57 protein-coding genes, 1 pseudogene, 2 riboswitches and 1 other annotated feature (1 of these 61 running past the window's edge) are annotated in these 57,671 nt (G+C 37.6%); of the genes and pseudogenes, 5 read left to right on the plus strand and 53 right to left on the minus strand.

The features are described from left to right. From IWB18_RS06730 to IWB18_RS06750, 5 genes and pseudogenes are all read right to left on the minus strand, one after another. A pseudogene (locus tag IWB18_RS06730) lies at positions 1-316 on the minus strand (methyltetrahydrofolate cobalamin methyltransferase); the annotation flags it as partial. Between the two features lie 37 nt (positions 317-353). Further along, a complete protein-coding gene (locus IWB18_RS06735; protein WP_332310673.1) occupies positions 354-641 on the minus strand; it encodes a B12-binding domain-containing protein in 288 nt (95 codons plus the stop codon). 96 nt (positions 642-737) lie between these two features. Continuing rightward, a complete protein-coding gene (locus IWB18_RS06740; protein WP_195682857.1) occupies positions 738-2,228 on the minus strand; it encodes a sodium:solute symporter family protein in 1,491 nt (496 codons plus the stop codon). A gap of 78 nt (positions 2,229-2,306) precedes the next feature. Continuing rightward, positions 2,307-3,317 carry a uroporphyrinogen decarboxylase family protein gene (locus IWB18_RS06745; protein ID WP_195682858.1) on the minus strand — a complete coding sequence of 337 codons (1,011 nt, stop codon included), beginning with the start codon at positions 3,315-3,317 and terminating at the stop codon, positions 2,307-2,309. Between the two features lie 420 nt (positions 3,318-3,737). Beyond that, positions 3,738-5,090 carry an MFS transporter gene (locus IWB18_RS06750; RefSeq protein ID WP_195682859.1) on the minus strand — a complete coding sequence of 451 codons (1,353 nt, stop codon included), beginning with the start codon at positions 5,088-5,090 and terminating at the stop codon, positions 3,738-3,740. Positions 5,091-5,398: 308 nt separating this feature from the next. Between IWB18_RS06750 and IWB18_RS06755 the strand changes: the two genes are divergently transcribed. After that, positions 5,399-6,046: a TetR/AcrR family transcriptional regulator gene (locus tag IWB18_RS06755; protein ID WP_195682860.1), complete on the plus strand. Its 648-nt coding sequence runs from the start codon at positions 5,399-5,401 to the stop codon at positions 6,044-6,046. Between the two features lie 101 nt (positions 6,047-6,147). Here the strand turns inward: IWB18_RS06755 and IWB18_RS06760 are convergent, their stop codons facing one another. The 26 genes from IWB18_RS06760 to IWB18_RS06885 all read right to left on the minus strand — a co-directional run bounded on the left by IWB18_RS06760 (position 6,148) and on the right by IWB18_RS06885 (position 32,552). Continuing rightward, positions 6,148-6,501 (minus strand): DUF2200 domain-containing protein, encoded by a 354-nt coding sequence (locus IWB18_RS06760; protein WP_195682861.1) that lies wholly within the window; start codon positions 6,499-6,501, stop codon positions 6,148-6,150. A 42-nt stretch (positions 6,502-6,543) separates the two neighbouring features. Continuing rightward, a complete protein-coding gene (locus tag IWB18_RS06765) occupies positions 6,544-8,325 on the minus strand; it encodes an ABC transporter ATP-binding protein (protein WP_195682862.1) in 1,782 nt (593 codons plus the stop codon). Further along, positions 8,315-10,096: an ABC transporter ATP-binding protein gene (locus IWB18_RS12705; protein WP_195682863.1), complete on the minus strand. Its 1,782-nt coding sequence runs from the start codon at positions 10,094-10,096 to the stop codon at positions 8,315-8,317. The genes IWB18_RS06765 and IWB18_RS12705 overlap by 11 nt, the downstream gene beginning before the upstream one ends. A gap of 124 nt (positions 10,097-10,220) precedes the next feature. Then, positions 10,221-10,883, minus strand: coding sequence for a hypothetical protein (locus tag IWB18_RS06775; RefSeq protein ID WP_195682864.1), 663 nt, complete (start codon positions 10,881-10,883; stop codon positions 10,221-10,223). A gap of 100 nt (positions 10,884-10,983) precedes the next feature. Beyond that, positions 10,984-12,315: an APC family permease gene (locus IWB18_RS06780; RefSeq protein ID WP_225877792.1), complete on the minus strand. Its 1,332-nt coding sequence runs from the start codon at positions 12,313-12,315 to the stop codon at positions 10,984-10,986. A gap of 157 nt (positions 12,316-12,472) precedes the next feature. Further along, positions 12,473-13,570 carry an NAD(P)-dependent alcohol dehydrogenase gene (locus tag IWB18_RS06785; protein ID WP_195682865.1) on the minus strand — a complete coding sequence of 366 codons (1,098 nt, stop codon included), beginning with the start codon at positions 13,568-13,570 and terminating at the stop codon, positions 12,473-12,475. Positions 13,571-13,693: 123 nt separating this feature from the next. After that, positions 13,694-14,917, minus strand: a complete 1,224-nt coding sequence (locus IWB18_RS06790; RefSeq protein WP_195682866.1) for an FprA family A-type flavoprotein — start codon at positions 14,915-14,917, stop codon at positions 13,694-13,696. A 226-nt stretch (positions 14,918-15,143) separates the two neighbouring features. Further along, complete coding sequence (locus IWB18_RS06795; RefSeq protein ID WP_195682867.1) at positions 15,144-15,548, minus strand: DUF4332 domain-containing protein; 405 nt, start codon at positions 15,546-15,548, stop codon at positions 15,144-15,146. A 188-nt stretch (positions 15,549-15,736) separates the two neighbouring features. Continuing rightward, positions 15,737-18,385 (minus strand): pyruvate, phosphate dikinase, encoded by a 2,649-nt coding sequence (ppdK, locus tag IWB18_RS06800; RefSeq protein ID WP_195682868.1) that lies wholly within the window; start codon positions 18,383-18,385, stop codon positions 15,737-15,739. Continuing rightward, positions 18,382-19,203, minus strand: coding sequence for a pyruvate, water dikinase regulatory protein (locus tag IWB18_RS06805; protein WP_195682869.1), 822 nt, complete (start codon positions 19,201-19,203; stop codon positions 18,382-18,384). Before IWB18_RS06805 ends, ppdK begins: the two co-directional genes overlap by 4 nt. Positions 19,204-19,216: 13 nt before the next feature. Then, positions 19,217-19,828 carry a helix-turn-helix transcriptional regulator gene (locus tag IWB18_RS06810; RefSeq protein WP_207740769.1) on the minus strand — a complete coding sequence of 204 codons (612 nt, stop codon included), beginning with the start codon at positions 19,826-19,828 and terminating at the stop codon, positions 19,217-19,219. Between the two features lie 130 nt (positions 19,829-19,958). Continuing rightward, positions 19,959-21,347 carry a glycine--tRNA ligase gene (locus IWB18_RS06815; RefSeq protein ID WP_195682871.1) on the minus strand — a complete coding sequence of 463 codons (1,389 nt, stop codon included), beginning with the start codon at positions 21,345-21,347 and terminating at the stop codon, positions 19,959-19,961. A 47-nt stretch (positions 21,348-21,394) separates the two neighbouring features. Next, positions 21,395-21,557: a binding site (T-box leader), on the minus strand. Between the two features lie 44 nt (positions 21,558-21,601). Continuing rightward, on the minus strand, positions 21,602-22,345 hold the full coding sequence (gene recO, locus IWB18_RS06820; protein ID WP_195682872.1) for a DNA repair protein RecO: 744 nt from the start codon (positions 22,343-22,345) through the stop codon (positions 21,602-21,604). A gap of 4 nt (positions 22,346-22,349) precedes the next feature. Beyond that, positions 22,350-23,252, minus strand: coding sequence for a GTPase Era (era, locus tag IWB18_RS06825; protein WP_195682873.1), 903 nt, complete (start codon positions 23,250-23,252; stop codon positions 22,350-22,352). Then, positions 23,242-23,667: a cytidine deaminase gene (locus tag IWB18_RS06830; RefSeq protein ID WP_207740770.1), complete on the minus strand. Its 426-nt coding sequence runs from the start codon at positions 23,665-23,667 to the stop codon at positions 23,242-23,244. The genes era and IWB18_RS06830 overlap by 11 nt, the downstream gene beginning before the upstream one ends. Then, positions 23,655-24,035 carry a diacylglycerol kinase family protein gene (locus tag IWB18_RS06835; RefSeq protein WP_195682874.1) on the minus strand — a complete coding sequence of 127 codons (381 nt, stop codon included), beginning with the start codon at positions 24,033-24,035 and terminating at the stop codon, positions 23,655-23,657. The genes IWB18_RS06830 and IWB18_RS06835 overlap by 13 nt, the downstream gene beginning before the upstream one ends. A gap of 4 nt (positions 24,036-24,039) precedes the next feature. Further along, entirely contained in the window at positions 24,040-24,483 is a 444-nt protein-coding gene (ybeY, locus tag IWB18_RS06840; RefSeq protein ID WP_195682875.1) for an rRNA maturation RNase YbeY, read from the minus strand. Between the two features lie 3 nt (positions 24,484-24,486). Further along, on the minus strand, positions 24,487-26,550 hold the full coding sequence (locus IWB18_RS06845; protein WP_195682876.1) for an HD family phosphohydrolase: 2,064 nt from the start codon (positions 26,548-26,550) through the stop codon (positions 24,487-24,489). Beyond that, entirely contained in the window at positions 26,486-27,523 is a 1,038-nt protein-coding gene (locus IWB18_RS06850; protein WP_408626608.1) for a PhoH family protein, read from the minus strand. The genes IWB18_RS06845 and IWB18_RS06850 overlap by 65 nt, the downstream gene beginning before the upstream one ends. A 105-nt stretch (positions 27,524-27,628) precedes the next feature. After that, positions 27,629-28,075, minus strand: a complete 447-nt coding sequence (locus tag IWB18_RS06855) for a GatB/YqeY domain-containing protein (RefSeq protein ID WP_195682877.1) — start codon at positions 28,073-28,075, stop codon at positions 27,629-27,631. 11 nt (positions 28,076-28,086) lie between these two features. After that, on the minus strand, positions 28,087-28,269 hold the full coding sequence (gene rpsU, locus IWB18_RS06860; RefSeq protein ID WP_195682878.1) for a 30S ribosomal protein S21: 183 nt from the start codon (positions 28,267-28,269) through the stop codon (positions 28,087-28,089). A 130-nt stretch (positions 28,270-28,399) separates the two neighbouring features. Next, complete coding sequence (locus IWB18_RS06865; protein ID WP_195682879.1) at positions 28,400-28,741, minus strand: histidine triad nucleotide-binding protein; 342 nt, start codon at positions 28,739-28,741, stop codon at positions 28,400-28,402. Positions 28,742-28,752: 11 nt separating this feature from the next. Beyond that, positions 28,753-30,057, minus strand: a complete 1,305-nt coding sequence (mtaB, locus tag IWB18_RS06870) for a tRNA (N(6)-L-threonylcarbamoyladenosine(37)-C(2))-methylthiotransferase MtaB (RefSeq protein ID WP_195682880.1) — start codon at positions 30,055-30,057, stop codon at positions 28,753-28,755. Between the two features lie 13 nt (positions 30,058-30,070). After that, positions 30,071-30,805 (minus strand): 16S rRNA (uracil(1498)-N(3))-methyltransferase, encoded by a 735-nt coding sequence (locus IWB18_RS06875; protein ID WP_195682881.1) that lies wholly within the window; start codon positions 30,803-30,805, stop codon positions 30,071-30,073. Positions 30,806-30,812: 7 nt separating this feature from the next. Then, positions 30,813-31,754 (minus strand): 50S ribosomal protein L11 methyltransferase, encoded by a 942-nt coding sequence (prmA, locus tag IWB18_RS06880; RefSeq protein ID WP_195682882.1) that lies wholly within the window; start codon positions 31,752-31,754, stop codon positions 30,813-30,815. A gap of 105 nt (positions 31,755-31,859) precedes the next feature. Further along, positions 31,860-32,552, minus strand: a complete 693-nt coding sequence (locus IWB18_RS06885; RefSeq protein ID WP_195682883.1) for a TraX family protein — start codon at positions 32,550-32,552, stop codon at positions 31,860-31,862. A 155-nt stretch (positions 32,553-32,707) separates the two neighbouring features. Between IWB18_RS06885 and IWB18_RS06890 the strand changes: the two genes are divergently transcribed. Together IWB18_RS06890 and IWB18_RS06895 are read left to right on the plus strand one after the other, a co-directional pair. Continuing rightward, complete coding sequence (locus tag IWB18_RS06890) at positions 32,708-32,977, plus strand: ACT domain-containing protein (protein ID WP_195682884.1); 270 nt, start codon at positions 32,708-32,710, stop codon at positions 32,975-32,977. 11 nt (positions 32,978-32,988) lie between these two features. Beyond that, a complete protein-coding gene (locus IWB18_RS06895) occupies positions 32,989-34,350 on the plus strand; it encodes a PFL family protein (RefSeq protein ID WP_195682885.1) in 1,362 nt (453 codons plus the stop codon). Here IWB18_RS06895 and IWB18_RS06900 read toward each other — a convergent pair. The 12 genes from IWB18_RS06900 to nth form a co-directional block, all read right to left on the minus strand. Beyond that, positions 34,347-35,153: a regulatory protein RecX gene (locus IWB18_RS06900; RefSeq protein ID WP_195682886.1), complete on the minus strand. Its 807-nt coding sequence runs from the start codon at positions 35,151-35,153 to the stop codon at positions 34,347-34,349. The two genes, IWB18_RS06895 and IWB18_RS06900, sit on opposite strands and share 4 nt — an antisense overlap. Before the next feature lie 2 nt (positions 35,154-35,155). Continuing rightward, entirely contained in the window at positions 35,156-36,481 is a 1,326-nt protein-coding gene (locus IWB18_RS06905) for a thymidine phosphorylase (protein ID WP_195682887.1), read from the minus strand. Between the two features lie 2 nt (positions 36,482-36,483). Then, entirely contained in the window at positions 36,484-37,113 is a 630-nt protein-coding gene (locus IWB18_RS06910) for a hypothetical protein (protein WP_195682888.1), read from the minus strand. Between the two features lie 107 nt (positions 37,114-37,220). Further along, complete coding sequence (locus IWB18_RS06915; protein WP_195682889.1) at positions 37,221-37,961, minus strand: selenophosphate synthase; 741 nt, start codon at positions 37,959-37,961, stop codon at positions 37,221-37,223. Continuing rightward, positions 37,958-38,557, minus strand: coding sequence for a histidine phosphatase family protein (locus IWB18_RS06920; protein ID WP_195682890.1), 600 nt, complete (start codon positions 38,555-38,557; stop codon positions 37,958-37,960). Before IWB18_RS06920 ends, IWB18_RS06915 begins: the two co-directional genes overlap by 4 nt. A 25-nt stretch (positions 38,558-38,582) precedes the next feature. Next, positions 38,583-39,302: an adenosylcobinamide-GDP ribazoletransferase gene (cobS, locus tag IWB18_RS06925; RefSeq protein WP_195682891.1), complete on the minus strand. Its 720-nt coding sequence runs from the start codon at positions 39,300-39,302 to the stop codon at positions 38,583-38,585. A gap of 8 nt (positions 39,303-39,310) precedes the next feature. Continuing rightward, positions 39,311-39,862 carry a bifunctional adenosylcobinamide kinase/adenosylcobinamide-phosphate guanylyltransferase gene (gene cobU, locus IWB18_RS06930; RefSeq protein WP_195682892.1) on the minus strand — a complete coding sequence of 184 codons (552 nt, stop codon included), beginning with the start codon at positions 39,860-39,862 and terminating at the stop codon, positions 39,311-39,313. Position 39,863: 1 nt separating this feature from the next. Then, positions 39,864-41,360 carry a cobyric acid synthase gene (locus IWB18_RS06935; RefSeq protein WP_195682893.1) on the minus strand — a complete coding sequence of 499 codons (1,497 nt, stop codon included), beginning with the start codon at positions 41,358-41,360 and terminating at the stop codon, positions 39,864-39,866. Beyond that, positions 41,357-42,610, minus strand: coding sequence for an ABC transporter ATP-binding protein (locus IWB18_RS06940; RefSeq protein ID WP_195682894.1), 1,254 nt, complete (start codon positions 42,608-42,610; stop codon positions 41,357-41,359). Before IWB18_RS06940 ends, IWB18_RS06935 begins: the two co-directional genes overlap by 4 nt. Continuing rightward, a complete protein-coding gene (locus tag IWB18_RS06945; protein ID WP_195682895.1) occupies positions 42,611-43,639 on the minus strand; it encodes a FecCD family ABC transporter permease in 1,029 nt (342 codons plus the stop codon). Between the two features lie 28 nt (positions 43,640-43,667). Next, positions 43,668-44,624, minus strand: a complete 957-nt coding sequence (locus IWB18_RS06950) for an ABC transporter substrate-binding protein (RefSeq protein ID WP_195682896.1) — start codon at positions 44,622-44,624, stop codon at positions 43,668-43,670. 133 nt (positions 44,625-44,757) lie between these two features. After that, positions 44,758-44,929: riboswitch (cobalamin riboswitch) on the minus strand. Between the two features lie 256 nt (positions 44,930-45,185). Then, positions 45,186-45,839, minus strand: a complete 654-nt coding sequence (gene nth, locus IWB18_RS06955) for an endonuclease III (protein ID WP_195682897.1) — start codon at positions 45,837-45,839, stop codon at positions 45,186-45,188. Positions 45,840-45,987: 148 nt separating this feature from the next. On the opposite strand from nth, the gene IWB18_RS06960 reads away from it, so the two are divergent. Together IWB18_RS06960 and IWB18_RS06965 are read left to right on the plus strand one after the other, a co-directional pair. Next, positions 45,988-46,887: a DMT family transporter gene (locus tag IWB18_RS06960; protein ID WP_195682898.1), complete on the plus strand. Its 900-nt coding sequence runs from the start codon at positions 45,988-45,990 to the stop codon at positions 46,885-46,887. 24 nt (positions 46,888-46,911) lie between these two features. Then, on the plus strand, positions 46,912-48,231 hold the full coding sequence (locus IWB18_RS06965; RefSeq protein WP_195682899.1) for a bifunctional folylpolyglutamate synthase/dihydrofolate synthase: 1,320 nt from the start codon (positions 46,912-46,914) through the stop codon (positions 48,229-48,231). 21 nt (positions 48,232-48,252) lie between these two features. Here IWB18_RS06965 and IWB18_RS06970 read toward each other — a convergent pair whose 3' ends face one another. The 10 genes from IWB18_RS06970 to IWB18_RS07015 all read right to left on the minus strand — a co-directional run. Further along, the gene (locus tag IWB18_RS06970) at positions 48,253-48,900 is read right to left on the minus strand and encodes a TetR/AcrR family transcriptional regulator (protein WP_195682900.1); all 648 of its coding nucleotides are present in this window, start codon (positions 48,898-48,900) and stop codon (positions 48,253-48,255) included. Positions 48,901-49,025: 125 nt separating this feature from the next. Beyond that, positions 49,026-49,523, minus strand: coding sequence for an ECF transporter S component (locus IWB18_RS06975; protein ID WP_195682901.1), 498 nt, complete (start codon positions 49,521-49,523; stop codon positions 49,026-49,028). 8 nt (positions 49,524-49,531) lie between these two features. Beyond that, positions 49,532-50,581 (minus strand): nicotinate-nucleotide--dimethylbenzimidazole phosphoribosyltransferase, encoded by a 1,050-nt coding sequence (gene cobT / locus IWB18_RS06980; RefSeq protein WP_195682902.1) that lies wholly within the window; start codon positions 50,579-50,581, stop codon positions 49,532-49,534. 115 nt (positions 50,582-50,696) lie between these two features. After that, positions 50,697-50,863, minus strand: a riboswitch (cobalamin riboswitch). A gap of 25 nt (positions 50,864-50,888) precedes the next feature. After that, the gene (locus IWB18_RS06985) at positions 50,889-51,866 is read right to left on the minus strand and encodes a TIM barrel protein (protein WP_195682903.1); all 978 of its coding nucleotides are present in this window, start codon (positions 51,864-51,866) and stop codon (positions 50,889-50,891) included. Continuing rightward, positions 51,863-52,642, minus strand: a complete 780-nt coding sequence (locus IWB18_RS06990) for a sugar phosphate isomerase/epimerase family protein (protein ID WP_195682904.1) — start codon at positions 52,640-52,642, stop codon at positions 51,863-51,865. Before IWB18_RS06990 ends, IWB18_RS06985 begins: the two co-directional genes overlap by 4 nt. Next, complete coding sequence (locus IWB18_RS06995; RefSeq protein WP_195682905.1) at positions 52,639-53,574, minus strand: amidohydrolase family protein; 936 nt, start codon at positions 53,572-53,574, stop codon at positions 52,639-52,641. Before IWB18_RS06995 ends, IWB18_RS06990 begins: the two co-directional genes overlap by 4 nt. A gap of 146 nt (positions 53,575-53,720) precedes the next feature. Then, a complete protein-coding gene (locus tag IWB18_RS07000; RefSeq protein ID WP_195682906.1) occupies positions 53,721-54,578 on the minus strand; it encodes a bifunctional 5,10-methylenetetrahydrofolate dehydrogenase/5,10-methenyltetrahydrofolate cyclohydrolase in 858 nt (285 codons plus the stop codon). Between the two features lie 40 nt (positions 54,579-54,618). Further along, positions 54,619-55,251, minus strand: coding sequence for a cyclodeaminase/cyclohydrolase family protein (locus IWB18_RS07005; protein WP_195682907.1), 633 nt, complete (start codon positions 55,249-55,251; stop codon positions 54,619-54,621). A gap of 106 nt (positions 55,252-55,357) precedes the next feature. Further along, the gene (locus IWB18_RS07010; protein WP_195682908.1) at positions 55,358-57,031 is read right to left on the minus strand and encodes a formate--tetrahydrofolate ligase; all 1,674 of its coding nucleotides are present in this window, start codon (positions 57,029-57,031) and stop codon (positions 55,358-55,360) included. Positions 57,032-57,045: 14 nt separating this feature from the next. Continuing rightward, positions 57,046-57,671, minus strand: partial view of a folate family ECF transporter S component gene (locus IWB18_RS07015; RefSeq protein WP_195682909.1) — the 3' portion only. It continues 145 nt past the right edge of the window; only the last 626 of its 771 coding nucleotides appear in the window; its start codon lies off the right edge, out of view; it ends in the stop codon at positions 57,046-57,048.

Here is a 57,671-nt window from a genome sequence, read left to right on the forward strand (position 1 = left end):
CTATTTTCTTGCCTTCCAAAGATACTGAGTTGAATAGACCTGGCTTGTTGCAAAACTTCATTGATTCCAGACAAGTCATTTCGTTGGGGCTGTCTACTGCGATAGGTGTGTCTGTAACTTCCTGTACCAGGTCGATCAACCACTTCATTGTTTCAAGTTCGATGTCGTCGTCTACTGATGCACATACGTCAATAAAAGTTGCTCCCGCTTCTGTTTGGATCTTTGCAAGATTTCTGATGAAATCAGCATCCTTCGCTGCAATGGCCTTCGCTACTGAAGGTATGGATCCGTTGATTTTTTCTCCGATAATGATCATTATCTTACCTCCTGAAAATTATTTAAAATCTACATTCTTATATTGATATATTAAAACCTCTTGAATTAATCATCTCGATGCATTCTGACAAAATTAAGTTCGCAAAAACTAAATCATTTGCAGAATACTCACCTCTTTCAAAGCGTTCACCAATCATGCCGATGCCGTCTTGACAGGCAGCTATTATGATCTCGATCTCTTTTACAGTAGGATCTTTTTCAGTAAAATTTCCAACTAGCTCTAATACTCGTTCTTTTTCTAATCCACCCACTGCCTGCGATAAAGTTTTCGTATCTATATGAAGTCCTTCCTTCTTTAACAGCAATCTTGAATAAGGCTACATCTTCGATTTAAATTTGTGTACTATTAAAGAAATCAAAATTTTCTTTCACTTAAATCTCTAACTGAACGTTTGCTTCCGTTAAGAAGCTTGATTGCGTATTCTTTCCTCTATCATCGGATTCTCTTGATTTTCACCAAAAATATAACATGATAAGAACGTTATAATACATAATGGCCACTCAACATAAATAGGATTTGGAATAAGGGTTTTGACATCAGGTGAAATTAACCATAAAAAGAAAAAGGCGTAGGCTACCAATTGTGTAATAGTGGCGCTGTGTTTTTTTAATAAATCTGGTTTGTATAATATGCTGAGCATTATACAAAAATATGCAGGAGTAATAGCCAAAATTTTTATTGCCACTGATACCATTTCAGTCATATAGTACGCAGCAAAAAGGGTAAGCACTAGCAAAACAAATAAAATCAAACGAGATTGTGACTTGTCGCCTTTTATATGAACTTGTTCACCTAAAGTTTCCTTGGAAGTACTTTGTTTATTCAGTAATGGATTTAACACATCATAGTAAACTAGCTGAACACTTGACATTAATAGAGCTACACCAGTTGAGATATTAACTGCCCATAAACCAGCCATACCAAACCCCGCCAATATTGGGTGTAACGACATAATTACTGTTGGCATAGCCTGAGCCGAAATAATATCAGGAAACTGAATTTTGGCTATCAACCCAAAACTCGCACTGATAAGACTTATTGGTACAATTAAAACTGCTGCAGTGATTATTCCTCTCTTTGCAGTACTTGGATCCTTCGCCGCAAAAGCACATTGTGTGTTCGCTTGTGTCGTTATTCGATTTCCTGGTTCTGAAATTACAAAACTCAAAGCAGTTGCCAAACCAAGTCCATCTGTTAAAGAAAACCAAGATCCACCATTTACGGTGCTTTGAGGCAGATTATTCACTTGTGTTACTAACTCATTCCACCCACCTATACTGATTAATGCGGCAATAAAACATGCAATGAGCGCTATATATATAACTATTACATTAATAAAATTAGCCAAGCTTGTTCCATAAAGACCACCTACAAGACAGATTGTGAAGAAAGCAACCGCAGTAATTGCAATTCCTACTTCATTAGAAATGACTCCTGGAAACATGGATGACAGCATGGCACCACCTGCAACATATTGCAGACAGGCTATTCCTAAAATAATCACCAATTGACCTACTACCATCAAATATCTGCTAGTACTCCCACAATAGTCATGAACCATTTCTGCAGTTGTCGAATAATCCATCGCTCTCATCTTTTTGGCTCCGACTAATCCCAAAGTCAAAACCCCTACTGCTCCCGAGATACCGAACATTGATGCTGATAATCCTACTGATGTGGCTAGTTGAGCTACTCCTGTAGTATTTGTCCCACCAATACACATGCCAGTCATCATCATTACAACCAGAATGTATGGCAAATTTTTCCCTGCCATTAGAAAACTGACTTTTGATCCTTTTAACTCATCTCTTTTTTGTTTGTTTTGTGCCCACGCACTTACACTGAATAAAATTATTATATATAAGATAATAATTATAGAAGCTATTCCCACAAAAATTTCTCCTCTCTAAAATCTGTTCACAATAATGAATGCTTCACCTGTTTTTTTAACAATTACGTCTCATTTACGTTAAAACATTTCTTTATTCAGTTTATCAATAACTTTGTTAATCTCATCATATACCCCAGGATAAACCGCACCTGGTATTCCTTGTGTGATACAAGGAATAAAGTAATGTTTACCGTTAGTTTCGCATGCTCTACGAACTTCCCTTTCCACCAATTCCGGAGTCCAGTTGACAATATCTACAACACCATTATCAATATCTCCCATAAAAGAGATTTTTCCACCGTATTCTTTAATCAGCTCTGAAACCTTGTTTGTTGAGGAACATCCCTGAAAAACATCAATGCCCATTTCAATCATATATGGAACCAACGTTGCAGCATATGAGTCACTATGATGAACAATCAATTCCACTCCATGCTCTTTGTAATATCCGTAGACTTCTTTGTAAGGTTCCAAGAAGAATTCTTCAAACATATCCGGTGACATGAAAGTTGAAGTCATACTGCCCCAATCATCATGGTGAAACAGGCAATCCGGTTTTAAATACTCGCATACTCCTTTTGCATATCTCAATTCATAATCTTTGATGACTTTGATCAAAGCATGCATCTCTTCCGGCTCTTCATAAAAGTTAATCAAACAGTCGTCCACCCCCATTAAGTAATGAAGCTGTTCAAAAATGCCTGGTGCAAAGAAGAACGTGGCAAAAACTTCATTTCGATCAATTTCATTAACGATCTCTGCATATTTTTCCCATTCCTCTGAAGTATATTCAGTCTCTGGAACTTTGACAACGTCTCTCCACTTAGTAATGTCTGTAATTACTTTATGTGCTTCATCATGTACTGGGAAAGCACCTGGTGCCCCCTCAGGCCAGCTGACAGTAACTCCCCAAGAATTAACGACATCCGGTTTTCCCTCTTCTGCACGTGCAGATCTGGCAGAGATTGGATCCGGGCTGATCATTCCATGCCGGGTATTCACACACATGAAAGCTTCAAATTGCTTTACAAAACGGTCAGGATTCCCTCCACGAATCGTTTCAAGAAAATTTTGTCTTTTTGTTAACATGCCAATTCTCCTTTATCATTTATATTTTCACTATGTTTGACTATTTTTCGCATTAAAACTACAGCCTCGTTTTTGTTGGATAGACGAGGCTGTTATTACTTTGATTTAGACAATCTGTAAATTAAATTCGTCACAAACTACTATATGGTGTCCTTAATTAGACTGAATTCATCTAATCATTCAAAACATTGCAAGAGATTTTGATTTTTCTAAAATGGTCGATCATCCTTTCTGATGCCGTAAAAACTTCTAAGCTGGTTAGACAAGTAGCAATTGGCACTTAAATATCAAACTCATGTCGACAGGTATATGTTCTGGAATGATTCCATTTTATACATCTTCAAAAACCAGTATTCTACCATATGTTTTGTTGTCACCTTTCACAAATCAAAATATGACAACTTCATTTTGAATAACTACTTACTTATGTCCCAATTCTTCATGAATTTCTTGCAGTTTTTTTGGTGTGAGAGAATACATTGCAAACATCAATACCAATCCTATAATGATGATGATCGCCGGATACAATGCAAATCCGTTCTTGATGCCATTAACTAATTCCGCAGTCGGTTCCATGTCTGCTATATATCCTGCTGCAGTCAAAACAGCTGCGATGATAATACTACGAACAAATATGGCCGCTTTAATCGGAAAACTGATCAATGACATTATAAATCCACGAACATTTCTTCCCGTTTTCCACTCGCCATAGTCAACAGTTGCAGAATACATGGCAACATTCAAGCTATCCGGCAAGCCATATCCAAGATATGCTACAAACATAATCATTTTAAATGCTGTAGGAGTTACAGGCACTGCCCAGACTATAAGTAGTCCGGCTACAAGAAGAAGCATGCTTACGAAATATGTATACTTTTCTCCAAACTTATTGGCAATTGGTGCTGCAATTGCGGCTGCTACGATCTGCGCTACAGTCAAACCCGTCATGAACAAGGCCAACCCCCCAAGATCGTTGAGCACATATTTGAAATAATAGAATGCCATTCCAAAGATTATGAATCTACCAAGGTATCGTCCTAATTCTACCAACATCAGCCCAATCAACGGCGGATTTACAATAATCTGTTTAAGCATTTCACCGATGGGTGGTTTTACTGTTGCTCCATCTTTTTTCTCTACACCCGTTTGGGCATATGGTTTCGTAATAATAAAGTAAACCCAAAAACACACTGTCATGATGATTCCTAGGACGCTAACCACCAAAGTTGCACCCATGGTAGGATTGCCAATGGCTTCCCCTACAGACAAAATGGAAGAAACACCAAAGTAAGAGAATACCAACGCTCCTGCTGAGTTAAAAATCCCCCGATTAGCGGACATAACAACACGTTCTTCTCGAATTGTTGTCATGGAATTGTTCATGGCAATGTGGGCGGCATAATATGTGTTCCATACCAAGTGGCTAACCACAAACCCAATAAATATGATGATTGCATTGATTGTGTTGTTGTCACTAACCTTGCTAAACTCCATCACATATAGAATTGCTGCAATTGGAGGGCCGACTAAAAGCCATGAACGGTATTTTCCCCATTTCATATCGCTCTTTTCCAGAATTACACCTGCCGTTGGTACCCAGATAATATCAAAGATATTTGTGATCAACAGCAAGCTGGAAGCCAATGCTATAGGCAATTTAACATAGTCTGTTAAAAAAGCTGCCAGAAAAAATACTTCTGCATTGACAAAAATTTGAAAACCAAAGGCTGGCAAACCATATAGATACTTGACTGATTTCTTTAAACTTTCCATTTCTATTCCTCCTCGTATTACATATATCTTTTAATTCCTATACTGCAATATTCACTCCTTCCGTTAAGCTCATTTAAGCTCATAATCAAGTTTTGCTACTAGTACAAAACTTTATGAATCTTGAAACCATATATGATTTTATAATTGCATTGTATATGCAAACGATCTCAATGTCAACAAATATATGTTTTTTATTTGTTTACCTTATTTTATAATTAATATTTTTATTACAATAGGTTATTGCAAGGTCTGAAATTTCGTATAGGAAATGGATCTTTTCTATGTTAAAATTGACATGAGGTGACAATATGACAAGATATAAAAAAGGACTTGAAACAAAACTAAATTTGGTTGCTGCTTCGAAAAAACTTTTTTATGAAAAAGGGATTAATCAGACCAAAATTGTTGAAATATGCCGTATGGCACAGACCAGCCCCAAGAATTTTCATTACTACTTCGATTCAAAACTTGATGTAGCCGGCATAATTCAAGGAGATTTTTTAGTAGCCACATATGTTTATATTGATAACAATGAAAAAAACTTAAATTGTGTTCAACGAAACATCCGATCTGCAATGATGCATTACAGCATTATTTTTAATGATGAAAATAATACAAAATATTTTCATGAAGTTCTTAAAAACAGAACTATTTCCGATTATATGGGAAATAATGTCAGACGCATTTATTCCCAAATAAACAAAGAATTTAAACTAGGTTTTAGTGATAAAGATCTTCAATTTATCAGTAGTGCTGACATGGGAGTGCGACGGGAACTGGCATTGAAGTATATTGAAGGGGGCTTCCCTACAAATATTATCGAATTTGTCTCCTATCTCTATTCATTTACAGGCAAACTTTTTGAATTGGACAAATCATTGATACAAAATTATACTGATGAAGCAATTCAATTTATTGAAAATAATAATTTTAAACATGTCAAACTACTCGTATAATCGTATTCATCTACGAGTAAGAAACTTATGCTTGATTTATATCGATTTTATACAAAAAACAACCCCTTGAACAGAAATCTATCTGTACAAAGGGTTGTTTTTTATTTACTTCGCAATATCTTCTCCATTGATTTTCCTTTTGCCAACTCGTCGATCAACTTATCCAAGTATCTAATTTCTCTCATCAACGGTTCTTCAATGTTTTCCACTCTCACACCGCAAACTACTCCTTTTATCAATGTTCTCAAAGGATTTAGTCCTGCAGCTTCCTCAAAAAATGTCTCAAACGTGGTCTGCCTCTTAATTTGTGATTCCAACTCATCTTGACTATATCCTGTCAACCATCGGATAATTTCATCAACTTCTGACTTAGTACGTCCTTTTCTTTCCGCTTTTGTAACATAATGGGGATAGACGCTTGCAAAACTCATTGTGTAAATTTTAGGTTTATTCATTAGAAAACCTCCTAGAATAACATTTTCAGGCAGCTATCCTGGCTATTGCTTGTATTGAAGTTCATAGAGAACTCTAAATATTCCATCTCTGCCAAGCAGTTCATCCTTTGTTCCCTGCTCTGCAATCTTACCATGACTCATTACGATTATATTGTCTGCATCCGCTATAGTTGAAATCCGATGTGCGACTGCAATCATGGTTCGATTTTTACTCATCTTGGATATAGCATCCTGGATAAGAAGTTCCGTTTCAGTATCTATGTTAGCTGTAGCTTCATCGAGTATCAGCATTGAGGGATCAGTAGAAATGGTCCGTGCATAACTCAATAGTTGCCTTTGACCGGCAGATAATGTGGCGCCTCTTTCCATTACTGGTTCATCATAGCCTTTTGGTAATCTGATTATGAAGTTATCAGCGTTGACCAGTTTGGCCGCCTTGATGGCGTCATCACGCTTGACTTCGTCTCTGCCTAGAGTAATATTTCTCTCGATGGATCCGCTGAACAGAAATACGTCCTGCTGGACCAAACCTATGGCACGACGCAGGGATTGAATATCATATTTTCGAACATCAACTCCGTCTATCAATATTTTCCCTTTCTGTATATCGTAAAACCTGACAATCAAATTCATGATTGATGATTTTCCGGCTCCGGTTGCTCCAACAAATGCAACGAATTCTCCAGGTTTTATTCTGAATGAGACGTCTTTAAGAACCCAATCATCTCCCTTGTATGCGAACCAAACATTTTCAAACTCTACTTTCCCTTTAAAACGATCGATAAATATGGGGTCCTCTGCATTTTCTATAGAACTTTTTTCATCCATCAATGAAAAAATCCTTTTAGAGCTGGTCAAAGCAGATTGTATTATATTATATGTCTCAGCCAAACCTAAAATTGGATAAAAAAAACGTTGAATATACTCTATGAATGCATACAGAACGCCAAAGGTTATTACTTCGGTCAAATACCCTTTACCTCCGTACCATATGAGCAAAGCTATTCCTATCGACCTAATCATTTCCACTGCCGGTCTGTACGTTGCAAAGTATTTGACTTCTCTCCTGGATTCCTTCAGATATTCTCTGTCAGCTCTATCAAATTCATCATAAACTTTCTGCTCCTGATGAAACATTTGAATGATACCCATTCCTGAAATATTTTCCGACAGATGATTATTTATCCTTGAAAGAACTTTTCGCTGGCTGTCGTATACCTTACCAATGGCATTTCTAAAAATTACGCTTATTGCTACTATGACCGGAGATAATGAAAGAACCATCAAACCCAATTTTACATTCATAATCAACATTATTATTATTATTCCGAGTATGGAAACCAAATTCTGAAAGAGACTGGTTAAAACAGATGTAAACATCTCATTTAAGTTCTCTGTATCATTGGTAACTCTAGTTACAAGGTTACCCAAAGGATTTGTGTCAAAAAATGACATGGGCAAATCCAATATATGGTCATAAAGTTCCTGTCTGATGGAAAGCAATATTGACTGGCCTGCCTTGTTTAAAACCCAGAATTGACTGTACGTTGCCACAAAATTTATTAATACAGTACCAATATACAGCATGGAAATTTTAAATACACCCGATAATTCTTCATTGAGAAGGTCTTCAGTCATGCCACCAGAAAAATCCATCAAATGGTTGTCGATCATTATCTGCACAAGTTTGGGCTGTAATAGGGATGTTCCTGTTATAATCAATATAAGGAACAAAACAAGAGCAAATTGTTTCCAATAAGGCAGAGCATATTTAAACAGTCTTTTTATAATCTTGTTCTCTTTAAGTATACCATTATTCTTCATCTACTACAGCCTCCTCTCTTCTGAGTTTTTGATCCAGTTGAGTTTCCAGCCGTTGGTGGTCATAAAGAGTTCTATAAAATCCACTCTTATGACTCATTAAATGTTCATGCGTACCTTCTTGTATTATCTTGCCTTCGTCCATGACTATTATATGATCGGCATTCTTAACTGCAGATATCCTTTGCGAAATTAGAATAAGACTTTGTCCCAATTCTCTCAAATGTTGCAGTATCTCATCTTCGGTTTCAGTATCAACGGCGGACAAAGAATCGTCTAATATCAGAAGGGGGGCATGTCTCAGATAGGCTCTGGCTATGCAAAGACGTTGTTTTTGCCCGCCCGAAAGAGTAACTCCCCTTTCCCCTATTATCGTATCGTATCCATCAGGCATCGATGTGATGTCATCGTGCACTTTGGCAAATTTTGCAGCTTCCTGAATAAAATCGATTTCTATCGGTTCTTTCAATGAAAATGCAATATTATCCGCAACAGACCTTGAAAACAAAAAACTGTCTTGTGGCACAGCTGCTATGGAGCTCCTAAGTTGTTCCAATTTTAATTCTCTTATATCTACACCAGAAAACAATATTTTCCCGTTTGAAACGTCGTAAAGACGAAGCAACAGGTCTATTATTGTTGACTTTCCGCTACCTGTTCTTCCTAAAATAGCTAAGCTCTTGCCAGGTTTGAGTTCAAAACTTATATTTTCCAATACCCTGGGTAAACCATCTTCATATCTAAAACTTACGTTTTCAAATTTAATGCTTCCGTCAGGACTTTCTATCTCTACAGGATTTTCTTTTTCGACGATTTCATATTTTTCTGCAAAGATTATATTCAATCTCTCCATGGAGGCAATTCCCCTCTGAAACATGTTTGCTATCATTCCCAGCGCTACCATCGGCCATATGATCATGTGAAGATAATTGATTACAGCTACAAAAGCACCTAATGTGATTACTCCTGTGAGTATCTGATGGGATCCAAAGACGAGAAATACCACAAAACTTATTCCTGAAAACAAGTCAATAATTGGATGAAACAATCCGTTCATGCGCACCAAATCCATATTCCTTTGTCGATACTTTTTGTTTACGGAAGAAAAACCTTTTGAACGAATATTTTCCACTCCCGTGGCTTTTATCACTCGAATTCCTGATAAATTTTCCTGAACTTCTGTTGTTAGTTCAGAAAAAGTATTTTGCACATCTTTAGAACGTTTTTGAACAGGTTTTGATACGATGCCTATAGCCAGCGATATAAAAGGCAAGGCTAAAAGTGCCACCAATGTTATCTTGAATCCTACTGTCACAATCATCATGAAAACAGTCAACAAAGTCATGAAAACGGAGTCTATTATCATCATGATCCCTCCGCCCATGGAATTGGATACGGCCTTGACATCGTTTGTTGCATGAGCCATAAGATCCCCTATTTTATTGTGTTTATAATAATTTGCATCAAGGATCAAATAATGCTTAAAAAGTTTATCTCTTAGCCAATATTCAAGTTCCTTGGCTGTGCCATAAAGTTGAGTTCGCCATATATATCTGCCGATTGAAATAAAGATACCCAGTCCCAATATGCCCATAACACAGATCCAGACCTTTTCAACATTCAACTGACCTTTCTGTGCCCAGTCGGTGAACATTCTAAGTACCTGCGGTACCATCAAATTAGCAACATCAACCAACATTAAAAGGACTATTCCCACGATGTAATGATGCCATGTCTTTTTTATAAAAGGTAATATGGTTTTGTATGCTCTCACTTATCCACCCCGCAAAAAAACTGTGGAGCTGTTAAACTCCACTTTTTATAGTAATCGTATATTCTTTTAGCTAAAACCCATCCAATTTTCTTTTGTGTCATTTTATTAGCTCTGCATTAATGTTTTATGCAAAAATTCTTTCATATTCTTGTTGATCAAAAGGAGCCCGTCTTTTTATACATTTATTTTTGCATAAAGTACAATTTAGATATCCCTCACCATTTTCAAATATTATCCCCGAGCTGGCGTTCCAGGGGATTATATAATGGTGCTCATTCAATCTTGCTCCTGCTTCTTCAACGTTTCCAATAAGTTTAAATAAATCGACATTGTTTTTGATTGGCCAATCGGGCAATGATCCGGGATTCATATATGCAAAGCTTTCAAAACCGAATTTTTCCTTTAGGTAGTCTTCCATATATCTCATACCCTGATACAAAGCAGTTCCTTTGACCATGTCTTTTATAACAGCTTCTTCAATTCTGTCTTCATTATCAAGTTCATCACCAATTGTCAATACATACAAAAAAACCTTGTCGATGTTCTTTAAATTGTCGGCCATTACCTTACTATTGAAAACTACGTCATTTATCTGAACCGTACCGTTTTTTATCTCACCAACATCAGCCCATCTAAGTACCGCCTTGCAGCTAAGTTTTTCTTCAGCTATTTTCAGTACTTTAACAAATTCTTTTTCAAATCCAGAATTTTTTCTGATCCTGTTGATTTCCAAAGCTTTATCCAAGTCAAACTTTAAAGGTATCCTGTCCAGTAATATTCTATCCATATTTTAACCCCCCATGGATAAATTGTCTCACTATATACTAAAATTTTCAATAGAATTATAATTTAAACTTTTCAAATGTATTTCCATTATCAATTTTCAACTATTTTCTATAAAATATCAGTCCCATTAACAAGATTCCAACGGAAATCAAAAGATATAGCCCTATACTCGGATTGGTTATCCCTCCGTATAATATAACCAATGAACCAGCCAAAGCACAAATTGGGATCACAAATCTCTTCAACATATTCAAATCTCTAAATTCTCTCATATACCAAATATACAAAAATACATATAAACCGTAAACCATAACTATAGGAATCTCATCAAGTCCTATATAGCGCCCCCAAATCTCGTTGATACTTGTATACCACAAAAGTAGATAAGCCATGGAAACAGCTCCAGAAAACACCGCTGCCTTCAACGGCATTTTTGTTTTGAAATTTATCTCTTTCAACACATTCGGCATTGGCCCCTGGTTCCTGACAGCCAAAGAATAGGGCAATCTAATAGTCGATAGTACCAACCCATTTAAAGTTCCAAGGCACGAGATTACTACAAACCCAGTCAATACGCTTGCTGCTATCGAACCAAACATGCTGCTAGCCGCAATCGATACTGCGTTGTCGGCTTCAATAACGATCCTATCTGTACTGAGAACGCCCGATATACCAAGAAAATATGCGATATAAGTTAAGAATACTATGAACGCCCCAATTGTCAGAGCTTTAGGTAAATTTTTCTTTGAATCCTTGATTTCAGAATTTATTGTTATAGCTATTATCCATCCTTCATATGCAAAAGCAGTCGCAACTACAGCAGACGCAATTGTCCCACTTTTACTTCCGATGTCGCTGGCTGCAGCAGAAAAATTCGACATTGTGACACCATTTATCAATCCAGAAAAAATTCCTACCACACCGATCAATACCAGCGGAATCAATTTTATCAACGTTGTTCCTACTTGTAGTCTTCCAGCTAGTTTGGGGCTAAATGCATTGATCAAATACATTCCAATCATATAAACAGCAGCAATTATCCAAGTTTCAACAGAATTGGCTGGATCATCGCTTCCCATCAAAATCATTGTGTACATAGAGGAAACCCAGGCCAGAATTGCAGTAAGCGGCGAAAAGTATAATATCCAATTAAACCACCCCACAAGGTAACCCGCCTTGTTTCCATATGCCTCTTCAGTATAATCTACTATACCGTTCGATTTTTCGATTCGATGGGCAAATTCTGCAAACACCAGGGAACCAAAAATCATTGAAAAGGCACCCAATCCCCAAGCCACCAATGCCAATATAAGATTACCATTAGTAAGAGTCAACACATCATCAGCCTTAAAGAAAACACCCGAACCTATAACCACTCCAACTACCATGGCTATTGCCGTATAAAGCCCATATTTTTTTTCCAAAGTATTCAATAGCTTTCCTCCAATCAGTAACGCCTAAAATATTATACTACAAATCTCCAGAAAAATAACGAAAACTGTCATTAATACGGCAGTTTTCGCTAAAATTAACAATTTGGTGTTTTCAATATTCTTTCAGATCTATTCGATTAATTCTATCTTGTAAGTATCATAACCGAATAATAGGTTTAACAGTCTTCCCATTTTTTGAATCATCAAAAGCTTGATTCAGTTCTTTGAATTCATAGAATTTAACCATTTTATCAAATGGAAATTTCTTTTCCTTATATAGTTGAACCAATTTGGGAATAAACAGTTTTGGGATGGCATCCCCTTCAACGACACCAACCAGATTTTTTCCCACTCCCATAAGTGCCGATTGCAATTTGATCCTGAATTCTTTTTCACCGCTTGAAGCTACGACAGCACAAGTTCCCAGGGGCTTCAAACAGTATAACGCTTCATTCACCAATTTCTCAACACCTGTGGTGTCCAAACTGTAATCCGCCCCGTTTAATGTGATCTTCTTGATTTCAGCGGTGATATCTTTGACTTTATTTCCGTTTATAACATGTGTGGCTCCAAGTTCTTTGGCCAAGTCCAATCGCTCATCAACCGCGTCCACTCCTATTATATTTGAGCATCCCATAATTTTAGCAGCCATCACTCCACTTAACCCAACAGCACCACATCCGAATATCACAATGGAAGTTCCCGGCCCCGGCTTGAGTTTGTTCATTACTGTCCCTGCTCCAGTCTGTATACCGCATCCTAATGGTCCCATTAGTTCTAAATCAACTTCATCATCTATTTTTATTGCATTCCTCTCATCAGCAATTGCATAGGTGGCAAAACTTGACTGAGCAAAGAAAGTGGATATTTCTTCCCCATCTTTTTTCAGTCTTTTAGTATTATCCTCATAAACTCCTAAAAAACTGGTTTTAAATGCCTCCACACATTGACTTGGGTGCCCCGTCATACAAGCTTCACACCTGCCGCATGAGTAGACGGTAAGCACAACGTGATCGCCAGGTTTGAGGTCTCTTACATTATCTCCAATTTTTTCTACTATGCCAGCTCCCTCATGTCCGAGAACTGCCGGCAATGGGACAGGCATTTCTTGATCTCTTGCTACTGCATCCGTATGGCAAACACCACAAGCTACTACTTTAACTAAAACTTCCGTACTTTTAGGTTCAGCTATTTCAATCTCTTCAAATTCAAATTGTTTTCCCGCACGCCTGACTACTGCTGCATTTATTTTCACTAAAAACACCTCCTGAATACTAAATACACTAAAATTTCATTGACTAATCATTTAAAATAAAAAATTCAGGAAGTATTTCAAGGTTTATTAAAAAACAAGGCTGCCTTACGGCAGCCCTGCATTTTACTCTACAACAATTTTCATTTTTTTTATCAATTCCATGACACCATGTTCTACTTTTGCCAAATCTTCCTCGCCCGGTTTACCTCTGAATTCAACGGCAGGTACAAAGTCCCAGCTCATCTTATGCTTTTCAATTATTTCATTCAATTCCTTTTGAGCTCCTCCTGACCATCCGAATGATCCAAAGCTAAATGCTGCCTTGCCCGTTATTTTTTTTCGGCCTACTTCATCTAAAGCTGCTGCTACAGGCGGAAACATTTTGTATTCGTATGTAGGGGCGGCTATAATTATACCGGCAGATTTATATACAGCTGCCACCATGTCACTTTCCGTGCATCTTGGCATCTCCATGAGATTGACGGATATATTTTCTTTTTCAAGAACTTCCAGCGCACGATCCAAGGCTTTCTTTGTCATTCCATACATCGAACCCCACAAAATTGCAACTTCTTTCTTCCCTTTTCCTGAACCATATCCCACATATCTTTCGTAGTCATCTATAATTTTATTTGGATTTGTCCTATATACCGGTCCATGTCCGGGTGCTATAATTTTGACATCCAATTCTCGCGTTTTATTAATTGCCTTTTGAACAAAAGATGAAAATGTGGCCATTACATTTGAAAAATATCTAATTCCTTCTTCTTCAAAAAACTCGATTTCTTCATCTGTCATTTCATCATCGAAGTAGTGATCTTTGATCCGTCCAAATGACCCGAACATGTCACAACCTAAAAGTGTTCCTGTTTGAGTATCCAATGAAATCATTGTATCCGGCCAATGAACGTTGGGCACTGGGTGAAAACTGATGATTTTTCCTTTTCCAAGATCCAGGGTTTCGCCTTCTTTTACGGCTACAACATTTATTGTCTTGTCAAAAAATGCGTTCAACAGATCCGCTGATTTTTGTGTGCAATAGATCGTAATGTCATTTTTTATCTTAAGAAGACTTTCCAGCCATCCAGAGTGGTCAGGCTCCATGTGATTAACAATAACACAATCCACATCTTCTATTTTTACACCTAAATCTCCTAAGGATTCGTATAGATTCTCGGGCACTCCGTCCCATCCTATGACACCATCCACCAAAGCTGTTTTTTCACCTTGTATTATGTATGAGTTCAAGGTAACCCCATTTGCAAGATCCCACATGCCTTCAAAAAGTATATCTTCTACATTCAGTGACAACATGTGAATTCCATCTGAAATTTTTATAGCATTCATATAAATTTTCACCATCCCTTTTTATTTGCATAGTTTTATAATATCAACTAAACAGATTTAATTCAATGAATTGTTAATTGTTTCTCAATTGTATTTCTTGCGGCAATTGGCAAAACTTGATTCCATTTATAAAATCATGCCATGTAAATTATTTGAACATACATGGCATGATTTTAAATTTATCTTTATCTCAAGATACACTTGTTGTAAAAATTACCATTTCACATCAATACTCCAATATTCTGTCAAGTGTTTTCGCCACTTCAACCCAATCGCTTACCTGTTTTTCGGTAGGAAGTCTTCTTACGAGTTTTTTAGTTTCATTTACTTCAATCATCTTTTGACATAGATTTTCAGGTTTTCTTTTGGATAATTCGGGGACTGTATCCACACCCGAAGCCTCCAGTAATTCAGCATATTCGCCACCTATTCCTTTTATCCTGCACAAATCTGCATGATTGGCAAATTTCAGTATCAATTTTTCTGATATTTGAGATTCTTCCGCTAATTTCAACCTGCCTTTTTTAGTTTTTGCTGCTTCAAGAAGTTTTTCTACAGAAGTTATACCTATTTCCTTCAACTTCAGTTCGTAACTCTCACCAATTCCTTCAATCAAAGTTAATTTTGACACATCTATTCCCCCTTGAATTTGTTTAAACGCCTACACTAGGTTCTAATGTCATGGACAAAATACCACCGCCCCAAATCACAATGCCTTATACCTATTTCTATCCAATATTTTGAAAATTAAACGTGAGCATTTTTTAGAATCCAAATACAAAACCCACCGCCGGTATTTAGCAGTGGGTTAAGTGCATTTTATCTTTGATCGCTACCTGGTGTTCCATTATTTTTCAATACAGCTTGTGCTGCCGAAAGCCTTGCAATCGGGACTCTGTATGGTGAGCAGGAAACGTACTGCAAACCTACCTTGTTGAAGAATTCAACAGATTTAGGATCTCCTCCATGTTCTCCACATACTCCCATTTTCATGTTTGGTTTAACTGATTTGCCCAGTTTGACAGCCATTTCCACAAGTTTTCCTACGCCGTCTACATCTATACTTTGGAAAGGGTCATCTGTAAGTACTTCTTTTTCCCTATACTCCGAAATAAACTTACCTGCATCATCTCTTGAAAAGCCAAAGGTCATCTGGGTTAAATCATTTGTACCAAACGAGAAGAAATCTGCATTCGATGCTATTTCATCTGCTGTCAAAGCCGCCCTGGGAACTTCTATCATAGTTCCTACCAGATAATCAGTTCTTTTACCCTTTTCTTCCATTATCTTTTCAGCTGTTTGGACTACGATCTCTTTCACATAATCCAGTTCTGATTTTATGCCGACCAGCGGTATCATTATTTCGGGTATGATAGTAGTTTTTTCTTCATCTTCAACTTCCAATGCAGCTTCAATGATCGCCCTCGTCTGCATCTGAGCAATCTCCGGGTAGGTGACTGCCAAACGGCACCCTCTATGCCCCAACATTGGATTGAACTCATGAAGACTGTTTATGACTTCTTTCAGTTCACTAACATTCATTTCCATTTCTTCGGCTAATGCAATTATATCTTTTTCATCCGTAGGAAGAAATTCATGAAGTGGCGGGTCAAGCAGCCTTATAGTAACAGGGAATCCTTTCATTACCTTGAATAAACCTTTAAAGTCTTTCTTCTGCATTGGCAGAAGTTTGTTTAAGGCCTTGTTTCTTTTTGTCAAAGTCTCGGACAAGATCATCTCCCTTACAACAGGTATTCTTTCTTCATCAAAGAACATGTGCTCTGTACGGCAAAGTCCAATCCCTTCAGCTCCAAATGACAGAGAAGTTTCCGCATCTCTAGGTGTATCTGCATTTGTTCTGACTCCCAGTATTCTCCTATCGTCAGCCCAGCTCATCAGTTTGGCAAAGTCACCTGACAATGTTGGTTCTACTGTCTTTATGCTGCCTGGATAAACTTTGCCTGTGCTGCCATCCAAGGATATAAAATCCCCTTCGTTGATTTTAATATCACCGACTGCAAATATTTTTGAATCTTCATCGACTTTGACCATTTCACAACCGGCTACGCAACACTTGCCCATTCCTCTTGCCACTACGGCTGCATGTGATGTCATTCCACCCCTGGAAGTAAGAATGCCTTGCGCAACGTTCATACCTTCTATGTCTTCGGGAGAAGTCTCTTTTCTTACCAAAACCACCTTTTCACCTGTTGAAGCAGCCTTGACTGCATCTTCAGCCGTGAAATAAACTTTGCCTGTAGCCGCTCCAGGTGAAGCCGGTAAACCTGTCGCAATGGGAACTGCCATTTTCATGGTTTCTCCGTCAAATGTAGGATGCAACAACTGATCCAGCTGCTTTGGATCGATTCTCAAAATAGCTTCATCCTGGGTCAAAAGTCCCTCTTCAACCATTTCAACTGCTACTCTCAATGACGCATTTATAGTTCTCTTTCCGTTTCTTGTTTGTAATATGTATAATTTACCTTGTTCGATGGTAAATTCAATATCCTGCATGTCTTTGTAATGGTTTTCTAAATTATTTGTGATCACTGAAAATTGCTCGAAAACTTCAGGCATGATATCCTGGAGTTCCTCTATCGACTTTGGAGTCCTGATACCGGCTACAACGTCTTCGCCTTGTGCATTCATCAAAAATTCACCGTAAAGCTTTTTCTCGCCGGTTGCGGGATTACGAGTGAATGCAACACCGGTTCCCGAATCGTCCCCCATATTTCCAAAGACCATGGATTGAACGTTGACAGCCGTTCCAAGATTGTGCGGAATATCATACAAATTTCTGTAAGCGATTGCTCTGGCATTGTTCCAAGATCGGAATACAGCATTTACCGCTTCCATCAACTGCTCGTTTGGTACTTGTGGAAAATCTCTTCCAGACTCCTTTTTTACAATAGCTTTAAAATCCTTTACTATGTCCTTCAAATCATCCACTGTCAATTGTGTGTCGTTTTCGTAACCGAATTTTTCCTTATATTTGTCCAAAACATTCTCGAACCTGAACTTTGGTATCTCCAAAACAACATCTGAGAACATTTGAATGAACCTTCTGTAGCTGTCATACGCAAATCTCATATTGTCTGTTTTTTCTCCTATCGCTATAACGGTTTCGTCATTAAGACCAAGGTTCAATATGGTGTCCATCATACCCGGCATTGAAAACATGGCGCCCGATCTTACTGAAACCAGAAGCGGATTCACTTTGTCACCGAATTTTTTATTAGTTTTTTCTTCGATGGATTTGAAATCTTTGGTTATCTGATCGATAATTTCAGGTGTAATACTTTTGTTGTTTTCGTAATATGCCCTGCATGCATCAGTAGAGATAGTAAAACCTGGAGGTACTGGCAGCCCTATATTGGTCATTTCAGCCAAATTTGCACCTTTCCCCCCCAGTAGAGCTTTCATTGATGCATTTCCTTCTTCAAACAGATAGACGAACTTATTACTCATATTGATTCCCCCTCGCGTATAATTGATAGTATTATGCTTGCAGTTTCCTCTATTGCTTTTGTGGAAACATTTATAACAGGACAACGCAGTTTATGAAATAATTTTTCAGCGAAATCCAGTTCTTCGAGTATTCTTCCCATATTTGCATAAGTAGCCGTATAGTCCAGGCCAAGTGCCTTTAATCTTTCCTGTCGTATATTGTTCAATTTGTCGGGATCATTGGTCAATCCTATTATCTTGCCTTTGATGGGTTCAAAAAGCTCCTTGGGTGGATCGACTTCGGGAACCAACGGTATGTTAGCCACCTTTATGTTTTTGTGAGCAAGGTACATGCTGAGCGGTGTCTTCGACGTCCTGGAAATCCCAAGCAATACTACATCCGCTTTTTTGATTCCTCTTGAATCCTTTCCGTCATCATACTTCACTGCAAACTCAATAGCTTCTACTTTTTTGAAATAATCAGCATCCAATCTTCTGTTTAATCCTGCTTCAAACAAAGGTTCTCTGCTTGTTATATTTTTCAGAGCGTCTATTACAGGTCCCAAAACATCTACTGCAGGTATGTTGTACTGCCTGCACTTTTCATTCATGTATTCTTTCATCTCCGGTACTACCAGAGTAAATACAACAACTGATTTTTGATCTTTAGCTTCATAAAGTATTTCATCGATTTGGTCTTTTTCCAAAACGAAAGGATATCTTTTAATCTCACTTATACTGCTGTTAAACTGAATTTTGCCTGCTTTTGCCACCAATTCCCCGGTTTCGCCCAAGGAGTCGGATATAACGTATATTATTCCTCTTTTTTTAGGTTCCATTGTTGTTTCCTCCTCAATCGTTGCCGATGTTTACCATAGCGTTGGTAATGGTGGTCTTGGAAATTTTACCGATAATTTTCAATCTTTCAATGCCCTTCTCATCTCGAACTCTTTCAACGATTGGCAATGAATCCACCTGGTGATCTATTATCTTGACCGCTGCATCAAAAATCGACTCGTCCTGTTCACAATATACTATATTCGGCATTCTCGTCATGATCATCGCTACTGGCATAGACTTGATGTCCTGGTTTCCCAGAGTAGCCTTTATAAAGTCTTTTCGTGATACTATCCCTGACAAGAATCCCTTGTTTTGAACATAGATGTTACCCGTGTCTTCCAAAAACATCGTAACAATAGCGTCGTATATTGTAGTATCTTCGCTTACGACTACGGGTACGGACTTTACATCCATTACATGAATATTTTTTATAAAACTGCCCATCACACTTATCAAGGATTTCCCTGAGTAATAATAACCAACCTTGGGCCGAGCTTCCAATATCCCTATCATTGTAAGTATTGTAAGATCCGGTCTTAGAGTCGCTCTTGTCAAATTTATTTTCTCAGCTATCTGCTCGCTTGTGATAGGCTGATGCGCTTTGACAATATCCAGAATTTCCATTTGTCTCTTCGATAGTTGTATTTTAGACACCTCCCAAGGTTAAGTATGTTCTATTATTAAGTTTTAACACGTATAAAGTATAACATATTTCTCAAATTATTCTACTACATTTTAAAGTTTTTTTGTGTTTTTAGTATGCAATTTTCTCAGCTATGTAATTTTTCAATTCATTTATGTTCACCCTGATCTGATCCATTGAATCTCTATCCCTGACAGTAACTGTACCGTCTTCCAATGTATCAAAATCTATTGTAATACAATATGGCGTTCCGATTTCATCTTGTCTTCTGTATCTTTTTCCTATACTACCGGCCTCATCGTAATCTATCATAAAATCTTTTGACAATTCTTGAAATACTTCCAAGGCTTTATCTTTTAATTTTTTGGTAAGTGGTAACACTGCGCATTTAAATGCCGCCAGTGCCGGGTGGATCCTCAATACTGTTCTGGAGTCATTTTCATCGATTTGTTCATTTTCAAAACCGTTGCACAAAAATGCCAAAAGTACTCTGTCAACGCCCAATGACGGTTCAATACAGTAAGGAATGTATTTTTCATTTGTAGTGGGATCAGTATATTTTAGATCTTTGCCGGAATGCTCCATATGCTGTTTCAAATCGTAATCTGTCCTGTCGGCTATACCCCACAGCTCTCCCCAACCAAAAGGAAATTTGAATTCAAAATCTGTTGTTGCATTGCTGTAATGTGACAATTCATCATCAGAGTGGTCTCTTAATCTTAAATTTTCTTCTTTAATTCCCAATCCCAATATCCAATTCTTACAATAATTTTTCCAGTAATCAAACCACTCCAGGTCTTCTCCCGGTTTACAGAAAAACTCTAGTTCCATCTGCTCAAATTCTCTTGTCCTAAAAATAAAGTTTCCAGGTGTTATCTCATTTCTAAATGATTTTCCAATTTGAGCTATTCCAAAAGGTATTTTTTTTCGGGATGATCTTTGTATGTTAGCAAAATTGACGAAAATCCCCTGAGCAGTTTCCGGTCTCAAAAATATTTCATTTGCAGTGTCTTCCGTGACTCCTTGAAAAGTCTTGAACATTAAATTGAATTGCCTTATTTCCGTATAGTTTAAAGCTCCACAATTTGGACATTTAATGTTGTAATCCACGATAAAATCGTACATCTTGGAGTTTTCCCATCCGTCTACAATGATTTCCTTTTGATTTGCAATACCAAAATCTTCTATTAGCTTATCAGCCCTATACCTGGATTTGCACTCTTTGCAATCCATAAGCGGGTCATTGAATCCGCCAATGTGACCAGAAGCTTCCCATGTTTTTGGATTCATAAGAATTGCAGAATCTATTCCGACATTGAATGGAGATTCCTGAACAAATTTTTTCCACCACATTTTTTTGACATTGTTCTTTATTTCAACACCTATGGGACCGTAATCCCAACTATTTGCCAAGCCTCCGTAAATTTCAGAGCCGGGATAAATAATTCCTCTCATTTTGCATATGCTTACAATTTCATTCATACTTAGTTCTGCACTCATTTCAAACCTCCATTATATTTTTTAAAATAAAAAATCCCCTGCTCCTGGCAAGGGACGGTATGACCGCGGTTCCACCCTAGTTGACCATTTGGTCCACTTTTAATGAAGATGCTCAAAAGCTCCCTTCAAAAGATTAAGCTGAAAAGCTCCCACCGTCCTTTTCTCTCTAAAAACCAATCTCTTTCTACTCTTCTTTTTCATAGCATCGTATTAAATTTTCGTTATTATAAGTTAACAAAATTTTTGCTGCTTTGTCAAATGTTATTTGCAATAAATTCAAATGATTTGATTCTTCTTCCTACATGACTTTCCAGTATCTTATTTAATATATCCGAAATGTACAACCACCTTTGGGGGATTTTATCCATACATATCAATGCTTTCAATGATGATCTATGAATATTTTCCAGATATGATATCTCTTCTCGATTTAAAATATAAGAAGCACCATTTGTCTTGAGGCAATCTTTACATAGAAACACGCCTTCTGAAGGCATCAAACCTGATAAATCGGAAGGTTTCCCGCAAATGCCGCACTCTGAGAAGTTAAGTCCAAATCCCAATGCTGACAAAAATTTTAATTGAAAGGCGAGCAGCACAATATTATCGTCTTTCAGCGAATTGCTATTCAAAAAGTACAACAGATTCAATGCCATTCGCAAAACCTGATAATCGGATTCGTAATTCTCAAATGAAAGATCAATTGCTTCGACAAAATATGCCGCCTTGGATAATTTACCCAAATCATTTCTTAATTTGTGAAAAGACTCTACTATCTCAGCTTGATTGAGATAAGCAAAGCTCCTTCCTGTGTAGTATACGAAGTTACTGTAACAAAAAAGCTGGGTGGCCCCCATAAATGCGCTTTTGGGATTTCGTGCTCCTTTGACCATGGCAGTTATCTTACCGTGTTCTTTAGTAAATAATGTTATGATTTTATCGTTTTCACCGTAATTCATGGATTTGATAACCAACCCTGCCGCCTTGTCCATAGCCATGTTTTTACCTGTTTTTGTCCTGGTTATAACCAAAGCTTCTTAAGTCAAAGTCTTTGTCGCGCCAGTCTTCCTTGATTTTTACCCATAGCTGAAGATTGACCTGCGTTCCCAACAGATTCTCTATGTCTCTTCTGGCTTTTGTGCCAATTTTTTTGAGCATGGAACCGCCTTTTCCTATAATTATACCCTTGTGAGATTTTTTTTCCGTGTAGATAGTTGCCTCTATATCGATCAGCGAACCTTTTTTTCTTTCTTTCATGGACATTATTTCCACAGCTATTCCATGGGGTATCTCTTCATCCAAGCTTTGCAGGGCCTTTTCCCTAATCAGTTCTGCAACTATTACCTTTTCCGGTTGTTCCGTGATCATGTCCTCGGGGAAATACATAGGCCCCTCCGGAAGATACTTTTTCATTATCTCCAATAGTCTGTCAACATTTTCTCCTCTATCAGCACTGATCGGAACTATCTCATCAAAATAATCATATTCCTTCATTATGTCTATTTTCGCTAATATTTCTTCTTTTTTTACCAGATCTATTTTATTCAATACAAGTATTTTAGGAATATTAATATCTTTCAATGCTTCAAGTATGAACTTATCTCCCGGCCCCGGCGCTTTCATATCGTCGGTTAGAAACAATATCAAATCCACTTCTCGCATAGCCGACGTCGCTCCGTCTACCATGATGTTTCCCAGTTTATTTTTGGGTTTGTGTATCCCGGGTGTATCTAAAAATACCATCTGATAATCATCAGTCGTATGTACACACCTGATCACATTACGGGTCGTCTGGGGTTTGGAGGATATAATTACCATTTTTTCCCCCAATATATTGTTCAATAGCGTAGATTTTCCTACATTAGGCCTACCTATTATGCTTATAAATCCTGATTTAAATCCCATCTTGAACCTCTTCCATATCTTTATTTGTAAAACTGTTGGGTAAAAGCTTTCCTATTGTGGTAAGCTTCGCTTCTCCATTTTTATTCATCAAAACAATTATTATATCATCACCAAACTCTATTAAAACCTGGCGACAAATGCCACAGGGATACAGGTGCTCTTTAGTGTCGCCTGAAATGGCTATCGCCTTGATATCAGTATGCCCCTCTGAAACCGCCTTGAAAACAGCGGTTCTTTCAGCGCAGTTTGTCGCTCCATAAGATGCGTTTTCCACATTGCAACCGCCGTAAATTTTCCCATCCCCGGTCATGACAGCAGCTCCTACCTTGAATCCGGAATAAGGTACATACGCATTTTTCTTGCTCTCTTGTGCGACCTCGATCAACTCTTTAAAATCCTGATTTATCTTATCCAATTATACAACACCTCTACGATTCTGTGAAAAAATACCAAGTACCCTACAAAAACAGCTACAATGGCATTTATCAGAACTGCGCCTGCAGCAACATCTTTTGCAATTTTTGCCTTTTCGTGATAGTCTTCCGTAATCATGTCCACAACCTTTTCGATGGCGGTATTAAACATCTCGCTTGTAATAACGAGACTGAACGTTATAAATAGCCCCGTCCATTCCACCATGTGTATATCAAAATACATTCCCGCAGCAATAACCAACGCTACAAAAGTAAAATGAATGCGCATATTCCTTTGGGTTTTCAGACAATAAGATATACCTTCGTATGCATATTCAAAACTCTTTATTATTGATCTAACAGGCTTCATCCAATCACCTTTTCAATTCAAGAATATCCATTATCTCTTTTTCTTTGGATCTCATGACTCTTTTGTCATCTTCCTGCATATGGTCGTACCCCAAAAGATGCAACATGCCATGGGCTGTCAAGTAACTGATTTCTCTCCGAAAATCATGCCCGTACTCTTCAGACTGCTCAACTGCCCTCTTAAAACAAATAATGATATCTCCCAACTGAACCGGTTCAATATCTCCTTCTTCATACATGGGAAAAGACAAGACATCGGTCACAGAGTCCTTGGAACGATAGTCCCTGTTCAACTTTTTGATTTCCTCTTCTGCAACGATGGAAATTGCCACTTCGTAGTCAAACGTAAATTTTTCGATTTTAATTGCAGCTTCGACCGTTTTATTGATAAGGTCAACAAGTTCATCGTCGATTGTTTCGTCGGTTCTATTATCGATGAAAATTTCCATATCTCAACTCTCCTTCTTTTCTTCCATTTCCGGATATTCGATTCGTTGGTGATAAACGCTGTTCAGCACTTTTATGAACACTTCTTTGATCGTCTTTATTTCCTTCAAACTAAGATTACAATCATCGAGCATGCCGTCATTTAATTTTTTCTGAAAAATCTTCTCAACCCTATCGATTATCTTTTCTTCATTTATACCTTGAATACTCCTCACAGCAGCTTCAACAGAATCAGCTAGTGCCAAGATCCCCTCCTCTTTTGAAATGGGTCTGTGCGCTTCATATTTAAATTTATCGATTTCCGGATTTTCTTTGTTTTCAACGGCTTTATGATAAAAGAATTCGATCGCACCATCGCCATGATGTGTAAGAATAAAATTTCTGATCTCGTATGGTATCTTAAATTCTTTTGCCATTTCATAGCCTTTGGTTACGTGATTTTTTATGATTTGGACACTCTTCTCAGGTGATATATAGTCATGGGGATTAATGTCACCCATTTGATTTTCGGTAAAATAAACCGGCGACAGACTTTTACCTATATCATGATAGTAAGCGCCAACTCTGACAAGCAAAGAATTAGCGCCAATTTTTTCAGCTGCATTCTCTGCAAGATTTCCTACGATTATACTGTGGTGATACGTTCCCGGTGCGTTGTTCATCAGTTTCTTCAATAAAGGGTGGTTTGGATTTGCAAGCTCCATCAACATTATAGGTGTTGTAATGTCAAATGCATATTCCCATATGACCAGGGTTCCTAATGTAAGAATTGCAGAAATAACGCCGTTTACCGTCCCATAGGCCATATCTATAATTCCGTTTAGACCAAAGTTGTGATTTATCAGATTATACGACCCTATCAATACAAGATTTGTAATTGAAACCAGCGACCCTGTTCTTAAGACATCTGCTCTTTTGGTGATTTTTATCATCCCAATAGCACCTATATATCCATTTAAAAGATATAGAATTATTTGGATAATATTCAAATTTGATCCAAATGCAGAAATTATCACAAAAAATACTGTTGTCGTAATAGCCAGTCTCTTGTCAGTGAGTAAAGCTATAGTCATGGCCATCATGCTGACAGGAACCAGATACGGAGAAAATGCACTTATGGGAATAGTCATCATCACCATGAAAGAAAACATGATCACCACTATGGCAAATCTGCTTTTATCATTCAATATGAGAACTTTATAAAATTTTTTGAGATAGATATAGTATATCCCGAATATCGTCACCAGCAGAGTGAACACTCCGATTATCAAATACGGGTCATCCAGATAACTGTTTCTCATCATATTATTGGAAACCAACAAATCGATTTTTTCTGAAGAAAGTATCTCCCCCTCCTCAACAAGAAGTTCTCCCTCTTCATATGTGACTGTTTGCACCTTGCTTCTAGCATCTTCTACTGCTTGCTGAGTCTTCTCAACATCCAATATCATGTTTGGTTGTATAACTTTGTTTATGATTTCCATACCCAGAGATTCATTATACAAGTCCCTTTCAGCTATTAAATTTCTAGCTTCTTCTTTTTTTGTCTCCACATCTTGTATATTGATCTCATCAGCATAAAGTCTGTCCAATGTCTCAAGTACCGCATTTTCGACTTTGTTGATTTCTTCGGAACTCAAACTGTTTAAAGACTCGAAAGCCACATCGGACAAATCCATATATCTTGTTCTTAATTGCGTGATTACGTCTTCTGTTAATTCCTGAGATGAGACCACACTAAAAAAACCTTCGATCGTTTCTTTTATATTGGTATTGACATCATCTATTTTTGTATATATCTGTTCAACAGATGCCGCTGCTTGAGATTTCAGCTTTTCCGTAGTTTTTTCGTCCACGATCGTTGTAGGTGCAAATATATTTTCGGTCGCTACATCCCCTTGATCGTAATTATAGTTGGGTGGTAAAGCTAAAAACACCATTATAGCGTAAATCAACAAAAATCCGACCAATGCCGTAAAAATCTGAATATTAAATTTTTTAGAATTATTTGTCTTTTTTGTTGAATCCACGATGCTGCTTTTCTTCTCTTTGATTTTTATTGTTATCACCACTCGTATTCTTTTTAATGTTTTCGTATGCTTCGTAGGCATTAATAATCTTTTGTACCAATTTATGTCGTACAACGTCTCTTTGAGTTAAAAACACAAAAGATATCCCTTCTATGTCTTTCAAAATTTTCGTTACTTTGACCAAGCCCGAAATCTTTCCTCCCGGTAAATCTATCTGTGTTATATCTCCGGTCACGATAGCTTTTGAGCCAAACCCCAATCTCGTCAGAAACATTTTCATTTGTTCGGGTGTGGTGTTTTGAGCTTCATCCAAAATTATAAAGGAATCATCCAGGGTCCTTCCCCGCATATATGCCAAAGGTGCAACCTCTATCAAACCTTTTTCCTTCAATTTTGCAAAGGTCTCAGCACCTAGAATATCATAAAGTGCATCGTATAGAGGCCTGAGATATGGATCTACTTTGTCCTGAAGATCCCCCGGTAAAAATCCCAGGCTCTCACCAGCTTCCACAGCAGGTCTCGTTAAAATGATCCTGCTTACTTCCTCTCTCTTGAATGCTTTTACCGCCATTGCCATTGCCAAATATGTTTTTCCGGTTCCTGCCGGTCCAATTCCAAATATGACTTGATTTTTTTCAATGGCTTTTATATATGACTTTTGTCCCAAGGTCTTGGGCATGATTTTCTTGCCTCTGGCCGTGTAGCATACGATCTCGTTTAAACTCTCAAGATCTACTACTTCCCCTTTTTCCGCCAAATCTATTATATATCTTAAACTTTGTTCATCAACCGGTCTTTTCGCTTCGATCATTTCTATCAAAGCTTTAATTACACTTTCAGCTTTAGCCAAATCAACTTCATCGCCCGTAAGTTTAATGTTGTTGTCTCTTGTATTCATTGTTATGTTCAGTCTTTTCTCTATTTCCTTTGCATGTTCATCAAATTTCCCATACAATTTCATAACGGTCTCAGCATCATTGACAATTATGTTCTTTTCCGCAGCTATTTCCAAACAACGTCCTCCTAAAATAGAATTTCAATAAGATTATATTAACACATGAAGGAGATTTATTCCAATATAAACAAAAGCTACCGAATTAACGGTAGCTTTCAATGCTTACGCATTTAGAATTTCTTTGACGCATTTGTTGATAAGGGCACCATCGGCTTTACCTTTAACTTTCGGCATTACCGCTGACATGACCTTACCCATGTCTTTAACTGATGTAGCACCCACTTCATCGATGGTATCTGACACGATCTTTCTAACTTCTTCTTCTGTCAATTGCTTTGGGAGGTAATCCATCAAAATTTCCAATTCCTTCCGGGCCTGATCCACAAGATCGTCCCTTTGAGCCTTTTCGAACTCTGACAAAGAATCTTTTCTTTGTTTGACCTGTTTGGATATTACCCCCAACACGTCTTCATCAGAAAGTTCTGTCTTGTTGTCCTTTTCATTTTGAAGTATCGCAGCCCTGACCATGGTTATGGTCGCTTTTCTAATACTGTCTTTCTCTTTCATTGCTGTCTTCAAATCTGACATCAATTGATCTTTGAGTGACATTTTATCACCCCTTATCTTACTTTCTTATTTCTCTTTCTGGCCGCCTCGGATTTCTTTTTCCTTTTAACACTTGGCTTTTCGTAATGCTCTCTCTTTCTAATTTCAGACATTACCCCAGCCCTGGCAGTTTTCTTTTTAAATCTGCGAAGTGCATTTTCCAATGACTCGCCATCTTTTATTTTAACTTCAGACATTTTCCACCCTCCCCTCTACTACAATAATGCAACAGAAATAGTAATAGTTTTGTAGCGGGTATTTACAACAACTAGTATTATATATCAGCATCATGACTTCTGTCAATATAACTGTTCAACTTTGAACCTATTAACCTGGAGGCCATGAGAGACTTCTTCCACCGAGCAAATGATAATGCAAATGGTCCACTGTCTGACCACCGTTTTCTCCACAATTGTTGACCAATCTAAATCCAGAATCTACTATGCCAAATTTAACAGCAAGCCTGTTTGCTATGATGTGGATTTCGGATATTATGTTGTTCCCTGCGGATACCGTCAATATTGATTCATAATGTTCCTTGGGTATGATCAAGACATGGATCGGCGCTTGAGGATCTATATCCTTGATAGCTATTATGTTGTCATCCTCATAAACAATTTCCGCAGGTATTTCTTTTCTAGCTATTTTACAAAACAAACAATCTTCCATAAAAATCCTCCTTAGTTCACTATTTTTCCAAATAGGACCCCATTATTGATCCTGCATAATTCAACTTTTAAGATGCGAGACTCGATATTTGCATCCGAACATGCCTGAACTGTCAAATAATTCTTTGTGTGACCTTGAAATGTATTAGTTGCATCAGACACTTCATGTTCAAATAGAACTTCTACCACATTGCCCAGATATTGTTTTTCATAATCAGCTTTCATCTGTTTTGCCAATTCCATCAAAGTTGCACTTCTTTGATCTTTAACTGTTTCATCGACCTGATTTTCATATTCAGCCGCTGGAGTGCCTTCCCGTCTAGAATATTTAAAAACATGCATGTCAGAGAATCCTATCTTTTTAACAAACTGAAGAGTTTCTTCAAAATCTTCCTGGGTTTCTCCCGGGAATCCTACCATTATATCTGTAGTAATAGAAGCGTCCGGATAAAACTTCCTTATGTTCTCTATGACTTTCATGTATTCGTCTTTATCATATTTTCTTTTCATGTCTTTCAAAGTTTTTTGTGATCCGCTTTGGAGCGAAATGTGAAAATGATCACACAACTTGCCTATAGATGTTAATTGCTCAACAAATTCTTCAGTCAATACAGTCGGTTCCAATGAACTGATCCTGATTCGATGGAGATCTTCCAATGTATCCAGCTTTTCAAGCAACCCCATCAAATTTATATTGCCAAGATCTTTTCCATATTTGGAGATGTTTATTCCTGTAAGCACCAACTCAGTATTGCCGTTTGCTATCATTCTTTTAGCTTCTGAAATAATATTTTCAGGCCTTCTACTTCTCACGGGACCCCTTGCATAAGGTATAATGCAATAAGTACAAAATTGATCGCAGCCTTCCTGGATTTTTATAAATCCTCTCTCACGACCATGGATATGATTGATTTCCAGTTCCTCGTATTCCCTAATCTTCATAATATCCTTTACTGCATTGATCCTCAAGCCTTTTGATACGGCTTCTTCAATATACGAGATTATTTTATGCCTATCGTTGTTACCGATGATCAAATCTATCTCCGGCATTTCCTCCAATTTTTCACTTGCAGTCTGAGCGTAGCATCCGCAAACTATGATAAAAGCCTCCGGATTATTTTTTTTTGCACGTCTTATCATTTGCCTGGATTTTTTATCACCCAGATTCGTCACCGTACAAGTATTTATTATATATACGTCAGCCTTGTCATGAAAATCTATGATTTGATAGCCTTCACTTTCAAGCAACTCCATTATTGCTTCACTGTCATATGTGTTTACTTTGCACCCCAAAGTATGTATGGCGGCTTTTTTCATTTAATTCCTCCCATTACAGTTCGTATCTATACACCAACATCGCCATCAGCGCCATGGCTGCGGTTTCCGTTCTTAATATTCGTTTTCCCAAGCTAATGGGTTTTCCCTCACATTGCTGCAGCTTTGCTATTTCTTCCGAAGTAAATCCACCTTCTGGTCCTATAATTATACCTATTGAGCCAGGTCTTTTGTTTTCTTCCATTAAATCCTTCAATGTCACGGATCTTTCATTTTCGTATGCCACAAGCTTTAGATCATCATTCTTTATTTTTTCAATCATTTTCTGAAAACTCAATATCTCGGTCACTTCAGGAATCATTCCTCTGCCGGATTGTTTTGCAGCCTCCATTGAGATTTTATTCCATCGTTGAATCTTTTTATCTTTATCAGAAGGCAATGATACCGTTCTTTCAGTGATTACTGGAGTGATTTTGTCTACCCCCAGTTCCACGCATTTTTGTATCGTCGTATCCATCTTATGACCTTTTGACAAACCCTGATACAAAGTTACACGAACATCCATTTCTGCATCATTACGTATTGAATCAACAATAGACAGCAATGTTTCCTTTTTATTGATTTCATCAATTTCACAAATATAATCGTTGGATTTCCCATCACAGATCACAACCTTTTCCCCGACTCTCATTCGCAAAGATTTGGAAATGTGCATGTGATCTTCGCCCGTGATGGTTATTCGACCGGATTCCAAATCGATAAAGCTTTCATCTATAAAAAATCTGTGCATATCACACCTATTTCTTTCTGGCCACTACTGAGGCCCAGTCATTCAGCTTTTCAATTTCAACGATTTCGAATCCCTCTGCGGTAACCTTGTCGACGACATCATCGAGTTTATCGATTATGATTCCAGAAGAAACAAAAAGTCCGCCCTTTTTGAGAAATGGTTTTATTTGATCAGTCAGGTTTATTATCACTTCTGCCAAAATGTTTGCAACTATCACATCAGCCTGCTCATCTATTACATCCATCAAGTCACCTTCCCTGACTTCGATCAGATTTTCAAGGTTGTTCTTTTCTACGTTTTCGCGGGCTACCTTGACTGCCATTGAATCCAAATCGACAGCTATGACTTTTTCACACTTTAACTTTCCTGCAGCCAACGCAAGGATTCCGGATCCACACCCAATGTCTATAACGACATCTCCAGCTTTAACGTATTGCTCAAGATTTCCGATGCATAGCTGAGTCGTTTCATGAAGTCCTGAACCGAACGCCATACCAGGGTCGATTTCGATTACCAGATCTCCTTCTTCCTTATAATAATTCTCCCAAGTGGGCTTGATAATAAAATTATTTCCTACTTTAACCGGCTTATAATATTTTTTCCATGAATTAGACCAGTCTTCCTGATTTACTTCAGTTATCGTAAGCTCACAACTTCCCGGGTTCAAACCACACGAAGGCAAAGTCTTCAGTCTGTCTAATATGGAATTGATTTGTTCAAAATAATCAGTGGTCTCGTTCAAATAGCCCTTTATTATCGTAGTTTCAGGATCCATTTCCAACAATGATTCGTCATAATAATCCCAATTTAAAGGATTGTTTTTTTTCATGATAAACAAGTCGTTCGGCGATTCTATAACAACTCCCTCCGCACCTTCTTCATAAAAAATATTTGATACAGCTTCTTCGGCTTCAGGTGTTGTCTTGATTTGAACTTCGATCCACTTCATTTTAGCGCCTCCATTTGATTTCCATAAGTAATATCTACGGTAATTATATTAAATAAACTCTCCAAAATCAACAAATGCAATTTTGGCATAACTAACATTATAATATTAAAACATCATATTGTAAATTAAAATCAACAACATCATATGAACAGGATAATAAACATAGAAAAATCCCTTGGGCAATTTTATACTTATTTTAATCTTTGAATGTATTAGAAAGACCGCCAGAACAGAAAAAATTTGAATGCTCGTAAAAGCATATAATACATTGTATCCGTTGATATGCAACCTTATCATCTGATAAGCCAAAGTTAAAATCAAGATTAAAGTCGACTGGCATACTGGACTTGAAAAAAGATAAAATACCAAAACCATTCCAATTCCGTATAAACCGTAATCAAATGTGAAACCAAGATATTCAAGTACTATTAAAGGAATAACCACTGATGTCAAACTTATCAAATATTTTTTATTATCGATCAAATACAAAAAAAACAGTGAAAAGAAAAAAGTAAAAATAACATTTTGGTAACGCGGGTTGCCATAGATGGCCATTGAAAACAAATAAAATGGCACGATGGATAAAACCGCAAAGCCTCCTAATCGGACAAGGTATCTTTTTATATTGCTTGTATGTTTAAATCCCAAGGCTATATGATAAGCAAATATCGGAAATGCAATCCTTCCGATTATTCTAAAAAGTACTTGATTGGGAAAAAATAATGCGCCTGTATGATCTATGGTCATTGCCGCCACGGCAATTAGTTTTAAAATATCATTTCGTTTGTTTTCGTTCAAACAAAACCCTCCTAAATAAGCATGCAATAGATTTTCTTTTGATTTTTACAGTTCAGTGGTATAATGTTATAAATTTATTATACTTAATTTAGAGCTCAAATGATATAAGCAGCTCTTTTTTAAAATACACTAGCAAAATCAATCGGAGGTAAAAAATGAAAGTAATAATAACAGTAATAGGAAAAGACAAACCAGGGATCATTTTCAACGTATCAAAAATCTTGTTTGAAAATTCTGTAAACATCGAAGATATCAGCCAAACAATCATGCAGGACTATTTTACGATGATGATGTTGGCAGACATGTCCAATGCCAGTTCAGATTTTAATTCAGTTAAGTCTTTGCTCGAAAAAGCCGGAGAAGATATCGGCGTTTCCATTAAGATTCAGAGACAAGAATTTTTTGAAAGCATGCACAATATTTAGGAGGAAGTTCAATGACACTATACAATAGTAATATTTTCGAAACCGTAAGAATGACCGAAAAGGAAAACCTTGATATTCGAACTATCACAATGGGCATTTCGCTTCTCGATACGATTGATTCTTCCGGTGAAAGATCAAGACGCAAAATCTACGACAAGATCACCACGCTTGCTGAAAATCTTGTAAAGACCGGTAATCAGATAGAAGAAGAATTTGGGATCCCAATTATTAACAAAAGAATTTCAATCACTCCAATATCCATCATTGCAGCAGCAAGTGATGATAAGAACTATATTAAATTTGCACAAATTTTAGACGATGCTGCAAAAGAAGTCGGTGTGAACTTCATAGGCGGATACTCTGCACTTGTTCAAAAAGATTTCACCAACAGCGACAGAGATTTCATCAATTCCATTGCTGAAGCCCTGAGTGTCACTGAAAGGGTCTGCTCGTCAGTAAACGTAGGCAGCACCAAAACCGGAATAAACATGGAAGCAGTAAAAATTATGGGAAAAGTGATAAAAGACGCTGCTTATCTGACCCGGGACAATGACTCCATAGGATGTGCCAAACTTGTAGTCTTTGCTAATGCGGTCGATGATAATCCTTTCATGGCAGGCGCTTTTCACGGAATTGGACAAGGTGAAGCTGTACTTCATGTAGGCGTCAGCGGTCCTGGTGTTGTAAAAAGTGCTTTAGAAAAAGTCAAAGGGGAGCCGTTGGACATAGTTGCTGAAAACATCAAGAAAACCGCTTTCAAAATTACACGCGCCGGCGAACTTGTGGGTAAAGAGGCTGCAAAGCGACTTAATGTTCCATTTGGGATCCTGGATCTGTCATTGGCACCCACTCCTGAAATCGGGGATAGCGTTGCGAGGATCCTTGAAGAGATCGGATTGGAAAGTTGCGGTACTCATGGTACCACTGCAGCATTAGCCATGTTGAACGATGCAGTTAAAAAAGGCGGAATTATGGCTTCATCTTCAGTAGGAGGATTAAGCGGTGCTTTTATCCCCGTTAGTGAAGACGAAGGCATGATCAATGCAGTTAAAAATGGCTCTATAACATTTGACAAACTTGAAGCTATGACCAGTGTGTGTTCCGTAGGTTTGGACATGATTGCAGTTCCTGGCGATACATCTGAAACCACTATCTCTGCAATTATTGCAGATGAAGCGGCAATAGGCGTTATAAACAACAAAACCACTGCTGTAAGAATCATTCCCGTACACGGTAAAACAGTAGGCGATATGGCTCACTTTGGTGGTCTGTTGGGCTATGCGCCCATTATGAAGTTGAATGATTTTTCTTCTGAAGCATTCATAAACCGCGGAGGTAAAATTCCTGCTCCGGTCCACAGCTTCAAAAACTAGATTTGATCATCCAGTTCATCAATATGCTTTTTTATATTATCGAAATCGTAACCTTTTCCAAGAAGTGCCTGGATCAATCTTGCTCTCAGAGCATAGCCTTCCAGGCCTTTTTTTTGATACTTTGAAAGCAATTGCAGTATCGTCTTATTCAATCTGTTTTCAAATTCTGTTGAATTTTCGTCTGATTTTTCAACCGCTGAAAATACACTTTTGAGAATGTCATATCTAAAGCCCTTTTCTATTAATCGTTTGGATATTTTGTCCAATTTAAGCTTATAGGGATCTTTTGAATATTTCTTGTTCAGTTTCAAGGTGATTTTTAATGCTTTCTCTATTTCTCTATCTTCCGAACAAATTTTTTCAATGTGCTTTTTACAAACTTCTTCGTCGATTCCTCTTTTAATAAGATCCGCAGCGATTTTTTTTATCGGATTTTCTGTAAATTCATTCTTATCCAGAATATATTGTCTTGCGTATTCGTCGTCATTTACAAGCTTGTATTCTTTCAACTTGGAAATGGCGTTTTCTATTGCAAATCCAGGGAACTCTTTTTTCTCAAGATATGTTTCTATTTCCTTTTGTGTTCTATTTTTATATGATAAATAATTTAGAGCCTGAATATAGGCTTTTTTGTTACTGCTGGATACGAGAATCTTTTCTAAAAGCGTTTTTTCAATGTCTTGTCCTTTTTTTAATCCACTTGAAACTAGGGTTTCATAGTCGATTTCAAACTCGCCATAATCATCTATCACCAAGATAAATGTTTTTCCGTTTTTTAAAGGTTTGATATCTGCTATTTTCATGATCAAAACCTTTCGATCCCATCTTTTGATACTTGTCCCAAAATCAATTTTCCTGCAGAGATTTTAGCATTTGATATTTTAATGGCATCGAATACTTTCTTAACAGCATCGTCCAGTCTTGATTTATCATTAAAGTATATTTCTGCCAATATTTCATCCTTGTCAACATGATCCCCTACTCTTTTGTGTAATATAAGACCAACTCCCGGATCGATCTTACTTTCTTTATTTTCTCTTCCTGCACCTACAATCAAAGCAGCCTGCCCAATCATTGAGGCATCGATTTTATTTACATGACCTTCAATAGAACTTCGTACTTCATATTTATATTTGCCAACAGGCAATAATTCGGGGTTTTTTATCATGTCTGTGTTCCCACCTTGAGCAAAAACAAATTCAACAAACTTGTCATAAGCCTTTCTGGTATCAATACTTTCCGTTAAACGCTTCATTGCACTCTTAGTATCTTCAGCTTCTTTTGCCATAATCATCATTTCGGCCGCCAAATGAATCGACAAGCTTAACAACGCTCCTCCACTTTCGCCTCTTAGCACTCTTATAGCCTCTCTTACTTCCAAAGCATTACCTACTGAGCTTCCCAACGGCTCATCCATATTGGTAATTAGTGCCTTTGTATGTCGACCCATGTCATTGCCGATATCCACCATGATCTTTGCCAATTCGAAGGCCTCTTCCTGAGTTTTCATAAAGGCTCCAGATCCAAATTTTACATCAAGTAAAATTGCATCAGACCCTGCAGCCAATTTTTTACTCATTATACTGGATGCAATCAATGAAACCTGATCAACAGTAGCCGTGACATCCCTAAGTGCATATATTTTCTTATCTGCGGGAGCAATCTTTCCAGTTTGTCCTGCTAAGGCGATCTTGTATTTGTTAACGTTTTCGACAAATTCGTCTTTAGAAAGATTGGTTTTAAATCCTTCAATAGATTCCATCTTGTCTATAGTTCCACCTGTATGTCCCAACCCTCTTCCTGACATTTTAGCCACAGGTACACCGCAAGATGCCAGGAGAGGGGCTAATATTATTGTTGTGGTATCCCCAACACCACCTGTAGAGTGTTTATCTGTAATAATTCCTTTAATAGCTGACAAATCCATAATTTCTCCAGAGTTCATCATTGCCTTGGTCAAACTTACAGTTTCTCGCATGTTGAGACCGTTGAAGTATATACACATCAACAAAGCTGAGATCTGATAATCCGGGATTTGATCATTGGTAAATCCATTAACGAAATATTCGATTTCCGAATCTGTCAGTTCATCGCCCTCTCTTTTTTTGATTATTATATCGTAAATCCTCATATCTAGACCCCCTTGGTCAAATATTCAAATCTATTTGTTGCCTCCCTGTCAGACCATTTTGTTATTACTTTATCATCGTAACTTGTAACCAGAGTATTTGTTTCCATGTCGTAGTTCCAAATCAAAGATCCTTCTTTGTATTGCCCTGAAATTGCCATCTCTTCTATGACCCTCGGATTATCCTCGAAAAATTCTTTGTACAACTCTTTCAAAGTCCTGTCGTGGTATCCCTTTAAATCTAAGGCCATTGCCTTTAACATCCATTCGTGACTGTCATAAAAACCTATCAACAACTTAACCAAGTACTTGCGATTTATGAATATCGTCGTGTCTTTACCCAGTTCCTTATTTTGAGGATCCAACTTATAGAATCTGTCAGCATCTATGCCTACGAAGCCCTTTTCGTCAAATCGTTCTCTTAGTATATCTACAAAATCCGCATCACTGATCATTCTTAAAAAATTGTCACAATCCTCATCATCCAATTCATCATCTTCATCTGCTGCAAGAATAATGTCGTTAAAAACGTCTCGATTGATCCACACCCAGTCTATTTTTTTTATGTCATCGAATCCAAATACTTTTTCCACTGGTGACCTTTTGATCATGTTAGTTATTCTTAAAGAATCCATATACATCTCCTTTTTTACTTCCTTTGTTACATATTATCATTTGAGAGAATATTTTTCATTAGTGTTCCATAAAAAAACAAACCCCCTAAGGGATTTGTCCGACAATTCTACTCAAAAACGCCAATCAATTCATTTTGAATTTGATTTTTTGACAGTAGCTCTCCAAGGTATTGTAAATTTCCAGTAATGAGAAAACATGTTGCGGGGCCCGCAGAAATTTGTAGATTGGCCACGATATTTTTAGATAAAATCAAATTTAGACCATTTGTTTTTTGAATCTCACGCAATTCATGAACAATACCTTTAGATCCAACCGGCAATATGTCCTTCACCTTGGTATCTTTGGTCAGAATCTTCAAATACTCCAGAGTTTTTATGTTATCAAGATTATTCAAAACTTCTTCTCCCATGTATGGAGTTCCGATCAAAAAACAAGCATCACCGGAATTTAGGATCATGATCTCCCTGATTTTCTTTTTTGCCTTTCCTATAACGGTTATACCTATGCCCGTTTGACAAACCGGAATATTTTCTTCAGTACTGCCAGTTATATGACATTTTTCAAAACCAGATTCTTTCAGAGCTCTTTCTATTCCCGCCAACGTTTCTTCGCCATAATTTTCCATTTCGTAGCACAGATTATTTACCAAAATAATTGGTTCGGCACGATATGCCATGATTTCGGCTAAAACAACTACTGCTGTAAAATACCCTGATACCTCAGCAGAACATTTTACAATGTCCATTTCTCTCGGACCAATGCCTCCCAATGAATCGCATGCTAAAATCAGCTCTAATTCTTCTGAAATCTCCATTCTAGTCAAATCCCTGAACTTTTTTACGTTCATTCTATTTCGGCCATCCTTGTCAAACGATTGATGATGCCAAATCCATTTTCATAGTTTATTTCCACCAAACCTGCCAGTGGGATAAAAAAGTGCCATCTGTGAGTGATATCCAAATCCAACAAATGAGTCAATATGCTTTGTATTGTTCCCCCGTGACACACTACAAGCGAAGAGCCTGGTTGATTTTTAATAGAATCAGTGAACGATGCAATTCTGCCGTGAAATTCAGTGAGACTATCTCCGTTTGGAATTTTATAATTTATATAATCTTCATTCCATTTTTCCCAATATTCCTTTTTGTCAGTGGAGATCGTTTCAAATGTAAGGTTTTCAAAAATACCAAAATTCATTTCAGATAATTCATTTCTAAAATCAACTTTCATGTTTTTTCTTTCTCCAACTGTGCATGCAATCTTCTTTGCCCTTGATATAGGGCTGGAGTAAATTTTATCGAATTCAATTTCTTCCGAGAGTTTTTTTGTAATTATTTCAAATTGTTTTTTTCCTTTTTCAGTATAAGAAGTTTCAGTGACTCCAGCGAATCTGTTTTCGATATTCCCGGTTGTCTCCACGTGCCTGACCAAATAAAATTTCATATAATACCTCCTCGCTAAATTTGCATCACATAAGAAAATAAGCACTGATTATAAAAGCTGCTTGGGTTGTTTCGATTATCATTCCAATAGTATCACCGGTAGTACCACCTATTTTCCGTTCGATCCATTTTGTCGAAATGAAAGCAAAAACTATTGAAAAACCAACTGGAATCAAGTACTTTATTCCAAAAACAAGAGCTAATGCTACTGTAAATAAAATTGAAATAAAAGCGTGTTTCAGCTTGGTTTCCTGCACAAAACGGCCACCCAGATCCAGTCTTTCCTTGGCATAGGAAGTCAAGGAAGCAGAAATTATTGCACCGCTTCTGCCGGCAACCGGCATGATCAGTATTATGAAAGGGTCTGCATATTTTAAGAATGTAGTGAGCAGGGCAAATAATACAATTATGCCAAGTACTCCAAAAGCACCTACTCTGCTGTCTTTCATGATTTCAAAAACCTTTTCCCTGTCCCTATTGCTTAAGAGTCCATCCATGCTGTCCATAAATCCATCAATATGCAAACCCCCGGAAATCAGTATGTATGCAAATGTCAATGTCAAACCCCTTATGTCTCCATCTACATTTTTAAGCAATAGATTCAAAAGATACAAAGCAGCTCCTATCAACAAACCCACAATAGGAATCAATCTCATGGAATCATAAAATTCATCCTCAGACACTTCACTTTTAATATTTATTGGAATTCTGGTATAAAAACTTACTGCTACCAACAATTTTTTCATAACGGCTCCTATTTGAGTTTCATCTCGATACCGCTGACAACTAAATAAACTTCGTCAGCCATCGAAGCAACATATTGATTCATTCTTCCTGCTATATCCCTGAAATAATTGCCCATTTTGTAAGCAGGTACCAGCCCCATGCCCAATTCATTAGTTACAATGATCATCTGTTTATTATCTGAAAGTCGAAGAAGATCCTCCACCTCTTTTTTTATATCTTTTTCAAGTTTATCAACATCCTCGGGAGTACACTCGTCAAAATCCATTTCGCTATAAAACATAAGATTTGTGATCATCACAGTTAAACAGTCGACTAAAAGCAATTCGCTTTTTTTATAAGAATCCATATTGAATACATTCTCGAAATCTTTATATTGTTCGATCGTCTCCCATGAACTCGGGCGTTGTTCCCTGTGTTTTTTAATTCTATGTTCCATTCCGTCATCAAAAGGTATGGAGGTGGCCACATATGCCACATTTTCAAATTGTCGCGCGATTTTTTCCGCAAAGGTGCTTTTTCCGCTTCTTGCCCCTCCGGTCACCATAATGATTTTTCCCATATTAAGCTTCTCCTATTCCCATAATGCTCATGATTTTATTAACATTCAGATTATCCTCAAGCAATTTTGCCAATTCATCGTATTGGCGATCCTTGAATTCATTGAATGATTCAGCTTTTTTACTGCCTGCAATTCCTTTGCTTTTTCTTATGAAATTTAAAATAGTGTCTCGTAGATTGTCATTGTCAAATATACCATGAAGATAGGTTCCGATCACCATCCCGTCATCTTTCACTATGCCATCTATTTCACCGGTTTCCAAGTGTACAAAGTGTTCTCTTTTTTCTTTATAATCAGTGACACCCATGTGAATCTCATATCCTGTAACGGATCCCTCAAGCTTTTCACCCATAAATGTACCGTTGAGCTCACCGGTTACCTGCACGGTCCTCTTCTTGTGCGATATATGGGTGACTGCCTCTATCAGACCCAATCCTTCAATTTTATCAATTGAAGACTCGTGGGATTCATCATCAGTTATAAGGCTGCCAAGTATCTGATATCCCCCGCATATTCCAAATATGGGAACTTTTTCTTCATGCAAACGCAAAATCTTTTCCTGCATTCCGGATTCTTTTAAAAATACCATGTCTTCTATAGTATTCTTGCTTCCTGGTACAATCAAAAGATCAATGTCTTCGAAATCGTAGATCGATTTCAAGTACTTGATCTTAACATCTTCTTCCATTTCAAAAGGGGTGAAATCCGTAAAATTTGAAATGTGCGGAAGTCTGACGACGCCTATGGTAATTGCCTTCGTATCTTGATGTGCAAAACGCAGAGAAACGCTGTCTTCATCATCGATATGCAACCTGAAATAAGGGATCACTCCAAGGCAAGGAATATTGATTTTATTCTCAAGCATGTCTATTCCCGACTGCAACAGACTTACGTCCCCTCTGAATTTGTTTATAATAAAACCTTTGACTCTAGCTTTTTCATCATCCTCGAGCAACATGTAAGTCCCATAAATGGATGCAAAGACTCCACCTCTGTCTATGTCTCCGATTATTATAACGGGACTGTCACACAATTCCGCCATCCCCATATTAACTATGTCATTTTCTCTAAGATTTATTTCTGCTGGACTTCCAGCGCCTTCCAAAACAATACAGTCAAAATCTTTTTCAAGTGTTCTGTACGTTTTTAATACTTTGTCGGCCAGTTCAGGTTTGAATTCATGATATTCTCTAGCATCCATGTTTTTGTGAACCTCTCCCAAAAGAATCACCTGGGAGCCAACATCTGAAGAAGGTTTAAGCAAAATTGGATTCATTTCAACTCGTGGTTCAGTTCTAGCAGCCTCAGATTGAACTACCTGCGCTCTTCCCATTTCTTTGCCGTCTTTGGTTATAAAAGAATTTAAAGCCATATTTTGAGACTTGAACGGTGCCACGTTTAATCCTCTGTTATTTAATATCCTGCATATTCCTGCAGTTAGAATGCTCTTACCTACTGATGATCCAGTTCCTTGCAGCATGACGTTGGGTTTCTTCATTTCCGCTCTCCTTTACATATTAATTCAACAAATTCATCGTAACTTTCCAAATATTCAAATTGCTTTGTGTTTTTCAAACTTTCAAGGATTTTCTCAGCCTTTCCCTCTGTATAATCAAAAGGTCCATCCCTTTTTATCATAAATATCGGGCAATCAGCGTGAGTCAATGCTTGTAGATTTTTTAAATTTCCACTGCCAAAAGGCACATCGGTGACAAGAATAAAGTCGGCCTCTTTAATCAGCTCAATATTTTCTTTGTGAGTCTTATCATCGATTTCAGAAAAGGGTTTTCCTTCTACCGTTGTAATTTTAAGCATCTTGCAAATCTCCCAATCGCTATCACCCTGATTTACAACACCCGAGCTTAAATCGACCCCAAGCGAATTGAGTCTCTCAAGGATCTGTTCTCCACTTCCACCGCCCCCTATTACGTGGACCTTGACTCCTTCCATGGATTTCTTTTCTTTTATTACTCTTATGGGTATCACTTCTTTTGAAGATAAGAGATTGTTATTTCTTACAAGCATTTCCATGGCGTAAACCTTGCCCAAAATTTTTTCATCCACTACGTAATCAGGTGGTCCATCCGCCAATACCTTTTTTTCATTGAGCAGAATGAGTCGATCGCTAAAACGTGCGGCCATATTTATATCATGTAGAACCGCCAGAACAGTTATTTTTTTGTTTTTGTTCAACATTCTTACCAGTTCAAGTACTTCCAACTGATGATGAACATCCAAATGAGATGTGGGCTCATCAAGGAGAATTATGTCAGACTGCTGCGCTATAGCCCTGGCTATTATTATCCTTTGCCTCTCACCTCCGCTTAATTCATTGAAGTATCGATCTTTAAGTTGCCACGTGTTAGTCATCAGCATCGCTTCATTTACAACTTCATAATCCTTGACAGGATCCTTGTCTTTACCGTATTGATGAGGATTTCTGCCCATCATCACTATATCAAATGCATTAAAATCAAAGTCAATGTTGAATTCCTGAGGTACCACGGCAATCAGTTTTGCCCGTTCTTTCCTGCTTATATTGCTGTTTTTCCTACCATCGATACAAATAACTCCGTTTTTGACATCGATCAAATCCGTTATGGCTTTGATCAGAGTAGATTTTCCTGTTCCATTAGGTCCAATAATGGATACGAACTCACCTTTGTTGATTTCAACATTCAAATTTTCAAGTATTATTTTATCTCCGTAAGCAACAGTAATATTTTTTAAACTTAATTGAGACAGCACTTATATCGCCCTCCCCTTCTTTTGTTTGAGCAGGTAGATAAAAAACGGTCCTCCAAAGAGGGAGGTGATTATTCCCACCGGGATCTCCTGACTTGCAAGAGTTCTTGCCAAAGTGTCGCAAAATATCATGAAAATCCCCCCACCTATGAAACTGTACGGGATCAATCGTCTATGTTTGGGACCTGTAACAATTCTAACTATATGTGGGATTATTAAACCTACAAAACCGATAATGCCAGTGACGCTAACCGCAGCCGCAGTTACTACAGCCGTTACCACCAACATGTGCCTCTTAAGTTTTTCAGTATCCACACCCAATTGAGCCGCAGTATCTTCACCCAGAAGCATAATGTCCAGCTCTCTGTGCTGTAGATAAATGAAAACTGCTCCAAATCCAACGTAAGGCAATACAACAAGCAGCTGAGTCCAACTTTTGGCATTGAAGCTTCCCATGGTCCAAAACAACACCCTGTTGAGTTGGTCCGAAAAAATCATCAATAAAGAAACCAAAGCAGATAAAAACTGGCCGATGGCGATCCCACTGAGCAACAAAGTATTGACTGGCACCTTGTTTCCCACCCTTGAAATATTGTATACAAGAAAAAGAGCTGCAATGGCTCCAATAAATGCCATGATCGATACGCTGTCCAATCCCAAAAATCCAAAAGAAAAGTGGAATACTATACCGATTGTAGCACCAAGCGCCGCACCTGAGGATACCCCCAAAATAAATGGATCTGCCATAGGATTTTTAAAAATGCCTTGATAAGAAGCACCACAAACAGCCAGACCTCCTCCAACAAGAAGCGCCAAAAGGACTCTAGGCAATCTGATCGACCAGACTATAGTTCTTGAAGAAGCTCGAATACCTTCCAAATCAGGATCAAATGAAGGTATATGATCCAACAATATTTTTATTGTGTCAAAAAATGAAATCTCCGCAACGCCGATGGTGGTTGCCGTTACAACGACAACCACCACCAGTAGAGCGGCGATTTTCCATAAATGTTTTTCTGTAAAGCGCTCCATGGCAAATCCCCTAACTATATTTATAGCTTTAATTAAATATTTCCGGATAAATAGCCTCGGCAAATAATCGGATGGTTTCTCCCACTCTTGCTCCAGCACGAGTCATTATATCATTGTTCACAGTTCCTCGCTCTATCTCTACCACGTTTCCTTCCACAACGGCGGTAATGTTTTTCAAGCTATCAGATATTTGTTCGTCTTCGCTTCCACCGCCCATGTTGACGTTTCGGATAAACACTTCAGGATCCTTTTCTACAATCAGCTCTTCACTAATTTGCGGCCATTCTCCTTCACCATCTGCTGCAATATTAATGGCACCCAACTCATCCACAATGATCGAATGAATGAAAGATCCTGATCCGGCAGAGTAATAGTATCCCAAATCAACAAAAACTTTTTTGGGCTCTGCATCACCCAGTGCTTCCTTTACTTCTGTACGGGTTGCTTCGATATCTTGTATAACCTCTGCTGCCTTATCTTCTACGTCCAATACTTTTCCCAGCAGGGTAATGTTTTCCTCGATTTGATCCACGGTTTTTCCGTCAATAACCAATACCTTGATTCCTGAAGAATCAAGCAACGCCATTGCTTCCTCTGGCACCATGCCGCTGGAAAAAACCAAATCCGGTTCCAAGTCAATTATCAATTCAGTATTAGGATCAGAAAAACCTCCGATCACAGGCAAATCTTTAACTTCTTCCGGGTAGTTGCAATACTCGGTTCTACCAATCATCTTGTCTCCCGCTCCAATGGCAAATAGTGTTTCCGTCAACGTTGGAGAAACCGATACGATCTTTTGTGGCGCTTCATCCAAAGTTACTTCATTGCCCATAGTGTCGGTTATAGTCATGGGGAATCCGCTTTCATCCCCCGATCCGTTTTCATTGCCACTATTGCCGTCATCACTTGTACTGCATCCAGCCAGGATCATCATCAAAACAAGGATCCCCGTAAAAATACCTCTTTTAACATATTTGTTCTTCATACTTATTCACCTTTTCCCTTTCGTTTTGCACTTTGATTATGATTTAAATTTGAAGCTTTAAAAATAAAAAATCCCAGTCTTGTGACTGAGAAGGATTTCATGTATAAAACATAATTTGATTCCTCCCCTCCGTAGGTGATGCGTGATCAAGGCAGGTCTCCTGACTCGTGTTTCATTCTCCGTTCTCCTTCCCATCCTAAGACAGTGGTTTCAGAACTTTGTCCACACTTACAGTAGCGGGGGCTGTAATGGATTTTCACCATTTTCCCTATTAAGTAATTTACACCTTATCAAAATTTTCAACTGAATTCATGATATCATAAAGATCAAAGATTATCAATCGATTTAAAATCACGACTTACAAGTACAAACGTTTACATTTTGTCGCTTTTATTCATACTGTTCATCCACGCTCTGCAGAACAAACAAATAAGAATGAAATTTCCAAAAAACAACATCAACTTGAAAGTCTTTAGAACTGTCGGGTCGCTAAACACAGGAAGGTAAATCCAGAAAGAAATCAAAGAGACTGCAATTAAAAATATCAAATAATATGGCTTTTTAACCGACATTATTTAACCCCTTTCGATGGTATAGACATAGATTTTTCAACATGCATTCCCCACATTTGGGATTTCTTGCATTGCACACTTGCCTTCCATGATAGATCAACCAATGATGGGCATCTGTCCATAAATTCTCGGGTATATTTTTTCTTAAATCTTTTTCAGTCCCGTCAACATTTTTAGATTTAGCCAATCCTATCCGATTCGCCACTCTAAAAACATGGGTATCTACAGCTATTGCCGGTATTCCGAACGCATTGCTTACAACTACATTGGCTGTCTTTCTACCTACTCCGGGAAGTTTCACAAGTTCTTCTATGGAGGCCGGTACCTGAGAATCATAATGATCGATCAACATTTGACTCAATGAAACGATATTTGTACTTTTTGTCTTGCTCAACCCACAGCTTTTTATTATGGACTCCAATTCCTTTTGACCCAAATTTATAATGTCTTTGGGAGTATTAGCCAGTTTATAAAGATGGCTTGTTACCTTATTGACTCTGACATCCGTGCATTGTGCCGATAAGACTGTGGCCACCAACAATTCGAAAGAAGTCGTAAAATCAAGCATTGGTTTTGGATTTTCGTATTTTTTACTTAGAAGCTCCAGTATTTCGGATATTTCTTCCTGAGTTAATTTTTTCATATTTTTACCTCTCGAGAAATATTTTATCACGATAATAAATAAATGCACAACATATTTTAGACTCGATCTTTTCATCTAACTGAATTTATCTATTATAAAAAGTTTTTTTCTGATATAATATCCTTTGACGTAAAACAGGAGTTGAATTATGAAAAATAAAAAGACGATTTTAGCTGATGCTGCTCTCCTTGTAACGGCATTTGTATGGGGCAGTGGATTTGTGGCAACCAAAAATGCCCTGGACAATTATTCTCCCACGGATATCTTGATCATAAGATTTGGGATTGCCGCACTAATAACCGTATTGATTTTCAGAAAACGTATTTTCCCCTTGAACGTTGCTGATATTAAGGCCGGAGCAATAATAGGAATTTTTTTATTTCTGGGTTTTGCATTTCAAACTGCTGGTCTTCAGTACACGCTTGCAGGAAAACAAGCTTTTCTGACAGGCACTAATGTAATTATGGTTCCATATCTTTATTGGCTTGTCAAACGGGATAAACCTGATAGTTACAATATAGCTGCAGCATTGATGATGTTTGCCGGTATAGCTTTTTTAACACTGGATTTTGAAAATTCCATGTATCTGAACAAAGGTGACGTTCTTACTCTGATCTGCGCTATATTTTTTGCATGTCATATTTTGTCCATTGGTTTTTTTGCATCCAAATTCGATCCCGTCAAACTTACTTTCATACAATTTACAACTACATTCCTTCTTTCAGGCGTGTGGAGAATATTCACAGATGAACCTGCTTTTAAAATACCTACTGCTTTTTGGGGTGATGTTGTTTTTTTGGGGGTTTTCAGCACTTTCTTAGCCTTCATTTTGCAAAATTCTGCTCAAAAATATACTACGTCAACACATGCTGCAGTACTTTTGTCACTGGAGTCCTTCTTTGGCAGTATCATGTCTATATTGGTGTTGGGCGATGCGTTTACATCAAAGATGATAATTGGATGCGTTATAATCTTTGGCGCTGTGATTACTGCAGAAACAAAATGGAGTTTTATTAAGGGTAATATCCTTAGTCAAATGCTAGACTAAATCAATTATTGGGAGGAGAACAAAATGAATTACGAAGAAGCCTTGGAATATATTTCGGGCACGTATATGTTTGGTATTAAACTTGGTCTTGAAAATATCGGTATACTGCTGAATAAGTTGAATAACCCTCAAGACAAATTAAAATATGTCCATGTCGCCGGGACAAACGGGAAGGGATCCACTTCACACATGATCCATTACACCTTGAAAGAAAGCGGATACAAGGTCGGTCTCTTTATTTCCCCATTTTTAGAAGAATTTACTGAAAGAATACAAATTAATGGTCAGAAAATCGAAAAAAACAGGTTGGGCAAAGTTACAGAAACCATAAAAAACGCCGTGGCAGATATGATGAGGGAAGGTCATCCCTCGCCTTCTGAATTTGAAGTTGTAACAGCAATTGGTTTACAATATTTTTATGAAGAAAATGTAGATATTGTAATTTTGGAAGTTGGCATGGGTGGACGATTGGATGCAACAAATATCATTAAAAAACCCGAGGTTTCCATTATCACAACAATAGGTACAGATCATGTGGAATATCTGGGAAATACCCTCGAGAAAATTGCTTACGAAAAGGCAGGTATAATCAAAGAAAACTGTCCTGTAGTAATTTATCCTCAGGCTCAAAGCGTATTAGATGTTTTAATCGGAGAATGTACCATTAAAAACGCCCCTTATGTTATACCGAATTTTGACCACATACAGTTGGTCGATTCTGACTTGAGCGGCCAAAGATTATTATATACAAACGATAAAAGCGACATAAGTCCTCTTGAGTTTAATCTAAGTCTATTGGGAGATCACCAGATTTCAAATAGCGCGGTTGCTTTGACGGCTATTGAAATACTTGCCAAACGTGGATATAAGATAACGCCTGAATCTATCAAAAGAGGGATGCAGAATCTAAAATTCACAGGTAGATTTGAAAAAATTTCAGAGTCACCTCTGATTTTTATAGACGGAGCACACAATCTAAATGGCTTTGAAGCACTTGTCAAAACTCTCGACAGATATATAAATGGAAAAATTAACGTAGTTATCGGTATTCTTGGTGACAAAGATTACGACAGCATGTTGAGTATTCTGGTTCCTTATGTTAAGAAATTCTACACTGTTACACCCGACAGTCCGAGAGCACTTGAAGCCAGCGTCTTATCTGAATATATTAAAAACAAATTTGACCTGGATGCTACTCCACTTTCCGATACCAAGACCGGTGCGGAAATCGCATTGCAAAGTGAAAAGGATGAAGTATTCTTGTTCGTAGGGTCTTTGTATATGATCGGCGAAGCTCGAACTGCATTGAATAATTTGTTGAACAAGAAAAACGGCGGTAAATAAACCCGCCGTTTTTTTAAAGTTTTAAACTAAAAATTTTATGCTGCTGTAATCGTGACTTTCCTTAAACTCTTTGTACTGTCTGTGATAGTCCTCTATTATTTCGCTTTTGATTCCGAATAATTTACCTGTCAAAGATGCCAGTTGGTTCAACAGGTAATCCATATCTACATCCAGATGTCCTTCACAATAATTAAGCAATAGTTCTCTTCGTGCTCCAAACTCCGATATCATTATGCAGTCGATGTCCGTCTGATCGTAATCCAATTCGAATTCCTTGGCTATCATTTTATATATTCTCTCCACACTAAAACTCAAAGATCTAAAGTTCGACTTGTTTCTTAAAACCTCATAGAAGAATTTTTTGTTATGCAAGTCGCTCAAAATTATTTCATAATATATGGATGTTACAATATAAAGCTTAAGATATGAATTCTTCTTGACATTCAGCCTGTTATTCACGAATTCATGTATCAGCAGATAAAATTTTGAATTTATCTCTAAAACGATATTGTCTTTGGTCTTGAAATAATATGGAATCAAACCTAAAGGAATATTTGCGTTATCAGCAATTTTTTGAACTGTAGACTTGGTATATCCCATATCGTAAAACATTTCTTTTGCTACTCTAATTATATTTTCTTTTGTTTCAAAGCCTTTTTTATATCTCATTTTGCATTTCCTTTCATAAAACTTAATTTACATGATTAAATACATTTTTGCTGTATATCATTTTATCATACATTGAAAAAATGCAACAGTTTTTTTTCAATAAGTCTCATAAAAGTTTTGTTTATTTAGGATCGTTGACCGATAAGTCCTGTATTTCCGATTATTTTATCCAAAACAACAGCTACTAAAACATTTATCGTTGAAGCCAAAGTGAGAACCCCTACTAATGAAAAGAAAAGTTGGTTCCACGATGGTATAATGCCCAAAATGAACATGGCGTATACAGAAATGAATGTTGCACCTATACCATTTAATAAAATTGCAATTGCTGCATTTAAAAAACCAGGTACTTTTTGATTCAGTTTTCCAAACAACCAGCAAATAGCTCCCATTGACACTCCAATCAGCAGATGTACCGGAATTGTAAACGGAAATCCGGAAGTCAAGGAAGTCAACATGTGACCCAAAAACCCTACGATTGCTCCTGGAACTGGTCCCAGTAGTAGTGCTGCTGCAAATGCAGGCATTGAATCAAAAGCTATTGAATAAACTATTTTTATCTGAGCTCCAACAAAAGAAATAGCTATAAACAAACCAATCAAAACTAACTTTCTAGTATTCATCTCACACCTCACACTACTTCAATTCCAGCTTGAGCGTACGTACCCATTTCGTTGTACATGGATATGGCAGCCTCAACTATGTTAAACGCCAGAGCTGCTCCGCTTCCCTCACCCAATCGCATGTCCATATGAAGATACGGTTTGAAGCCCATTATTTCAAGCCCCTTTAAAGCTCCCTTTTCCGCTGACGAGTGCGAACATATCAGATAACCACGAACTTCAGGATTGAATTTAACAGCCAGTGCCGCTGCTGCGCTTGATATGAATCCATCAATAAGTACAGGTACTTTTCTACTGGCACCGGCAAGCATAACACCTGCCATGGCTCCGATTTCCAATCCTCCGACTTTCATCAGAACGTCTAGAGAATCATTGGGATCAGGTCTGTTGATTTCAATCGCCTGTCTAATCACATCAGATTTTTTTCTAAGTTTATCTTCTGCCAAGTTTGCACCAATTCCGGTCACTTCTTCAGGAGATATATTTCCAAATACTGAAAATATTGCAGAACTTGGAGTTGTATTTCCAATTCCCATTTCTCCGGTGGCAAGAAGATTGTATCCCTTGTCTATCATTTCATTGGCTATTTCAATTCCAACTTCCAGTGATTTTATCGCTTCATCTTTAGTCATTGCAGATCCTTTTGTCATGTTTGCAGTTCCGTATCTGACTTTTTTATTTCTAACCTTTTGGTTGTTCAATTCTGCATTTACACCTACGTCCGTTACCAATACTGTCGCCCCGGCTTGTTTGGAAATGGCTCCAACACCGCTTTTCCCCTCTGCTATGAAATTTGTCATCAATGCCGTTACCGGCTGTGGTGCACTTGTTATGCCCTCTTCGCAAATTCCGTGGTCTCCTGCAAAAACCAATACAGCTTTTTTGATTTCAGCTGAAAAAATATCTTTTGATATTCCTGCAATTTGTGTAGCTATGTCCTCCAGTACTCCCAGGCTACCGACCGGTTTTAATAAGCCGTCTACATATTTTTGTGTATCTTCCATATTCAGCTTGTTTGGCTCCGTAATTTTTGTTAGCGTTTCATTAAGTAAATTCATTTTGATTCCTCCCGTTTGTTTTTTAGTTTTGAAATGGTCAGCAATTTCAAATATTTGACACAAAAAAAGTTCACGATCTTATTATTTAAACAAGACCGTAAACTTTACCATCATTTACGCTGACAAATCTTAGGCAGGTCTCCTGACTTGGCATCATCGCATTATGCACCTTCCCGTTTCCAGTGGTATTGCAAACACTCTTCCTTACAGTGGCGGGTCCGTTCGGAACTTCAATCCGATTCCCTATTCTCCCTAGTGGGCACCTAAAATTTATATTAACTTTACAAGTATTATAACAAATTTCTTTTTATCTTCCAAGTACTTTATTTTGAATTTTGATCATATCAGATAAAGTATCAACATCTTTGGGCAAGAATTCATACACAAGATATTCCGGGTCAACTTTTTTGATTATTTCATCAATGATTTCATCGTCAAACGGTATATGCATGTCGATGTTTCCTATATGCTCCCTGGCCAAACTTAAAATATCCCAGTAGTTGTCGCAACAATTGATATCTTTGATTTTTTCCTTATGATTCTGCAATATATAAGCTCCCGTTAGTGCCTGATTGAGATGAATCCCTTTGAAATATTTTAAGTTGTGTTTATTTTTATCTAGAATATTCAGAATGTATTCTGCGGCTTCATTCAAATCTCTGAGCCTGGGATTTGTGATCATCAAATGACCTATATCCAGCATAAAACCTTTATGCTGGTAGTTTACTTTTTCAATGAATTCACTTGTAACATCAGGGTTTGTAAAATTCAAACCCGGCCACCATAGATTCTCAAAAAGCAATTTTATCTTGGAGTCCGTCTCTTCAAATGTTCTGTTGATCAATTCAGCTGTACTTGATAGGATCTCTTCATCAGAATACGTAAATTCCCATGAGAATGTATGTTCCACTTCTACGTGAGAAACATGGAAAACAGCATATTCCATCTCCAGTTTCTCAGCCACTGAAAATTCATTTTTGAATGTATCAACCATTATTTGAGGATCCAGGCTTCCATAGTACATCTCCACATTCTTCATATCCAAAAACTGTCGTTTCATTTCCACTTCGTTATTGTACCAAAAATCCAACCAAGTAGGCCAATACGTCATATGTATGCCTACGGCAAGATCTTTGGGAATATCACTGACATCATAGTCTCTGTGAAAAATGAGTTCCGCCCCATCCAATCTGTTCTCGATCAAATATTTTGAAAATTTTTCCCAATTGTTGTCAAACCATCCCAACTTGCTTTCGTGTTTTACCATGTTCATTAATACTTTCATTTTACACCCGTCAATTCAATGGATTTCAAGCGGGCTTTCATTAAAAAATCCTCTGGTCTTTCGAATTTTTCGACACTGCCAGCCAGCTCCATTGAAATATACTCCAAATTTGTTTCTTTTACAATTTTTTTTATATATGACCAATCCACAAACCCATCTCCAGGAATCCAGTGTCGATCTTCTTTTGTGTCGTTGTCTGACAAATGCGTGGTAAATACCCTGGATTTCCATTTTTCAAACAGCCGTCCTTTCGTTTGTCCTTCCAGCCAGTCATGAGAAGAATCATAGCACAATCCCAATGATTTGTGAGAAATATTCTCAAGCAATAAATCAAGCAAGCTTGCATCCCTTGTATTTTCAACTGCTACCTGTATATTGTTTATTTCGGCAAAGGAAGCAATTTTTTCAAAGGATTCCAACCCTTCATTGATAAGATTCTTATCGCTGCCTCTGTCTGTGCAATGCATTACCATTACGGGTATTTCAAATTTATTGCAATCCTCAATATATGAAAAGTACCTGTTCAAAGTACTTTTTCTAAGCTCTTTATTACTTGACCATAAATCATTTACATCCGTGTAATTGGTATGGATATTTTCAAGATGTAAATTTTGGCGTCTCAATATTTGAGGCATTTTTTCTTTTTCAATCAGTCGAGGATATGTCTCGTCCTCCCACCACAATGATACACCTTCAAATCCTGCTTCTCTAATAAGGTCGAGTCTCTCCTCAAGTGGCATGACGTACCCAAACCAAGAAAATATGCTGCTTTTCAACTGCTCACCCAACTTTCTTCATTTATCCTGTTTTCAATGTCATTCAATTCTTTTTTAGTAATTTTTAATGCTTTCATACCATTTTTAAAAGCCATATCCATTAGTTCATTTTTTTTGATTCCTGCTTTATTTAAATAAATAAGCTCATCGAAAAATCCTGATCCATGATAAACCTTGTACGCTCCTGCATCACTTCCCACCGCAATTTCAACGCCCAAGTCATAAGCCAATTTTACTTTTTCGCATTGCTCTTCAAATATTTTCCTAATCAACTTTTTCTCCAGTTTATATCTCTCATCATTTGAATATACGATATTGCCCAATGGGGCAAGTGTAGGCACCCATATCGTACCTTTTTCTTTCATGCCTTTCAACAATTCTTCATTCGCATAATAGCCGTGTTCTATCGAGTCAGCACCACATTTCAACGCCATCTCGATTCCTTTTTTTGTGTTGACATGAACCATAACCGGCAAATTCTCACTATGAGCCCTCTCGATTATATGTTTGAATTCTTCTACTGAAAACCCTATCTCTCCTGCATGTCCATATTCATTAAAAGACATCATACCACTTAATGCGACTTTTATAAAGTCTGTTTGATTCTTTACCAAATCGGTTATGCAATCGTCGATTTCTTGAATGGATTCTACCGGTTTTCCTATCAAGCGACCGTAAAATCCTTTTTTATAAATTCCATACAAGGGTGTACGATATATGATTCCCTCTTCTTTTGCCACTCTACGAATCAGATGGTGAATATCAAGGTTGTCACCTCCATCACGGAGCGCATATATCCCCCTTTGTTTATAGGCCAAAAAAACTTTTCGTATCATTTCTTCAGCACTTTTTTCATCTTGCAAAAGTCTTTCTCTATAAGTTTTTGCGTTGTCTCCATTTAAGGATACGTGCACGTGCGCATCGATAAACATTCAATATCACCCTATCTTAAAAAAAGCTTTCACGAGGAAAGCTTTAATTTGCGACGGAGACCCTTTGCCTCCGTCGTTATAAAATTTAATCTTTACCCTTTGCTGATACTAAACCCCTATATGATTCAAACCCCGGTCAAGATATTTTAATTCAACCCGTTTTGTTGTTTACATGCCTTGATAACATTTTTAGCTAAAACTGAAGTCGTTACAGAACCTACGCCACCAGGTACAGGAGTGATCATGGAAGCTTTATCTACAATATTGTCAAAGTCGACGTCGCCACACATTTTTCCGTCCTTATCGAAGTTGATACCAACATCTACAACTATTGTTCCTTCTGAAACCCAGCTTTCTTTAACCAGTTTTGGCACTCCTACTGCTACTACTAGAATTTCAGCTTGCTTTGTCCAGTAAGAAGTATCTTTAGTTTCGATGTGGCATATTGTCACAGTTGCCATTTCGTTCAATAATAATTCGAATACCGGTCTACCAACTACATTGGAAGCTCCAACTACAGTACAATCTTTACCTGTTGGGTTGATGTCGTAGTATTTTAATATTTCCATAACTGCTGTCGGTGTACATGGAGTCAGACCAGTAGGATCTCCGACGTTCATTTTAGCAACGTTTATTGGGCTAAGACAATCCACATCTTTTTCTGGTGCAATTAAATATTTGATTTCAGAATCGTTAAGTTGCTCAGGCAATGGACTAAAAATCAAAATTCCGTGAGTTGCAGGGTCTTCATTGATTTTTTTCAATTCAGCAACAAAGTCATCTTGTGAAATTTCAGCATCCAACTCTTTGACTTCCACATCAATGTTGCACGCTTCCATTCTTTTAAGCGCTCCTCTTTCATAAGCTAAATCGCTTGGTTTTGCACCTACTCTGACTATTGTCAACTTTGGAATGATTCCTTTTTCCCTTAATTCGTTGGCTTGCTTCAAAGTCTCTTCTTTTAGACTAGCTGCTACCAATTTACCGTCTAATAATTGTCCCATTTCAATTCCTCCTAAATATTCTTAAATTTATTGTACCAATCTATTTGGAAAGCATAGCTTCAACTTTTGCATACACATCGTCAGCTATCTCTGTTCCCTTGCCAACAAGAGGCTTTACTTCTTCGTTGATCTTTTTGACGTAACTCTCATCTTTTATCATATTTATATTTATTACAACGTTGATCCATCCGCTGATTATTGCCGCCCTTAGACACTGAACTCCAACGCCTACATCACTGATCGCCAATTTCGAGCCTTTATCTACCAACTCACTGTGCAGGACTATGGCTTCATAACACTTTTTCACGATTTCCACTGGCACTTCACAAGCTTGGATCAAGCACTTTTCCAAAGTCTCATCTTTTAATCTTTTTTCATCTTCTGTTTCCTTGGGCATACCATATGCCTTTGATAAAGGAAGAAAGTTTTCAGCATCTCTATCGACCATCTCAAGCAATTCATCCTGAATCTTTTGAGCTTTTTCCATAATATCCTTGTTAGCCTGCTCATAATCTGCGTACTTTTTCTTTCCAAGTGTCAAGTTAACTACCATGCTGGCTAGAGCAGTACCCACCGCACCTACCAATGCAGCTGCTCCTCCTCCTCCAGGCACCGCTTCTTTAGAAGCGAGTTTTGTTGTAAAATCAACACAGGAACCGTCTACCATTTTCATGCAATTACCCCCCGTAAAATATAAAGGCTCACACCATAGGTAGTACACTGTGGCGTATACAATTTGGTGTAAGCCTTTATTTATATCTTTGAGTTCAACTCAAGATTTAGAACAATCCTGCGATAACTCCATTTTCATCAACATCGATTTTTTCTGCTGATGGAACCTTTGGAAGTCCAGGCATCTTCATAACGTCACCAGTAAGTACAACTATAAATCCTGCACCAGCTGAAACTGTAAGATCTCTAACTGTGATATCAAAGTCAGTTGGTCTTCCCAGTTTAGTTTGATCGTCAGTCAATGAATACTGAGTCTTAGCCATACAAACCGGCATATTGCCAAAACCTAATTTTTCAAAGTTTGCAATCTCTTTTTCTGCTTTTGATGTAAAGTTTACGCCGTTGGCTCCATAAATTTTTGTTGCAATTTTGTTGATTTTCTCTTTGATAGGATCTTCAAGCTCATATGCAAACTCCATATCGCTTTCTGTGTCTGTAAGTCTGATCAATTCTTTCGCAAGAGCTTCTCCACCTACGCCACCTTTACCCCATACTTCGGAAAGAGCAACATTTACGCCCAATTCTCTACACTTGTCTTCAACAAGTTTAAGCTCGGCGTCAGTATCTGTTGGGAATTTATTGATTGCTACCACTGCTGGCAATTTAAATACCTTTGTAACGTTTTCCACGTGTTTCAACAAGTTAGGCAACCCTTTTTCCAATGCTTCCAAGTTTTCAGGACCTAAATCATTTTTAGCTACTCCACCATTGTATTTAAGCGCTTTTACAGTTGCTACAATGATTACTGCATCAGGCTTCAATCCTGAAAGTCTGCACTTGATGTCTATAAATTTCTCAGCACCCAAGTCAGCACCGAATCCAGCTTCAGTTACAACGTAATCAGCATAATTCATGGCAAATTTAGTTGCAAGAAGAGAGTTGCATCCGTGTGCAATGTTTGCAAAAGGTCCACCGTGAATAAATGCAGGAGTTCCTTCCAAAGTTTGAACAAGGTTAGGTTTTAGCGCATCTTTAAGAAGTGCTGCAACAGCACCCTGTGCGTTTAATTGTCCCGCAGTTACAGGTTCGCCTTTTCTGTTGTATGCTACAACTATCTTAGCTACTTTTTCTTTCAAATCGATTATGTCGCTGGATAAACAGAACACTGCCATGATCTCACTTGCTACAGTTATGTCAAATCCGTCTTCTCTAGGAACACCTTGAGCTTTTCCACCCAAACCGTCAATTATATTTCTAAGCTGTCTGTCGTTCATGTCAACTGCTCTTCTCCAAACGACTCTTCTTGTGTCTATATCCAATGCATTTCCTTGGTATACATGATTGTCAAGCATAGCTGCGATCAAGTTGTTTGCGGCACCAATAGCGTGGAAGTCTCCAGTGAAGTGCAAGTTGATATCTTCCATAGGTATAACTTGTGCGTATCCACCACCAGCTGCTCCACCTTTTACTCCAAAAACAGGTCCTAATGAAGGTTCTCTAAGCGCAACCATAACATTCTTTCCTAGTTTTGCAAGGGCATCTGCTGCACCGATTGTTGTAGTAGTCTTTCCTTCTCCTGCTGGAGTAGGGTTGATTGCAGTTGTCAAAATCAATTTAGCTTTTTTGCCTGAAGGCTTTTGAAGCAGATTGATATCCACCTTTGCCTTATACTTTCCATAAAGATCAAGATTGTCTTCAGTCAAACCCAGTTTGGCCGCGATTTCTCTAATATCCTTCGGCGTTGCTTCTTGTGCAATTTCAATATCACTCTTGAAACCCATTTAAATTCCTCCTCTTAATTGAATGATTTAATATATTTTTGAACACTAAAGATGATTAGTGAAAACAATGGTATAAGAACAAAGTTTGTTATAAGCCTTCCTGGCAGGAAAACTATGAAACCCTGATCAAACATCATTGATAAAAACCAAGTGTTCAGAATTAATGAAGTTACTATTTGCGTCAATGTAACTGTAAAGAAAATTTTATCCAAGCCATAGATACCCGTATTCTCTGATTTGTTCTTAGCATACACAAGTGGAACAGCTGCAAAGCCTACAACTATAAGTGCATACAAAACTACGAAAAAACTTGACAGCTCAGTCCCTAAAAGAATAACCTTTCCATTTTCAAGACCCAAATTGTTTTGAAAAATCAAAACACCCAAGATGATCGTTGCCAAAGAAAATACAGAAACAATATTCAAGAAATTAAAGTTTATATCCTTATTCTTATACTTTCTTATAAGATAAAATATCATGCCTGGTATCCATCCGGTTAAGGCGCTCGATATTGTAAAGCCCGGGAAATATGGTCCGCCTGGCTTGATTACATAACACAATATATCCGATATCGCTCCAGTTATCAATCCGGCAACAGGTCCGAATATCATACCAGACATGACTATTGGGACCGTCGTAA

The sequence above is a fragment of the Alkalibacter mobilis genome (assembly GCF_015594845.1).
GTDB classification, from domain to species: Bacteria; Bacillota; Clostridia; order Eubacteriales; family Alkalibacteraceae; genus Alkalibacter; species Alkalibacter mobilis.

Excerpts from the sequence above, each read along its gene's own strand:
- IWB18_RS06745 (WP_195682858.1), bottom strand. The coding sequence starts at position 3,317 with ATGTTAACAAAAAGACAAAATTTTCTTGAAACGATTCGTGGAGGGAAT.
- IWB18_RS06750 (WP_195682859.1), bottom strand. The coding sequence starts at position 5,090 with ATGGAAAGTTTAAAGAAATCAGTCAAGTATCTATATGGTTTGCCAGCC.
- IWB18_RS06755 (WP_195682860.1), top strand. The coding sequence starts at position 5,399 with ATGACAAGATATAAAAAAGGACTTGAAACAAAACTAAATTTGGTTGCT.
- IWB18_RS06760 (WP_195682861.1), bottom strand. The coding sequence starts at position 6,501 with ATGAATAAACCTAAAATTTACACAATGAGTTTTGCAAGCGTCTATCCC.
- IWB18_RS06765 (WP_195682862.1), bottom strand. The coding sequence starts at position 8,325 with ATGAAGAATAATGGTATACTTAAAGAGAACAAGATTATAAAAAGACTG.
- IWB18_RS06775 (WP_195682864.1), bottom strand. The coding sequence starts at position 10,883 with ATGGATAGAATATTACTGGACAGGATACCTTTAAAGTTTGACTTGGAT.
- IWB18_RS06790 (WP_195682866.1), bottom strand. The coding sequence starts at position 14,917 with ATGAATGCTATAAAAATTTCAGATGGAATTCACATGTTGTCACTGAAT.
- ppdK (WP_195682868.1), bottom strand. The coding sequence starts at position 18,385 with ATGAGTAATAAGTTCGTCTATCTGTTTGAAGAAGGAAATGCATCAATG.
- IWB18_RS06805 (WP_195682869.1), bottom strand. The coding sequence starts at position 19,203 with ATGGAACCTAAAAAAAGAGGAATAATATACGTTATATCCGACTCCTTG.
- IWB18_RS06810 (WP_207740769.1), bottom strand. The coding sequence starts at position 19,828 with ATGGAAATTCTGGATATTGTCAAAGCGCATCAGCCTATCACAAGCGAG.
- IWB18_RS06815 (WP_195682871.1), bottom strand. The coding sequence starts at position 21,347 with ATGAGTGCAGAACTAAGTATGAATGAAATTGTAAGCATATGCAAAATG.
- recO (WP_195682872.1), bottom strand. The coding sequence starts at position 22,345 with ATGGCTATGGACAAGGCGGCAGGGTTGGTTATCAAATCCATGAATTAC.
- era (WP_195682873.1), bottom strand. The coding sequence starts at position 23,252 with ATGGGATTTAAATCAGGATTTATAAGCATAATAGGTAGGCCTAATGTA.
- IWB18_RS06835 (WP_195682874.1), bottom strand. The coding sequence starts at position 24,035 with ATGAAGCCTGTTAGATCAATAATAAAGAGTTTTGAATATGCATACGAA.
- ybeY (WP_195682875.1), bottom strand. The coding sequence starts at position 24,483 with ATGGAAATTTTCATCGATAATAGAACCGACGAAACAATCGACGATGAA.
- IWB18_RS06855 (WP_195682877.1), bottom strand. The coding sequence starts at position 28,075 with ATGTCACTCAAAGATCAATTGATGTCAGATTTGAAGACAGCAATGAAA.
- rpsU (WP_195682878.1), bottom strand. The coding sequence starts at position 28,269 with ATGTCTGAAGTTAAAATAAAAGATGGCGAGTCATTGGAAAATGCACTT.
- IWB18_RS06865 (WP_195682879.1), bottom strand. The coding sequence starts at position 28,741 with ATGGAAGATTGTTTGTTTTGTAAAATAGCTAGAAAAGAAATACCTGCG.
- mtaB (WP_195682880.1), bottom strand. The coding sequence starts at position 30,057 with ATGAAAAAAGCCGCCATACATACTTTGGGGTGCAAAGTAAACACATAT.
- IWB18_RS06875 (WP_195682881.1), bottom strand. The coding sequence starts at position 30,805 with ATGCACAGATTTTTTATAGATGAAAGCTTTATCGATTTGGAATCCGGT.
- prmA (WP_195682882.1), bottom strand. The coding sequence starts at position 31,754 with ATGAAGTGGATCGAAGTTCAAATCAAGACAACACCTGAAGCCGAAGAA.
- IWB18_RS06890 (WP_195682884.1), top strand. The coding sequence starts at position 32,708 with ATGAAAGTAATAATAACAGTAATAGGAAAAGACAAACCAGGGATCATT.
- IWB18_RS06895 (WP_195682885.1), top strand. The coding sequence starts at position 32,989 with ATGACACTATACAATAGTAATATTTTCGAAACCGTAAGAATGACCGAA.
- IWB18_RS06900 (WP_195682886.1), bottom strand. The coding sequence starts at position 35,153 with ATGAAAATAGCAGATATCAAACCTTTAAAAAACGGAAAAACATTTATC.
- IWB18_RS06905 (WP_195682887.1), bottom strand. The coding sequence starts at position 36,481 with ATGAGGATTTACGATATAATAATCAAAAAAAGAGAGGGCGATGAACTG.
- IWB18_RS06910 (WP_195682888.1), bottom strand. The coding sequence starts at position 37,113 with ATGGATTCTTTAAGAATAACTAACATGATCAAAAGGTCACCAGTGGAA.
- IWB18_RS06915 (WP_195682889.1), bottom strand. The coding sequence starts at position 37,961 with ATGAACGTAAAAAAGTTCAGGGATTTGACTAGAATGGAGATTTCAGAA.
- IWB18_RS06920 (WP_195682890.1), bottom strand. The coding sequence starts at position 38,557 with ATGAAATTTTATTTGGTCAGGCACGTGGAGACAACCGGGAATATCGAA.
- cobS (WP_195682891.1), bottom strand. The coding sequence starts at position 39,302 with ATGAAAAAATTGTTGGTAGCAGTAAGTTTTTATACCAGAATTCCAATA.
- cobU (WP_195682892.1), bottom strand. The coding sequence starts at position 39,862 with ATGGGAAAAATCATTATGGTGACCGGAGGGGCAAGAAGCGGAAAAAGC.
- IWB18_RS06935 (WP_195682893.1), bottom strand. The coding sequence starts at position 41,360 with ATGAAGAAACCCAACGTCATGCTGCAAGGAACTGGATCATCAGTAGGT.
- IWB18_RS06945 (WP_195682895.1), bottom strand. The coding sequence starts at position 43,639 with ATGGAGCGCTTTACAGAAAAACATTTATGGAAAATCGCCGCTCTACTG.
- IWB18_RS06950 (WP_195682896.1), bottom strand. The coding sequence starts at position 44,624 with ATGAAGAACAAATATGTTAAAAGAGGTATTTTTACGGGGATCCTTGTT.
- nth (WP_195682897.1), bottom strand. The coding sequence starts at position 45,839 with ATGAAAAAATTAACTCAGGAAGAAATATCCGAAATACTGGAGCTTCTA.
- IWB18_RS06960 (WP_195682898.1), top strand. The coding sequence starts at position 45,988 with ATGAAAAATAAAAAGACGATTTTAGCTGATGCTGCTCTCCTTGTAACG.
- IWB18_RS06965 (WP_195682899.1), top strand. The coding sequence starts at position 46,912 with ATGAATTACGAAGAAGCCTTGGAATATATTTCGGGCACGTATATGTTT.
- IWB18_RS06970 (WP_195682900.1), bottom strand. The coding sequence starts at position 48,900 with ATGAGATATAAAAAAGGCTTTGAAACAAAAGAAAATATAATTAGAGTA.
- IWB18_RS06975 (WP_195682901.1), bottom strand. The coding sequence starts at position 49,523 with ATGAATACTAGAAAGTTAGTTTTGATTGGTTTGTTTATAGCTATTTCT.
- cobT (WP_195682902.1), bottom strand. The coding sequence starts at position 50,581 with ATGAATTTACTTAATGAAACGCTAACAAAAATTACGGAGCCAAACAAG.
- IWB18_RS06985 (WP_195682903.1), bottom strand. The coding sequence starts at position 51,866 with ATGAAAGTATTAATGAACATGGTAAAACACGAAAGCAAGTTGGGATGG.
- IWB18_RS06995 (WP_195682905.1), bottom strand. The coding sequence starts at position 53,574 with ATGTTTATCGATGCGCACGTGCACGTATCCTTAAATGGAGACAACGCA.
- IWB18_RS07000 (WP_195682906.1), bottom strand. The coding sequence starts at position 54,578 with ATGGGACAATTATTAGACGGTAAATTGGTAGCAGCTAGTCTAAAAGAA.
- IWB18_RS07005 (WP_195682907.1), bottom strand. The coding sequence starts at position 55,251 with ATGAAAATGGTAGACGGTTCCTGTGTTGATTTTACAACAAAACTCGCT.
- IWB18_RS07010 (WP_195682908.1), bottom strand. The coding sequence starts at position 57,031 with ATGGGTTTCAAGAGTGATATTGAAATTGCACAAGAAGCAACGCCGAAG.